Annotated in this window: 51 protein-coding genes (2 of these 51 cut by a window edge); 46 read left to right on the top strand and 5 right to left on the bottom strand. The window is 72.0% G+C overall.

Translation table 11 applies throughout. From position 1 onward, the window contains the following. On the top strand, positions 1 to 332 hold the 3' portion of the coding sequence (gene prmC / locus PIJ49_RS03420; protein WP_271825820.1) for a peptide chain release factor N(5)-glutamine methyltransferase. Its footprint begins 544 nt before the window's first position; the window shows 332 of its 876 coding nt (coding positions 545-876); the start codon falls outside the window, past its left edge; it ends in the stop codon at positions 330 to 332. A gap of 123 nt (positions 333 to 455) precedes the next feature. On the opposite strand, the gene PIJ49_RS03415 is transcribed toward prmC, so the two are convergent. Beyond that, positions 456 to 1,115, bottom strand: coding sequence for an HAD family hydrolase (locus tag PIJ49_RS03415; protein ID WP_066654633.1), 660 nt, complete (start codon positions 1,113 to 1,115; stop codon positions 456 to 458). 25 nt (positions 1,116 to 1,140) lie between these two features. Between PIJ49_RS03415 and PIJ49_RS03410 the strand changes: the two genes are divergently transcribed. From PIJ49_RS03410 to PIJ49_RS03305, 22 genes are all read left to right on the top strand, one after another. Next, positions 1,141 to 1,815 carry an L-threonylcarbamoyladenylate synthase gene (locus PIJ49_RS03410; protein WP_066654631.1) on the top strand — a complete coding sequence of 225 codons (675 nt, stop codon included), beginning with the start codon at positions 1,141 to 1,143 and terminating at the stop codon, positions 1,813 to 1,815. Further along, a complete protein-coding gene (locus PIJ49_RS03405) occupies positions 1,812 to 3,038 on the top strand; it encodes an MraY family glycosyltransferase (protein WP_066654629.1) in 1,227 nt (408 codons plus the stop codon). The genes PIJ49_RS03410 and PIJ49_RS03405 overlap by 4 nt, the downstream gene beginning before the upstream one ends. Next, positions 3,035 to 3,514 carry a Cg1360 family ATP-synthase-associated protein gene (locus PIJ49_RS03400; protein ID WP_271825806.1) on the top strand — a complete coding sequence of 160 codons (480 nt, stop codon included), beginning with the start codon at positions 3,035 to 3,037 and terminating at the stop codon, positions 3,512 to 3,514. Before PIJ49_RS03405 ends, PIJ49_RS03400 begins: the two co-directional genes overlap by 4 nt. A 104-nt stretch (positions 3,515 to 3,618) precedes the next feature. Then, a complete protein-coding gene (gene atpB / locus PIJ49_RS03395; protein ID WP_442874592.1) occupies positions 3,619 to 4,479 on the top strand; it encodes a F0F1 ATP synthase subunit A in 861 nt (286 codons plus the stop codon). A 62-nt stretch (positions 4,480 to 4,541) separates the two neighbouring features. Next, positions 4,542 to 4,778, top strand: a complete 237-nt coding sequence (atpE, locus tag PIJ49_RS03390) for an ATP synthase F0 subunit C (RefSeq protein ID WP_027465781.1) — start codon at positions 4,542 to 4,544, stop codon at positions 4,776 to 4,778. A 9-nt stretch (positions 4,779 to 4,787) separates the two neighbouring features. After that, complete coding sequence (locus PIJ49_RS03385) at positions 4,788 to 5,342, top strand: F0F1 ATP synthase subunit B (protein ID WP_066654628.1); 555 nt, start codon at positions 4,788 to 4,790, stop codon at positions 5,340 to 5,342. A gap of 2 nt (positions 5,343 to 5,344) precedes the next feature. Further along, complete coding sequence (locus tag PIJ49_RS03380) at positions 5,345 to 6,139, top strand: F0F1 ATP synthase subunit delta (protein WP_066654626.1); 795 nt, start codon at positions 5,345 to 5,347, stop codon at positions 6,137 to 6,139. 109 nt (positions 6,140 to 6,248) lie between these two features. Further along, positions 6,249 to 7,877: a F0F1 ATP synthase subunit alpha gene (gene atpA, locus PIJ49_RS03375; protein ID WP_066654625.1), complete on the top strand. Its 1,629-nt coding sequence runs from the start codon at positions 6,249 to 6,251 to the stop codon at positions 7,875 to 7,877. Next, positions 7,878 to 8,780, top strand: a complete 903-nt coding sequence (locus PIJ49_RS03370; protein WP_069710758.1) for a F0F1 ATP synthase subunit gamma — start codon at positions 7,878 to 7,880, stop codon at positions 8,778 to 8,780. Between the two features lie 46 nt (positions 8,781 to 8,826). Continuing rightward, positions 8,827 to 10,281 carry a F0F1 ATP synthase subunit beta gene (gene atpD / locus PIJ49_RS03365; RefSeq protein WP_066654617.1) on the top strand — a complete coding sequence of 485 codons (1,455 nt, stop codon included), beginning with the start codon at positions 8,827 to 8,829 and terminating at the stop codon, positions 10,279 to 10,281. 1 nt (position 10,282) lies between these two features. Continuing rightward, the gene (locus PIJ49_RS03360; protein ID WP_058729238.1) at positions 10,283 to 10,546 is read left to right on the top strand and encodes a F0F1 ATP synthase subunit epsilon; all 264 of its coding nucleotides are present in this window, start codon (positions 10,283 to 10,285) and stop codon (positions 10,544 to 10,546) included. Further along, positions 10,540 to 11,313 carry a YaaA family protein gene (locus tag PIJ49_RS03355; RefSeq protein WP_308301847.1) on the top strand — a complete coding sequence of 258 codons (774 nt, stop codon included), beginning with the start codon at positions 10,540 to 10,542 and terminating at the stop codon, positions 11,311 to 11,313. The genes PIJ49_RS03360 and PIJ49_RS03355 overlap by 7 nt, the downstream gene beginning before the upstream one ends. 108 nt (positions 11,314 to 11,421) lie before the next feature. Next, the gene (locus PIJ49_RS03350) at positions 11,422 to 12,033 is read left to right on the top strand and encodes a hypothetical protein (RefSeq protein WP_271825793.1); all 612 of its coding nucleotides are present in this window, start codon (positions 11,422 to 11,424) and stop codon (positions 12,031 to 12,033) included. A 2-nt stretch (positions 12,034 to 12,035) separates the two neighbouring features. Beyond that, positions 12,036 to 12,761: an FHA domain-containing protein gene (locus tag PIJ49_RS03345; RefSeq protein WP_271825792.1), complete on the top strand. Its 726-nt coding sequence runs from the start codon at positions 12,036 to 12,038 to the stop codon at positions 12,759 to 12,761. 52 nt (positions 12,762 to 12,813) lie between these two features. Next, positions 12,814 to 13,635 (top strand): PP2C family protein-serine/threonine phosphatase, encoded by an 822-nt coding sequence (locus tag PIJ49_RS03340; RefSeq protein ID WP_209682393.1) that lies wholly within the window; start codon positions 12,814 to 12,816, stop codon positions 13,633 to 13,635. Positions 13,636 to 13,787: 152 nt separating this feature from the next. Continuing rightward, entirely contained in the window at positions 13,788 to 15,197 is a 1,410-nt protein-coding gene (locus PIJ49_RS03335) for a serine/threonine-protein kinase (RefSeq protein ID WP_271825790.1), read from the top strand. Then, positions 15,194 to 21,031, top strand: a complete 5,838-nt coding sequence (locus PIJ49_RS03330; RefSeq protein WP_271825788.1) for an Ig-like domain-containing protein — start codon at positions 15,194 to 15,196, stop codon at positions 21,029 to 21,031. Before PIJ49_RS03335 ends, PIJ49_RS03330 begins: the two co-directional genes overlap by 4 nt. A gap of 48 nt (positions 21,032 to 21,079) precedes the next feature. After that, on the top strand, positions 21,080 to 22,051 hold the full coding sequence (locus PIJ49_RS03325; RefSeq protein WP_066654604.1) for an AAA family ATPase: 972 nt from the start codon (positions 21,080 to 21,082) through the stop codon (positions 22,049 to 22,051). Continuing rightward, positions 22,048 to 23,460: a DUF58 domain-containing protein gene (locus tag PIJ49_RS03320; RefSeq protein ID WP_251155052.1), complete on the top strand. Its 1,413-nt coding sequence runs from the start codon at positions 22,048 to 22,050 to the stop codon at positions 23,458 to 23,460. The genes PIJ49_RS03325 and PIJ49_RS03320 overlap by 4 nt, the downstream gene beginning before the upstream one ends. Beyond that, positions 23,457 to 25,973 carry a transglutaminase domain-containing protein gene (locus tag PIJ49_RS03315; protein ID WP_271825785.1) on the top strand — a complete coding sequence of 839 codons (2,517 nt, stop codon included), beginning with the start codon at positions 23,457 to 23,459 and terminating at the stop codon, positions 25,971 to 25,973. The genes PIJ49_RS03320 and PIJ49_RS03315 overlap by 4 nt, the downstream gene beginning before the upstream one ends. Continuing rightward, positions 25,970 to 27,883 carry a zinc-ribbon domain-containing protein gene (locus PIJ49_RS03310; RefSeq protein WP_271825783.1) on the top strand — a complete coding sequence of 638 codons (1,914 nt, stop codon included), beginning with the start codon at positions 25,970 to 25,972 and terminating at the stop codon, positions 27,881 to 27,883. Before PIJ49_RS03315 ends, PIJ49_RS03310 begins: the two co-directional genes overlap by 4 nt. A gap of 109 nt (positions 27,884 to 27,992) precedes the next feature. Then, complete coding sequence (locus tag PIJ49_RS03305; protein ID WP_271825782.1) at positions 27,993 to 28,844, top strand: hypothetical protein; 852 nt, start codon at positions 27,993 to 27,995, stop codon at positions 28,842 to 28,844. Positions 28,845 to 28,869: 25 nt separating this feature from the next. On the opposite strand, the gene PIJ49_RS03300 is transcribed toward PIJ49_RS03305, so the two are convergent. Further along, on the bottom strand, positions 28,870 to 29,862 hold the full coding sequence (locus tag PIJ49_RS03300; RefSeq protein ID WP_271825781.1) for an asparaginase: 993 nt from the start codon (positions 29,860 to 29,862) through the stop codon (positions 28,870 to 28,872). A 70-nt stretch (positions 29,863 to 29,932) separates the two neighbouring features. Between PIJ49_RS03300 and PIJ49_RS03295 the strand changes: the two genes are divergently transcribed. The 12 genes from PIJ49_RS03295 to rbfA all read left to right on the top strand — a co-directional run bounded on the left by PIJ49_RS03295 (position 29,933) and on the right by rbfA (position 44,039). Continuing rightward, positions 29,933 to 30,409, top strand: a complete 477-nt coding sequence (locus tag PIJ49_RS03295) for an OsmC family protein (RefSeq protein WP_066654593.1) — start codon at positions 29,933 to 29,935, stop codon at positions 30,407 to 30,409. 6 nt (positions 30,410 to 30,415) lie between these two features. Next, positions 30,416 to 31,387, top strand: coding sequence for an FKBP-type peptidyl-prolyl cis-trans isomerase (locus PIJ49_RS03290; RefSeq protein ID WP_271825779.1), 972 nt, complete (start codon positions 30,416 to 30,418; stop codon positions 31,385 to 31,387). A 3-nt stretch (positions 31,388 to 31,390) separates the two neighbouring features. After that, positions 31,391 to 32,476 (top strand): 1-deoxy-D-xylulose-5-phosphate reductoisomerase, encoded by a 1,086-nt coding sequence (dxr, locus tag PIJ49_RS03285; protein WP_066654590.1) that lies wholly within the window; start codon positions 31,391 to 31,393, stop codon positions 32,474 to 32,476. A gap of 145 nt (positions 32,477 to 32,621) precedes the next feature. Beyond that, complete coding sequence (locus tag PIJ49_RS03280; RefSeq protein WP_271825778.1) at positions 32,622 to 33,956, top strand: M50 family metallopeptidase; 1,335 nt, start codon at positions 32,622 to 32,624, stop codon at positions 33,954 to 33,956. A 47-nt stretch (positions 33,957 to 34,003) separates the two neighbouring features. Continuing rightward, a complete protein-coding gene (locus PIJ49_RS03275) occupies positions 34,004 to 35,452 on the top strand; it encodes a purine-cytosine permease family protein (RefSeq protein WP_271825776.1) in 1,449 nt (482 codons plus the stop codon). Beyond that, the gene (locus PIJ49_RS03270) at positions 35,449 to 36,024 is read left to right on the top strand and encodes a cysteine hydrolase family protein (protein WP_066654586.1); all 576 of its coding nucleotides are present in this window, start codon (positions 35,449 to 35,451) and stop codon (positions 36,022 to 36,024) included. The genes PIJ49_RS03275 and PIJ49_RS03270 overlap by 4 nt, the downstream gene beginning before the upstream one ends. 50 nt (positions 36,025 to 36,074) lie before the next feature. Next, positions 36,075 to 37,208, top strand: coding sequence for a flavodoxin-dependent (E)-4-hydroxy-3-methylbut-2-enyl-diphosphate synthase (ispG, locus tag PIJ49_RS03265; RefSeq protein WP_066658317.1), 1,134 nt, complete (start codon positions 36,075 to 36,077; stop codon positions 37,206 to 37,208). Positions 37,209 to 37,246: 38 nt separating this feature from the next. After that, complete coding sequence (locus PIJ49_RS03260; RefSeq protein WP_271825774.1) at positions 37,247 to 39,001, top strand: proline--tRNA ligase; 1,755 nt, start codon at positions 37,247 to 37,249, stop codon at positions 38,999 to 39,001. 143 nt (positions 39,002 to 39,144) lie between these two features. Further along, positions 39,145 to 40,140 carry a transcription termination factor NusA gene (nusA, locus tag PIJ49_RS03255; protein ID WP_209682421.1) on the top strand — a complete coding sequence of 332 codons (996 nt, stop codon included), beginning with the start codon at positions 39,145 to 39,147 and terminating at the stop codon, positions 40,138 to 40,140. A 99-nt stretch (positions 40,141 to 40,239) separates the two neighbouring features. Beyond that, on the top strand, positions 40,240 to 40,557 hold the full coding sequence (locus tag PIJ49_RS03250; RefSeq protein WP_082687788.1) for a YlxR family protein: 318 nt from the start codon (positions 40,240 to 40,242) through the stop codon (positions 40,555 to 40,557). Between the two features lie 75 nt (positions 40,558 to 40,632). Continuing rightward, positions 40,633 to 43,494 carry a translation initiation factor IF-2 gene (infB, locus tag PIJ49_RS03245; RefSeq protein WP_066654580.1) on the top strand — a complete coding sequence of 954 codons (2,862 nt, stop codon included), beginning with the start codon at positions 40,633 to 40,635 and terminating at the stop codon, positions 43,492 to 43,494. Positions 43,495 to 43,583: 89 nt separating this feature from the next. Continuing rightward, the gene (rbfA, locus tag PIJ49_RS03240) at positions 43,584 to 44,039 is read left to right on the top strand and encodes a 30S ribosome-binding factor RbfA (protein WP_251159757.1); all 456 of its coding nucleotides are present in this window, start codon (positions 43,584 to 43,586) and stop codon (positions 44,037 to 44,039) included. Between the two features lie 116 nt (positions 44,040 to 44,155). On the opposite strand, the gene PIJ49_RS03235 is transcribed toward rbfA, so the two are convergent. Then, positions 44,156 to 45,022, bottom strand: coding sequence for an iron-sulfur binding domain-containing protein (locus PIJ49_RS03235; protein ID WP_251159791.1), 867 nt, complete (start codon positions 45,020 to 45,022; stop codon positions 44,156 to 44,158). Positions 45,023 to 45,107: 85 nt separating this feature from the next. Between PIJ49_RS03235 and PIJ49_RS03230 the strand changes: the two genes are divergently transcribed. The 5 genes from PIJ49_RS03230 (at position 45,108) to PIJ49_RS03210 (ending at position 48,404) form a co-directional block, all read left to right on the top strand. Next, on the top strand, positions 45,108 to 45,554 hold the full coding sequence (locus tag PIJ49_RS03230) for a hypothetical protein (RefSeq protein WP_144411305.1): 447 nt from the start codon (positions 45,108 to 45,110) through the stop codon (positions 45,552 to 45,554). Positions 45,555 to 45,602: 48 nt separating this feature from the next. After that, the gene (truB, locus tag PIJ49_RS03225; RefSeq protein WP_251159758.1) at positions 45,603 to 46,565 is read left to right on the top strand and encodes a tRNA pseudouridine(55) synthase TruB; all 963 of its coding nucleotides are present in this window, start codon (positions 45,603 to 45,605) and stop codon (positions 46,563 to 46,565) included. Further along, positions 46,562 to 46,927, top strand: coding sequence for a hypothetical protein (locus PIJ49_RS03220; protein ID WP_209682430.1), 366 nt, complete (start codon positions 46,562 to 46,564; stop codon positions 46,925 to 46,927). Before truB ends, PIJ49_RS03220 begins: the two co-directional genes overlap by 4 nt. Positions 46,928 to 46,992: 65 nt before the next feature. After that, positions 46,993 to 47,433, top strand: a complete 441-nt coding sequence (locus tag PIJ49_RS03215) for a hypothetical protein (RefSeq protein ID WP_066654565.1) — start codon at positions 46,993 to 46,995, stop codon at positions 47,431 to 47,433. An 8-nt stretch (positions 47,434 to 47,441) separates the two neighbouring features. After that, positions 47,442 to 48,404 (top strand): bifunctional riboflavin kinase/FAD synthetase, encoded by a 963-nt coding sequence (locus tag PIJ49_RS03210; RefSeq protein WP_271825768.1) that lies wholly within the window; start codon positions 47,442 to 47,444, stop codon positions 48,402 to 48,404. Between the two features lie 248 nt (positions 48,405 to 48,652). Here PIJ49_RS03210 and PIJ49_RS03205 read toward each other — a convergent pair whose 3' ends face one another. Both PIJ49_RS03205 and PIJ49_RS03200 read right to left on the bottom strand, forming a co-directional pair. Further along, on the bottom strand, positions 48,653 to 49,885 hold the full coding sequence (locus tag PIJ49_RS03205; RefSeq protein ID WP_200884092.1) for a DUF349 domain-containing protein: 1,233 nt from the start codon (positions 49,883 to 49,885) through the stop codon (positions 48,653 to 48,655). Positions 49,886 to 50,034: 149 nt separating this feature from the next. Next, a complete protein-coding gene (locus PIJ49_RS03200) occupies positions 50,035 to 50,847 on the bottom strand; it encodes a peptidylprolyl isomerase (RefSeq protein WP_251159759.1) in 813 nt (270 codons plus the stop codon). Between the two features lie 129 nt (positions 50,848 to 50,976). Between PIJ49_RS03200 and PIJ49_RS03195 the strand changes: the two genes are divergently transcribed. From PIJ49_RS03195 to mltG, 6 genes are all read left to right on the top strand, one after another. Then, the gene (locus tag PIJ49_RS03195; protein WP_251159792.1) at positions 50,977 to 52,377 is read left to right on the top strand and encodes a replication-associated recombination protein A; all 1,401 of its coding nucleotides are present in this window, start codon (positions 50,977 to 50,979) and stop codon (positions 52,375 to 52,377) included. A gap of 236 nt (positions 52,378 to 52,613) precedes the next feature. Further along, entirely contained in the window at positions 52,614 to 53,243 is a 630-nt protein-coding gene (rpsD, locus tag PIJ49_RS03190) for a 30S ribosomal protein S4 (protein WP_066654559.1), read from the top strand. A gap of 136 nt (positions 53,244 to 53,379) precedes the next feature. Then, a complete protein-coding gene (locus tag PIJ49_RS03185; RefSeq protein WP_271825767.1) occupies positions 53,380 to 53,562 on the top strand; it encodes a hypothetical protein in 183 nt (60 codons plus the stop codon). A gap of 56 nt (positions 53,563 to 53,618) precedes the next feature. Continuing rightward, a complete protein-coding gene (gene alaS, locus PIJ49_RS03180; RefSeq protein ID WP_271825766.1) occupies positions 53,619 to 56,276 on the top strand; it encodes an alanine--tRNA ligase in 2,658 nt (885 codons plus the stop codon). An 8-nt stretch (positions 56,277 to 56,284) separates the two neighbouring features. Then, the gene (gene ruvX, locus PIJ49_RS03175; protein WP_066658313.1) at positions 56,285 to 56,728 is read left to right on the top strand and encodes a Holliday junction resolvase RuvX; all 444 of its coding nucleotides are present in this window, start codon (positions 56,285 to 56,287) and stop codon (positions 56,726 to 56,728) included. An 89-nt stretch (positions 56,729 to 56,817) separates the two neighbouring features. Then, positions 56,818 to 57,671: the 5' portion of an endolytic transglycosylase MltG gene (gene mltG, locus PIJ49_RS03170; protein WP_235426335.1), read on the top strand. The gene runs 736 nt beyond the window's last position; the window shows 854 of its 1,590 coding nt (coding positions 1-854); it begins with the start codon at positions 56,818 to 56,820; the stop codon falls past the right edge of the window.

Below are 57,671 nucleotides of genomic sequence, written 5' to 3'. Positions count from 1 at the left end.
TCGCCGACGCGCTCCCGGAGCTCGACGGCACGGTCTCGGTCGTCGTCTCGAACCCGCCGTACGTCCCCGACGACATGGTGCCCGTCGACCCCGAGGTCCGCGACCACGACCCGGCGCTCGCGCTGTACGGGGGACCCGACGGGCTCGACGCCGTCCGGGCACTCACCGACACCGCCTGGCGGCTCCTCGTCCCGGGAGGGCTCCTCGTCATCGAGCACGCCGAGCAGCAGGGCGCCGGCGTGCGCGACGTGCTCGCACGGCGGGGGTTCCGGTCCCCGGAGACGCACGTCGACCTGACGGGGCGCGACCGCACGACCACCGCCACCCGCTAGGCGGGGTGGCTCCGGGCCTCCCGGCCGTCGTCCCGGTGCCCGCACGACGCGACCTCGGCGGAGCTGCGCAGCGGTACAGCGCTGCGAGGAACCGCGCTCGTCGCTTGTCGCGGACGTGACGGGTCAGGCGGTGGCGACCCGCTGCTGGGCTGCGACGAAGGCGCGGACCGCTCTGCGCAGGTCGGTGTGCTCCTCGACCAGGACCGCGTGGATGCCGAGGACGCGGGCCGCCTCGACGTTGACCGGCATGTCGTCGGCGAAGAACGCGCGCTCGGCGGGCACACCGTGGTGCGCGAGCGCCCGTTCGAACACCTCGGGCTCGGGCTTGCGCGCGCCGAAGTTGCTCGTCGTGTCCAGGTGCTCGCCGAAGAGCGGCGGCAACGACGGTGCCCACCTCCCGATCCACCGGCCCGCGAGCGGACCGTTGTTCGTGAGCAGGCCGACACGGCCGTGCTCGGACGCGATCCGGACGGCCTCGATGCGCTCGGGCAGCTCGGTCATCGCCGCGCCGCGGATGCGCGCCCAGTCCGCCTCGGGCACCGCACACCCCATCGCCTCGGCGAAGGCGGCGAGGTAGGCGTCCCCGTCGGGGAAGTGCCCGGCCTCGGCACGGGACTCGTGGCCGCAGTCCCACCAGCGTCGGCGGAGCTCCTCGAAGGAGTGCCCGGTGTACTCGCCGAGGGCCGCCATCCGGACCCGCCAGTCGTACCGGACGAGCACGTCGTCCATGTCGAAGAGGAACAGGAGTCGGGGCGCGGGCGTCTCGTTCACGATGCCGTCCATTGTGTCGCACTATCATCGTCGAGTCATGGCCTCCCGATACGACTGCACCGACCCCGACGGGCTCCTGACCGGGATGCGGCTCGCACGTGCCGCCCTCGGCCGGGGAGAACTCGTCGTCGTCCCGACCGACACCGTCTACGGCGTCGCGGCGGACGCCTTCAGCGCGACCGCCGTCCAGCGCCTGCTCGACGCCAAGGGACGCACCCGCCAGTCGCCGCCCCCGGTGCTGATCCCCGGACCGCCGACGCTCGAGGCGTTGGCGACCGAGATCCCGCAGCAGGTCCGCGACCTCGTCGACGAGTTCTGGCCCGGCGGGCTCACCGTCATCCTGCGCGCGCAACCGTCGCTGGACTGGGACCTGGGGGAGACCCGGGGGACCGTCGCGCTCCGCATGCCGGACTCGCGCATCGCCCTCGAGCTGCTGCAGGAGGTCGGACCGCTCGCGGTCTCCTCCGCGAACTCGACCGGAGACCCTGCCGCGATGGACGTGGACCGGGCCGAGTCGATGCTCGGCGACAGCGTGTCGGTCTACCTCGACGGGGGACCGCTCGCGGTGCACGACGGCTTCGCCGCCTCGACCGGGTCGACCATCGTCGACGCGACCGGCCTCTCGACCGGCGGGAAGCTGACGATCGTCCGACACGGGGTGATCGCCGACGAGGACATCGTCCGGGTCGTCGGAGCCGACCTCGTCACGTGAAGTACTACTTGCTCGCCGGGGCCATCGCGGCCGTGGTGAGCTTCGTCTGCAGCTGGGCCGTGTGGAAGCTCGGCCTGCGCTACGGCTGGTACCCGAAGGTCCGCGAGCGCGACGTGCACCGCACGCCCACACCGCGGCTCGGCGGGATCGCGATGTACCTCGGCGTGATCGTGTCGCTGCTGGCGGCCTGGTTCCTCTTCCCCTCCATCGCGGGGACCGACTACTTCCGGCTCGTGTTCTCGGAACCCGGGCGCGTGATCGCGGTGCTCGCGGGTGCGACGATCATCGTGGTGCTCGGTGTCGCCGACGACATCTGGGACCTCGACTGGATGACGAAGCTCGCCGGGCAGATCATCGCCGCGGGGATCCTGGCCTGGCAGGGCGTGGCGATCGTGTCGCTGCCGATCGGCAACACGCTCGGCGTCGGGTCGTCCTACATGAGCCTGATCTTCACCGTGCTCGCGGTCGTGCTCGTGATGAACGCCGTCAACTTCATCGACGGTCTGGACGGCCTCGTCGCCGGGGTCGCGATCATCGCCGGCGGCGTGTTCTTCCTCTACACGTTCTTCATCAACCGCGTGGTCGTGCAGACGGAGTTCTTCTTCAACCTGCCCTCGTTGCTCACGGCGGTGCTCGTCGGTGCCTGCACGGGGTTCCTCGTCCTCAACTGGCACCCGGCGAAGCTCTTCATGGGCGACGCCGGCGCGCTGCTCGTCGGGTTCCTGATGGCCACGAGCGCCGTGTCCGTGACGGGCAACATCGACCCCGCGGTCATCTCGACACGCCAGGCCCTGCTGCCGGCGTTCATCCCGATCCTGCTGCCCTTCGCGATCCTGATCGTGCCGATCCTCGACTTCGGGCTCGCCGTCACCCGTCGGCTCAGCGCGGGCAAGTCGCCGTTCTCGGCCGACCGGAAGCACCTGCACCACCGTCTGCTCGACATGGGGCACTCCCACTTCCACGCCGTGCTGATCTTCTACGCGTGGACGGCCACCGTCGCCGTCGGGTGCCTGCTGTTCCTCTTCGTCGAGTGGTACTGGGTGGTCACCGTCGTCGCGATCGGCTTCACCGTGTGCGCGATCGCCACCTTCGCCCCGCTCGGCCGGAAGCGCGCGGAGTTCGCCGCGCAGGCCGCCACCCGCTCGAACACCGTCGTCGACGCCAGCCTCGATCCGCTCGACCGCGCCGCCAACGACCGAACGATCCCTGGAGACCCCTCGTGACCGCACCGAACGCCCTCGACCACGTCCGGCCGGTGTTCCGCCGGATCCTCCTCTGGGCGGCCCTCCTCGCCGTCGGCCTGGCCGTCGTCGGGGGAGCCGTCGGGCTCGTCGTCGCCGGGACGCCGGGACTCGCCGGTGGCCTGCTCGGCGCCGTGCTGAGCGTGGTGTTCCTCGGGCTCACCGCGGTCTCGGTGCTCGTCGCCCTCCGGGTGTCGAAGGGGCAGATGATCTCGGGCGCCTTCTTCGGGATCGTGATGGGGACGTGGATCCTGAAGTTCGTGCTCTTCCTGGTGGTCCTGCTCGCACTGCGCGACCGCGCCTGGGTGGACTTCCCGGTGCTCGCCGTGGTGATCATCGCGGGCGTCGTCGGGTCGCTCGTGATCGACGTGGTGGCGGTCGCCAAGGCCCGCATCCCGATCGGGGTGCACCAGCCCGGCGACGCGGTCGATCCTGGGAACGACACCCCACGGCCCTGAGAGCCCGAGAAGCCTCTCGCACCTGATAGGCTTCTCGAAGTCCGCGTCCGGAGCCTCGCTCGGAGCGGACGAGCCTCCACAAAGTCCACCATCGCGTGCCGTGTGTGCGCGCGCCGACACAGGAGACAGCGCTGCTATCCCACGCTCTTCCCCTGTCCCTCACCGCCGCGGCCAACACCGTGGCGGCGGGGAGCAGCAAGGCCGCCGAATTCCATGGTCCGTCGATCAACGAGTTCTTCCCGGACCCGATCTTCTTCGCCGGGACCCCGATCGAGATGGACCGCATCGTCCTCATCCGCTTGTTCGCGGTGGCCGTGCTGCTCGTCTTCGCGTTCGTCGGGACCCGTGCCCTGAAGCTCGTCCCGAACCGCGGACAGGCCTTCATCGAGTACGCGTTCGACGTCGTCCGCCGCAACACCTTCGACAACCTCGGTGAGAAGGACGGCAAGCGCTTCCTGCCGCTCCTGGCCACGGTGTTCTTCGGTGTCCTGTTCATGAACCTGACGGGTCTCATCCCGTTCATGAACATCGCCGGTACGAGCCGCATCGCGATGCCGATGATCCTGGCGATCGTCGCGTACGTCGCGTTCATCTACGCGGGCCTCCGCAAGCACCCGGGCACGTTCCTCCGCAACGCGCTCTTCCCGCCCGGTGTCCCGTGGCCGCTCTACATCATCGTGACGCCGATCGAGCTCGTCTCGACCTTCGTGCTCCGTCCGGTGACGCTGACGCTGCGACTGCTCATGAACATGGTCGTGGGTCACCTCCTCCTGGTGCTCTTCTTCTCGGCCACCTGGTTCTTCTTCTTCGACGCCGAGAGCCTCTTCAAGCTCTTCGGCATCGGGACCCTGGCGTTCGGCATCGCGTTCAGCTTCTTCGAGATCCTCGTCGCGCTGCTGCAGGCGTACGTCTTCATGCTGCTGACCGCTGTGTACATCCAGCTCGCGCTGGCTGACGAGCACTGACCGACCCCTTCTGACCCCCATACGGCACGACATCCGTCGGGCCGCACTCGAAAGGAAAACACGTGGACGCAACGACCGTTCTCGCGGAGATCAACGGCAACATCGCGACGGTTGGCTACGGCCTCGCTGCGATCGGTCCGGCCATCGGCGTCGGCATCGTCGTCGGCAAGACGATCGAGTCCGTCGCTCGCCAGCCCGAGCTCCAGGGCCGTCTGACGACCCTCATGTACATCGGTATCGCCTTCACGGAGGCCCTGGCCTTCATCGGTATCGCGACGTACTTCATCTTCACCAACTAAGGCTTCTCGATGCAGACTGCACTCATCATCGCGGCGGAGGAGACCCACAATCCGCTGATCCCACCGGTGTACGACATCGTGTGGTCCGCGGTGGCCTTCGTCATCATCTTCCTCGTGATGTGGCGCGTCGTGACGCCGCGCATCACGAAGATGCTCGATGAGCGCACCGAGGCCATCGAGGGTGGCATCAAGAAGGCGGAGGCCGCTCAGGAGCAGGCCGCCGCTGCACTCGACGAGTACAACAAGCAGCTCGCCGACGCGCGTGCCGAGGCCTCGCGCATCCGTGAGCAGGCCCGTGCCGACGCGACCGCGATCGGCAACGAGGTCCGCGAGCAGGCGCAGGCAGATGCAGCACGCATCACCGCCAACGCCCAGGCGCAGATCGAGGCCGAGCGGCAGAGCGCGCTCCAGTCGCTGCGGAGCGAGGTGGGCACCCTCGCCCTCGACCTCGCCTCCGGTGTGATCGGTGAGTCCCTCCGGGACGACGCGAAGTCGGCTGCGGTCGTCGACCGCTTCATCGCCGACCTCGAGGCGTCCCAGGGCCAGCCGGCCGGGGAGCGCTGAGCATGCGGAGCGCCACGCGGTCCGCACTCTCGTCCACGCGGGCGGTCCTCGCTGACCTCGGCGGGTCGGTCGACCTCGCCACGGGCATCGAGATCCTCTCCACCGGGCGTGCGATCGCCGGTTCGTCCCAGCTGCTCGGACTGCTGGCGGACCCGACCGCGGACGTCGTCGGCAAGAAGGTCCTCATCGACCGCGTCTTCGCCGGTCAGTCCGAGGCGACGCGTGCGGTGCTGACCGCGGTGGCCGGCTCGCGCTGGTCCTCGCCGTCGGACCTGCTCGCGGGTGTCGAAGACGCGGGCATCCGCGCCGTCGCCGGAACCGCATCGTCGGAGACGTCGATCGAGGCCGAGCTGTTCTCCTTCGAGACCGCCGTCCGCTCGGACGCGGCGCTCGAGCTGGCACTGGGCACGAAGCTCGGCAGCCCGTCGGAGAAGGCTGCGCTCGTCCAGCGGCTCGTCGGTTCGAAGGTCTCGGCGCAGACCACCGCGATCCTGGAGCACCTCGTGCAGCAGCCGCGCGGCCGCCGCATCGGTGAGATCGTCCGCGATGCCTCGCGCATCGTGGCCGACCAGGCCGGCAAGCTCGTCGCCACGGTGACCACCGCGGCCCCGCTCTCGGACGGTCAGGCGGCTCGCGTCGCCCGCGGCATCAGCGAGCGGTACGGCAAGGACATCAGCGTCAACCAGGTCGTCGACCCCGCGGTCGTCGGCGGGATGCGCGTGCAGGTCGGTGGCGACGTCATCGACGGCACGGTGTCCACGCGCCTGTCGGAGCTCCGGCTCCAGCTGGCCGGCTGAGCGTACCGTCGAAGCCGACCCCTCCAAGTCCACAACGGGAACTGTCCCTCACCGGGCAGCATCACCCTCTCGGAGCCGCAGGGCCCCGGAAACCAACAAGGAAAATCCCATGGCAGACATCACCATCAGCCCCGATGAGATCCGTGATGCCCTGAAGGACTTCGTCTCGAACTACGAGCCGACGAAGGCCTCCACGGCCGAGGTCGGGCACGTCACCGACGCGGGCGACGGCATCGCGCACGTCGAGGGCCTGCCCGGCGTCATGGCGAACGAGCTCATCCGCTTCGAGGACGGGACCCTCGGTCTCGCGCAGAACCTCGACGAGGACGAGATCGGCGCCATCGTGCTCGGCGAGTTCGGCGGCATCGAGGAGGGCCAGGAGGTCACCCGCACCGGCGAGGTCCTCTCGGCTCCCGTCGGCGACGGCTTCCTCGGTCGCGTGGTCGACCCGCTCGGCAACCCGATCGACGGTCTCGGCGAGATCCAGGCCGAGGGTCGCCGTGCCCTCGAGCTCCAGGCCCCGGGCGTCATGTCCCGCAAGTCCGTCCACGAGCCGCTGCAGACCGGCATCAAGGCCATCGACGCGATGATCCCCGTCGGCCGCGGCCAGCGTCAGCTGATCATCGGCGACCGCCAGACCGGCAAGACGGCCATCGCGATCGACACGATCATCAACCAGAAGGCCAACTGGGAGTCGGGCGACGAGGACAAGCAGGTCCGCTGCATCTACGTCGCCATCGGCCAGAAGGGCTCCACGATCGCCTCCGTCAAGGGTGCGCTCGAGGACGCCGGTGCGATGGAGTACACCACCATCGTCGCCGCCCCGGCCTCCGACCCGGCCGGCTTCAAGTACCTCGCCCCCTACACCGGTTCGGCCATCGGCCAGCACTGGATGTACGGCGGCAAGCACGTCCTGATCATCTTCGACGACCTGTCGAAGCAGGCCGAGGCCTACCGTGCGGTGTCGCTCCTCCTGCGTCGTCCGCCGGGCCGTGAGGCCTACCCGGGTGACGTCTTCTACCTGCACTCCCGCCTGCTGGAGCGTTGCGCGAAGCTGTCCGACGACCTCGGTGCCGGTTCGATGACGGGTCTCCCGATCATCGAGACCAAGGCGAACGACGTCTCGGCCTACATCCCGACCAACGTGATCTCGATCACCGACGGCCAGATCTTCCTGCAGTCGGACCTGTTCAACGCGAACCAGCGTCCGGCCGTCGACGTGGGCATCTCGGTGTCCCGCGTGGGTGGTGACGCCCAGGTCAAGTCGATCAAGAAGGTCTCCGGCACGCTCAAGCTCGAGCTCGCGCAGTACCGCTCGCTCGAGGCGTTCGCGATGTTCGCGTCCGACCTCGACCAGGCGTCGCGTCGCCAGCTGGACCGTGGTGCGCGCCTGACGGAGCTCCTCAAGCAGCCGCAGTACTCGCCGTACCCGGTCGAGGAGCAGGTCGTCTCGATCTGGGCCGGCACGAACGGCAAGCTCGACGAGGTGCCCGTCCCCGACGTGCTCCGCTTCGAGGCCGAGCTGCTCGAGCACCTGCGTCGCAACTCCGACGTCCTGACCACCCTGCGTGAGACGAACCAGCTCAGCGACGAGACCGTCGCCGCGATGGACCGCGAGATCGACGCCTTCACGAAGGGCTTCCAGACGAGCGACGGCAAGACGCTCGGCTCGGAGTCGTTCGACGCGGCCCAGGCCGAGGACGTCGACCAGGAGCAGATCGTCAAGGGTCGTCGCTAGATGGCGGCACAGGTCCGGGTCTACCGCCAGCGCATCAAGTCGGCGAAGACCACGAAGAAGGTCACCCGCGCGATGGAGCTGATCTCGGCGTCGCGGATCCAGAAGGCACAGGCGCGCATGGCCGCGTCCGGTCCGTACTCGCGGGCCGTGACGCGGGCCGTGTCGGCCGTGGCGACGTTCTCGAACGTCGACCACGTGCTGACCACCGAGCCCGAGTCGTCGACCCGCGCAGCCGTGGTGCTGTTCACCTCGGACCGCGGCCTGAACGGCGCGTTCAGCTCGAACGTCCTCAAGCAGGGCGAGGAGCTCGCCTCCCTGCTCCGCAGCGAGGGCAAGGACGTCGTGTTCTACCTCGTCGGTCGCAAGTCGGTCGGGTACTTCGCGTTCCGCGAGCGCCCGTCCGAGCGGCAGTGGATCGGCGGGACGGACCAGCCGGAGTTCTCGACGGCGAAGGAGATCGGCGACGCGGTCGTGTCGAAGTTCCTCCAGGACACGGCGGAGGGCGGCGTGGACGAGATCCACATCGTCTTCAACCGGTTCATCAGCCTCGCGACCCAGGAGCCGCAGGTCGTGCGCCTGCTCCCGCTCGAGGTCGTCGAGGGTGTGGAGGAGCCGTCGAACGGTGAGCCCCTGCCGCTCTACGAGTTCGAGCCCGATGCGGACGCCGTCCTCGACGCGCTGCTCCCGGTCTACATCGAGAGCCGCATCTTCAACGCCATGCTGCAGTCGGCCGCTTCCGAGCACGCCGCCCGGCAGAAGGCCATGAAGTCCGCCAGTGACAACGCCGACTCGCTCATCAGCGAGTTCACCCGTCTCGCGAACAACGCGCGTCAGGCCGAGATCACCCAGCAGATCTCCGAGATCGTCGGCGGCGCCGACGCCCTCTCGTCGAAGAAGAAGTAGTGGTCCGCGAAGCTCGCGGACAGAACCCCTCAGGAAGGCACCAGCCATGACCGACACCGCCACCACCGCGGTCGAGACGTCGTCGGCGCCCGGTGTCGGCCGGATCGCCCGTGTCACGGGTCCCGTCGTCGACATCGAGTTCCCGCACGACGCCATCCCGGAGATGTACAACCTCCTGTACACGACCATCACCATCGGTGACTCGTCGCAGGAGATCGGCCTCGAGGTCGCGCAGCACCTCGGCGACGACCTGATCCGCGCCATCTCGCTGAAGCCGACCGACGGCCTGGTCCGTGGTCAGGAGGTCCGTGACTCGGGCGCCCCGATCTCGGTCCCCGTCGGCGACGTCACCAAGGGCAAGGTCTTCGACGTGCTGGGCAACGTGCTCAACACCGACGAGAAGCTCGAGATCACCGAGCGCTGGCCGATCCACCGCAAGGCGCCGGCCTTCGACCAGCTCGAGTCGAAGACCACCATGTTCGAGACCGGTATCAAGTCGATCGACCTCCTCACGCCGTACGTGCAGGGTGGCAAGATCGGCCTCTTCGGTGGTGCGGGCGTCGGCAAGACGGTCCTCATCCAGGAGATGATCCAGCGCGTCGCGCAGGACCACGGTGGTGTGTCGGTGTTCGCCGGTGTCGGCGAGCGCACCCGTGAGGGCAACGACCTCATCGGTGAGATGGAAGAGGCGGGTGTCTTCGACAAGACCGCCCTCGTGTTCGGCCAGATGGACGAGCCGCCGGGAACGCGTCTGCGCGTGGCCCTGTCGGCGCTGACGATGGCGGAGTACTTCCGCGACGTCCAGAAGCAGGACGTGCTCCTCTTCATCGACAACATCTTCCGGTTCACGCAGGCCGGCTCCGAGGTCTCGACGCTGCTCGGTCGCATGCCGTCCGCGGTGGGCTACCAGCCGAACCTCGCCGACGAGATGGGTGTGCTCCAGGAGCGCATCACCTCGACGCGTGGTCACTCGATCACCTCGCTGCAGGCGATCTACGTGCCGGCCGACGACTACACCGACCCGGCTCCGGCGACCACGTTCGCGCACCTCGACGCCACGACCGAGCTCTCGCGTGAGATCGCGTCGCAGGGTCTGTACCCGGCCATCGACCCGCTGACCTCCACGTCGCGGATCATGGACCCCCGGTACCTGGGTGCCGACCACTACGAGACGGCGACGCGCGTCAAGCAGATCCTGCAGAAGAACAAGGAGCTGCAGGAGATCATCGCGATCCTCGGTGTCGACGAGCTCTCCGAAGAGGACAAGATCACGGTGGAGCGCGCTCGTCGCATCCAGCAGTTCCTCTCGCAGAACACCTACATGGCCAAGAAGTTCACGGGTGTCGAGGGTTCGACGGTCCCGCTCAAGGACACGATCGAGTCCTTCCGCGCGATCGCCGACGGCGAGTTCGACCACGTGGCGACGCAGGCCTTCTTCAACGTCGGTGGCATCAACGACGTCGAAGAGAAGTGGGCGCAGATCCAGAAGGAGAACCGCTGACATGGCGGCACTCACCGTGAGCGTCGTCTCGGCGGACCGTGAGGTCTGGACGGGCGACGCCACCATGGTCGTGGCACGCACGACGGAGGGCCAGATCGGCATCCTCGCGGGGCACGAGCCGCTGCTCGCCACCCTCGCGCAGGGCCAGGTCCGCATCACCCGGGCCGACGGCTCGACGGTGACGGCGGACGCCGAGGACGGCTTCCTGTCGGTCGAGCACGACACGGTCACGATCGTGGCGCGGCAGGCCGCGCTGGCATCCTGACCGGACTGACCGTCCTCCTCCCGCCGTCCGAGACGAAGCGGGAGGGCGGGGACACGGCACGCACCCTCGACCTGGGTGCGCTGTCCTTCCCGGAACTGGCCGACGAGCGGGCCGCGGTGATCACCGCGGCCCGCTCCGTCAGTTCCGAGGAGTCCACGGCACGGACGGCCCTCAAGCTCGGACCGAAGTCGGTGGCCGAGCGCCTCCGCAACCTCGAGCTCGACACCGCGCCGACACTGCCGGCGGTCGAGCGCTACACGGGCGTGCTCTACGACCCGCTGGACGCCACGGGCGCGGACGACGCCACACGTCGCTGGTGGACGGACCACGTGCTGGTCCAGTCCGCGATGTTCGGACCGATCGGTGCGGGCGACCACATCCCGGCGTACCGGCTCTCGCACGACTCGAGGCTCGGTGCGCTCCGGCTCGCGAAGCACTGGCCGGGACCGTCCAGCGACGTGCTCGGCGCTCGGACCGGCGGTCTCGTGCTCGACCTGCGCTCCGAGGGCTACCGGTCGCTCGGACCCGTGGACGACGCGGTCGTCCTACGGGTGGTCAGTGTCGACGGCGGCGGACGACGTCGGGCGCTCAACCACTGGAACAAGACGGCGAAGGGTCGACTGACCGCGCTGCTCGCACGGACCGGTGCGGACGTCGGCGACCCGGCATCGCTCCTGCGGTGGGCGGGCGAGCACGGCGTCGTGGTGGAGCGGACCGACGACGGCTGGGACCTGGTCGCGGAGAGCCTCGAGCCCGCGCGGGTCTGACGGCGGAGCAGCGCTCGCTCCTGCACAACCTCCCGGACGGCCGTGGCCGTCCACAGACGGGTCGGGGCGCGCCGGTCTGGAGGCGCTCCTCCCGTCACGATCCCGTGCATGACCTCGACGAGACACGGACTCCCACCCACCCTGGTGCGCTACCCGCGCGAGATCGCGGCCGCGGTCACGCTGCGTGCCGCCTGCGTCGCCCTCGTGGCGCCGGAGGCGGCGACCGGTGGAGGCACCGGCGCGGAAGCGCTCGCCCGACCGCAGGCGGTCGCGGTCGCGACGGCGTGCGGCGCCCTCGCGACCCGCTTCGCGCTGGTCGGCTTCCTGGCCGCGCGTGACCGGCCGGACCCCCGGACGGTCGTGCCGTTCGACCCGTTCCGCGATCCGACGCCGCCCGCGCTCGGCGGGTCGGGTCCGGAGCCGGACCGCGCGCGACTCCGGCTGGCCGGCGACCGGTGTGCCTCGGCATGGCGGACCTGGCGTGCGGACGGAGCCCCGGGCGGCGACGTCGCGGTGGGGGCGGCCGGTGCGCTGGCGCTGGGCGCCTGGTGCGCCTGGGCGCTCGGGTCGTCCGCCCGTGCGGAGGTCCGTGCCCGGCACGCCCTCGACTCCCGACCGGACGACCCCTTCGGGTGGTTGGTCCTGCGCGCGGTCCGGTCCGGCCACGGACCGGCGTGGGACACCCCCACGGGGTCGACCGGATCGTCTACGGTTGGATGACCATGGTGCGGGAACCGGTGCGCGAGGACGACGACACGGTCATCCGTGCGCGCCCCGGTGCCCGACCGTTGCCGACCGACGCAGGTCGTGACCCGTCCCGCACGGGGAGCGCCGGCCTCCGTGCCCTCGGCGCCGCCGCTGCGGCCGCCGACGGTGCCCTCGACGACGATCCGTACGGCGACCCGTACGGCGACACGGTCGTCCGGCCCGGGCGCGGTGCGCGACCGGGGGCCGGGCCGTCCGACGAGGACACGGTCCTGCGCGCTCGACCCGGTGGTCCACCACCGGTGGCGCCGCCCGGAGCGGCAGCACCACGTGCCGGGGACCGGCCGCTCGTCCGACGGACCCCGTCGGTCCGCGTCGGCGGCCGGGTGGTCCGCCTCGACCGGCCCCTGGTGGTGGGTCGTCGGCCCGCCGCGCCGCGCGTCGTCGTCGACGGCGGGCCGGTCCTGGTGACCGTCCCGTCGCCGAGCGGCCAGGTGTCGTCGTCGCACGTGCTGCTGCACGCCGAGGGCGAGGCCGCCGTCGTCGCGGACCTGCGGTCGACGAACGGGACCGTCGTCCGCCCTCCCGGCGCCGCGCCGTTCCGGATGACGGCGGGTGCATCGATCGTCGTCCTGACGGGTACGCTCGTCGAGATCGGTGACGGCAACGTCATCGAGGTCCTGTCGCCGCACCTCCGGGCCGGACCGGACGACGGCCTCCCACCGTTCCCGCCGGCCCCGTGACGGACCCACCGTCCGGCACGCCCCTCCACTCCCAGAGAGCGACCCTGAAACCGTGACCGAACTCGGCCGAGCTGCCACCGAGCACGCCATCGACGTCCCCGGCGCTGCCGGCACACCCCTGACGCTCTCGTGGGGAGCGGCGACCGACGTCGGTCGCCGTCGCGACCACAACGAGGACAGCTACCTCGTCGGCGCACCCTTCTTCGTGGTCGCCGACGGCATGGGCGGACACCTCGCGGGTGACCGGGCGAGCGACGCGGTCGTCCGTCGTCTCGACCAGGTCACCACCGGTGCCTTCACCAGCCGTCAGGACATCCAGCGCGCGCTGCTGCTCGCGACCGCCGACATCGAGCGCGCTGCCGGTGGCAACGCCCTCGGCGCCGGCACGACCGTGACCGGGGTCGCACTCGTCGCGTCCCACGGGCAGCCGGCAGCGCTGGTGTTCAACGTCGGCGACTCCCGCACCTACCGGATCGAGTCCGGCGCGCTCCGTCGGGTGACGATCGACCACTCGGTCGTGCAGGAGATGGTCGACGCCGGGCTGCTCCGGGCCGAGGACGCCGAGCAGCACCCCGACAGCAACGTCATCACGCGGGCAGTCGGCTTCGGCGAGCCCCCGGAGCCCGACTGGTGGACCCTGCCGCTCCGCGCGGGGGACCGTTACATCGTCTGCTCCGACGGCCTCACCAAGGAGCTCGGCGACGTCGGCATCGCCCGGATCGCGGCCCGGGTGCCCGCGGCACAGGCACTGGCGGAACGTCTGGTCGGGGACGCGGTGGTCGCCGGCGGTCGTGACAACGTCACCGTGGTGGTCGTGCAGGTCGACGCCGCACCGGAGGACTCCGACGTCGAGGACACCCTCCCGCGCCACTGAGCGTCGCACCCGTACGACCACCCCCGAAGTGGGGGATGGTCGTCCTCCACAGGGACGCCCACGGCCGCCGGCTGTCGGATCGCCCTTCGTAGAATGGCCTGGCCGCGACGAACGGAAGGGCCGGCCGCGGGCCGGGGAAGGGAACGACGCTGATGGCTCGACGCCTGCCGTCCGACCCGCCGGTGATCGCCGGGTTCACCCCCGTCCACGTCCTCGGCTCCGGGGGCTTCGCCGACGTCTTCCTCTACGAGCAGGACATGCCACGCCGGCAGGTGGCGGTGAAGGTGCTCCTCGACGAGGTCGTGGACGAGCGCGTGCGGCAGATGTTCCAGGCCGAGGCGAACCTGATGGCGCGGCTCAGCACGCACCCCGCGATCCTCACGGTGTTCCAGGCGAGCATCGCGGCCGACGGCCGTCCCTACCTCGTCATGGAGCTGTGCTCGTCGTCGCTCAGCCAGCGCTACCGACGCGAGCCGCTCCCCGTGTCCGAGGTCCTGGCCGTCGGTGTCCGCATCGGCTCCGCGCTCGAGACGGCCCACCGCGAGGGCGTGTTGCACCGAGACGTGAAGCCCTCGAACATCCTGCGCACCGCGTACGGCAGCCCCGTCCTCTCCGACTTCGGCATCGCCGCGACCATCGGCAGCGCCGACCCCGACGAGCCGGTGGGCATGTCCATCCCGTGGTCCGCGCCCGAGGTGCTGGGGGACGAGTCCCGCGGCACCGTCCAGTCCGAGGTCTACTCGCTCGCAGCGACCGTGTACTCGCTGCTCGCGGGGCGCTCTCCGTTCGAGGTCCCGGGCGGCAGGAACTCGGCGGCAGACCTGATGGACCGGATCGACAAGGGCGGCGTGGGGTCGACCGGCCGGACCGACGTGCCCCCGTCGCTCGAACGGCTGCTCGCGACGGCGATGGCCCGTCGTGCGGCTGCTCGTCCCGCCACCGTGATGGAGTTCGTCCGCGGGCTCCAACAGGTCGAGGCGGAGCTCGGGATCCCGCAGACCCCGGCCGACGTGGCGGTCGAGTCGTGGGCGGTGGCCACCCCGTCGTCGGAGGGCGACCGGACCGTCGTGCGGGAACTGCGGGCACCCTCGCGTGTGGCGGCCCGCCGACGGACACGGCGGGCGGTGCAGGGCGGGACGTCGGTCGGCGTCCAGAGCGTCGGCACCGTGCACCGCACCGGGTCGGCGACGATCGCGCGTCGCCGGAAGCGCTCGACCCTCGTGGTCGCTGGCGCGGCCGGTGTCGTCGTGGTCGCGGCCCTCGCCGTGGTGAGCGTCCTGCTCGTGACGCGCGCCGGCACGGGGTCCGTCCCGACGGTGCGCGACGTGACCGCACGCGGGGGAGGCGACTCGGTGTCCTTCAGCTGGGACGATCCCGGGCTCCGTGCCGGGGACACCTACGTCATCACGTCGGCCGGCGCGACGAGCCAGCAGACCGGCACCACCTTCGTCGTGTCCGGGGATCCCGGTACCGAGCAGTGCATCACGGTCGCGGTGAACCGGGACGGCAGGACGGGGGCCGCGAGTCCCGAACAGTGCGGCACGATCGGGAGCGCCGGGTGATCCGGGCGTTCCTCGCCGAGCACCGTTCCGCGGCGGTGACGGCCTGCGCGTCGATCCTCGTCGGCGCCGTCGTCGCGACCGCCGCGGTGGTGTCCACGGGGTACCACACCCAACGGGTCGACCTGGGGGACGGCACCGTCTGGGTGCCGTCGGCGGAGTACGGCGCCGTCGGGCGCGCGAACACCGGCGTGCTCGAGCTCAACACCGCCGTCGACACCCCGAGCGACGACCTCTCGGTCGTGCAGCGCGGCTCCGAGGTGTACAGCGTGGACGGCACGAAGGGCACCGTCGCGAAGGTCGACGTCGCCGACGCCACCGTGGGCGATGCCGTGACGCTGCCGGCGGGCTCGCCGCAGGTCTTCTTCGCGGGGGACACCGCGGTGGTCGGGAACGGCGACACGGGCGAGCTCTGGGCGACCCCGGCGGCCGAGCTGTCGGACTTCGACGCGTCCACGAAGGCCGACCTGAGCCTCGGCGCCGACGCCGTCCTCGACGCCTCCGACGAGCGGGTCGCGGTGTACTCGCCGCGCACCGGCCGCGCCTCCCTCGTCGACGTCGGCACCCAGCTGACCGTCGAGCGGCGGTGGGAGGTCCGGTTCGACCGCAGCCACGAGTTCCAGGTGGCGTCGTTCGGGGACCACGTCGCCGTGCTCGACCGCACCTCGGGGCAGCTCTCGGTCGACGGGGACAGCGTCGACCTCGGCGACCGCGTCGGTGGATCGCCCGCGCTGCAGCGGTCCTCGGACTCCTCGTCCACGGTCCTCGTCGCCGGGACGGCCGGGCTGGTGCGCGTCTCCGCCTCCGGTCAGGTGGACCGGACCGCGCTCCGGGTGTCGGGTCGAGCGGCACGACCGACCGTCGTCGGCTCCTGCACCTACGCCGCGTGGGCGGGCGGACAGGCGATGGACTCGTGTCGGGGCACCGGCCTCCAGCGGCTCGCGCAGACCGCCGACGCCGACGACCTGCAGATCGTGCACAACGGCGACACCGTCGTGGCGAACGACCCGCGCAGTGGGCGGTCGTGGGCCATCGGCCGCAGTGGACAGCTCATCGACAACTGGGCGGACCTGGTCGACCAGGACGACGAGCGGCAGCAGGAACGGGTGTCGGACGACGACCCGCAGGTGGACAAGGAGCAGAAGCCGCCCGTGGCGGTGGACGACGACCTCGGCGCACGACCGGGTCGCACGACCAGCCTGCCGGTGCTCCTCAACGACTACGACCCCAACGGCGACCCACTCGTCATCAGCGAGGTCGGCGACGTCCCCGACGGCCAGGGCAGCGTCGCCGTCGTCGGTGACGGCCAGCGGCTCCAGGTCTCGCTCACGGCGGAGGCCAGCGGCACGCTCTCGTTCCCGTACACGATCACCGACGGCAACGGCGGGTCGGCCAGCGCGACCGTCCGGGTGACCGTCCGCCCCGAGTCCGAGAACGAGCCACCGCGGCAGGTCCGGAGCACCTCGGCGGACGTCGTGCAGAACGGGCACGTCGTCACCGACGTGCTGTCGGACTGGGTCGATCCCGACGGCGACCCGGTCTACCTGGAGTCCGCCTCGGCGGACGGCGACCGCGTCTCCACGACACCGGACGGGCTGCTCGACTTCCGCAACGCGAGCGGTCGCACCGGTGACCGCAGCGTCCAGCTCGTCGTGAGCGACGGCCGCGCCCCCGGCCGCGGATCGATGACCGTGCGTGTCGCCGCCCAGGGGAGCGTGCCGCTGCGCGCCGACGCGTTCGCCGTGCAGGGCTACGCGGGCAAGGCGTTCACGGTGACGCCGCTCGACCACGTCCGCGGGGGCAACGGGGCCGTCACGCTCACCAGCGTCTCCTCGTCGAGCGGCCTGACGGTCACCCCGTCCTACGACGCGGGCACGTTCCGCGTCCAGGGGGCCGGAGCGGGGGACCACCAGCTCGAGTACACCGTCACGGACGGCACGAAGACCGCGAGCGGCGTCGTGCGCGTCTCCGTGCTCGCTCCGCCCGACGCCTCGACGCCACCGATCACGACGCCGAAGACGGTGTTCGTGACCACACTCTCGACGAAGGACACCGACGTCACCGCGACGGACACCGACCCGGCCGGCGGTGTGCTCATGGTCACGGCGCTCGACGGCCCCGGCCGCGGCAGCGGGGTCGAGGCGAGCATCCTCGACCAGCACGTCGTACGGGTCACCCTGACCGCGCCGCTCGACGCACCGGTGACCTTCGCATACACGGAGTCGAACGGTCTGGCCAGCGCCACCGGGACGATCACCGTCGTCGAGATCCCGCGACCGGACCGCATCCAGCCGCCGGTCGCGCAGTCCGACTCCGCCACGGTGCGGGTCGGCGACGTCGCCGAGATCGACGTGCTGGCGAACGACACCCAGCCGGAGGGCGAGCCGCTGACGCTCGACCCGCAGCTCGTGCAGAACGTGCCCGGTGACGGCGGGCTGCTCTTCGTGTCCGGCGACCGGCTCCGGTACCTCGCCCCGGACACACCCGGCAACCACACCGCGGTCTACCGCGTCCACGGTCCGGACGGGCAGTACGCGGACGCGTCCGTCTCGATCTCGGTGCGCGAGCGTGACGCCGCGACGAACAACCCGCCGGTGCCGAAGACCGTGACGGCGCGCGCGGTCGCGGGGCAGGCGGTGCGCATCACCGTGCCGTTGAACGGCACCGATCCGGACGGCGACTCGGTGCAGCTCGTGGGGGTCGGCGACAACCCCGAGAAGGGCTCGGTCAGCGACGTCACCGCCGATGCGCTGACCTACGACGCCGGGGACTACTCCGCCGGGACCGACGAGTTCACCTACACGGTGGTCGACGCGCTGGGTGCCCGCGCGACCGGCACGATCCGGGTCGGCATCAGCCCCCGTGCGGAGCAGGCATCGAACCCGGTCGCCCAGGCCGACCACGTCACCATCCGCCCCGGTGGGTCCGTGACCGTGCGCGTGCTGCAGAACGACTCCGACCCGGAGGGCGGGCAGCTGTCCGTCACCGCGGCCGAGCCGACCGCCCCGGGGGTCACCGCCGAGGTGCTCCACCGCAGCCAGGTCCGGGTCACGCCACCGCGTTCGGCGACCGAGGGCGACTTCGCGGTGCTCTACACCGTCACGAACGAGAGCGGCGGTTCCAGCACCGCGTTCCTGACGGTGACGGTCGACCGCGACGCCCCGCCGCTCCGTCCCGAGGTCGAGGACACCACGCTCGACCTGCAGGACATCCTGCGTCGCGAGAGCGTCACCGTCGACGTCCTGCAGAACGTCTTCTTCGCCGAGGGGTCGACCTCCCGCCTCGAGGTCGGGGTGGTCGACGGGTACGGCGACACCGCCCGGGTCACGAGCGACCGTCGGATCGAGATCCGGTTGACGGACGCGTCACAGGTCGTGCCGTTCTCCGTCACCCGGAGCGACCACCCCGACGTCGTCGCCTACGGGTTCGTCCACGTGCCCGGGTTCGACGACGCCCTGCCGCAGGTGGACCGCAGCGTGGGCGCGGTGACCGTGAAGAGCGAGGCCACCGTGCGCATCCCGCTCGACCGCTACGTGGTCACGGCCAACGGACGGACCGCGCAGATCACCGATCGCGGGACCGTCAAGGCGACGCACGCGAACGGGCAGGACCTCGTCGTCGACCGGTCCACGCTGCAGTTCACGTCCTCGAAGCTGTACTACGGCAACGCGTCGATCTCGTTCGAGGTCACCGACGGGTCGAGCGCGAACGGCGGCAAGGGCCGCGTCGCGACGCTCGTGCTCCCGATCAAGGTGACACCCCGGTCGAACCAGCCGCCGGCGTTCACCGGGTCGTCGATCGACCTGCAGCCCGGTGACTCCCGCACCCTCGACCTGACGAAGCTGACGGACTACCCGTACCCGGACGACCTCCGGGAGCTCCGGTACTCGGTGGTCAGCCGCCCGGGCGCCGGCACCACCGCGACCGTGCAGGGCCAGCAGCTCCGGATCTCGGTGGCGGAGGACGCCCGGAAGGACACGACGGCCTCGATCGGCATCGGGGTGTCGGACGACGCGAACGCCGGTCGCGCCGGGGTGGTTCGGGTCGGCATCGTCGGTTCGACCAGGCCGCTCGTGCAGCCCGGGGCGGACCGGGCGGTCGTCGAGCGTGGCACGACCGCGACCATCGACGTCCTGGCGAACGACCAGGCGACGAACCCGTTCCCCGACCAGCGGCTGCGGGTCGTCGCCATCCGCGGACTCTCGGGCGGTCTCCCCGCCGGCGTGAGCGTGACGCCCAGCGCCGACCGGTCGCGGCTCCAGGTCACCGTCGGCGACCGTGCCCAACCCGTCGACGCGCACCTGCAGTACCAGGTCGCCGACGCGACGGACGACCCGTCCCGGTACGTCTGGGGCGACGTGACCATCGCCGTCCAGGACGCTCCCGACGCGCCGGGCGCGCCCACCCGGACCGGCACGTTCCAGGGTGGCCAGCTGACGCTGACGTGGGCAACCCCGCAGGCGAACAACGCACCGATCACCGGCTACCGGGTCCAGGGGACGAACGGCGTCGCGAAGGACTGCGGCACCGCGACGGTCTGCACCCTGACGGGCATCGACCCGTCCGCGTCGTACCGCTTCTCCGTCGTCGCTCGGAACGCCGTCGGCGACTCGGAGCCCTCGCCGCAGTCCGCGCCGATGAGCGCCGACTTCGTCCCGGCAGCGCCGAAGGGCGTGCGCGTCACGCCGAGCAGCGCGACGCCGGACCAGCTCGACGTCGCGTGGGACCGTGTGGCGACGCCGAACGGCGGATCGTCCGTCTCGAACTACGTCGTGTCCGTCCAGGGTCCGGGACTGTCGGCGACGAAGAACGTCGGGACCGCGACGAGCACGTCCTTCCCGGGCGCGCAGAGCGGCGCCGAGTACACGGTGCGGGTCTCCGCCCGGAACGCCGCCGACCGCGACGGCAGCCCGGTGCAGTGGAACGACGCGTCGGCCACCGGCTCGGCCGTCGGTGCCCCCGGCACGCCGGAGCTGTCGGCCACGGGACAGCCGGACGGATCGACGACCGCGGTCGCCCTCAGCGCGTCCGAGGCCGACTGGGCCGGCGGGACCCCCGGTTGGCGCATCGCGAAGTACGCGGCGTCCACCCCGATCCCGTCCGGGTGCTCGACCGCCGGAGCCGAGAAGGTCTGGAACGGTTCGTCCGCGAACGACCGCATCACGAGTCAGTACCGCTACGTCGCCCTCGCCGACAACGGGCTCTTCTGCACGGCGTCGCAGCCGGCCAGCGTGCAGGGCTACCAGACGCCGGACGCCCCGACGGGCACGGTCGAACCGGCGGGCGTGCCCGACGCCGACGGGACGGTCGGTCTCCGCGCCACCGCGCAGGCGTCGACGCCCTACCTCTACTACTCGGTCAGCGGCGGTCCCCGCGTGCGCTTCAGCGGGTCGGCGTCGCTCGGGGCGGGGGCGGGCTACGGGCTCGAGACGAGCGTGGTGTTCACCGCGTGCGCGACCGACGGACAGTACTGCGCGTCGAGCGCCCCGGCGACCGCCACCGCGTTCACCACGCGGGCGACCGTGGTCAGCGCGGTCGTCGGGCAGGCGCCGGTGATCAACCCGCCGGACAACAACGGCCGTCTGCTGCCGAAGCCGGATGACTACGAGATCTCGTACTGCACCCTTGCCGTGGTCTGCTCCGACACGAACCCGGCCACGGGCGCGCCGTGGACCACGAGCGACCCGGTTCCCGACGGGTACTCCTCGATCCGGGTCAAGGCCACGGTGCAGGGCCAGCAGGACCCGGTCGGTGCACGCAGCGCCGTCACCACTCCGGACGCCGGCGCGTCCGACCCGCCGTCCGGCACCGACCCGAGTACCTCCTCCGCAGGCTAGGGTCACGACCCGGCAGCGATCCCACCACCAGAACGAGGACCCCACCGCATGAGCATGACCCCCGAGCAGGCCGCCTGGTTCGCCGACGTCGCCGGACGGATCGTGACCAACGTCGAGCAGGTGCTCCTCGGGAAGACGTTCGTCATCCGCCTCGCCGTGACGACCATGCTCAGCGAGGGACACCTGCTCCTCGAGGACGTCCCCGGCACCGGCAAGACGAGCCTCGCCCGTGCGATGGCACAGAGCGTGCAGGGGTCGACCAACCGGATCCAGTTCACCCCCGACCTGCTGCCCGGCGACATCACCGGCATCAGCGTCTACGACCAGCGCACGCAGGAGTTCGACTTCCACCGCGGGCCGGTGTTCGCCAACGTCGTCCTCGCCGACGAGATCAACCGGGCCAGCCCGAAGACGCAGTCTGCGCTGCTCGAGGCGATGGAGGAGTCGACGGTGACCGTCGACGGTGTGAACCACCGCTTGGCTGCCCCGTTCATGGTCATCGCCACGCAGAACCCGATCGAGCAGGCCGGCACGTACCGCCTGCCCGAGGCCCAGCTGGACCGGTTCCTCGTGCGCACCTCGATCGGCTACCCGGACCACGCCGCCACCGTGCGGATCCTCGAGACGTCCTCGGCGCCGTCCGCCTCGGTGCCGCTGCCGAGCGTCGTCCCCGCAGCGACCGTGACCGAGATGGCCGCACTCGCCCGCACGGTCCACGTCGACCCGACGATCGCCGACTACGTGGCACGCCTGGTCGACGCGACCCGCGCCGCGAGCGAGGTCCGGCTCGGCGTCAGCGTCCGCGGTGCCATGGGGCTGATCCGTGCCGCACGCGTGTACGCCGCCGTGCAGGGCCGCCACTACGTCACGCCGGACGACGTCAAGGCCCTGGCCGTCCCGGTGCTGGCACACCGCCTGGTGCTCGACGCCGAGGCGGAGTTCGACGGGGTCAGCGCCACCAGCGTCGTGGCGCAGCTCCTCGTCGAGACCCCGCCGCCCGCCGACCGAGCGGCGTCGTGACCGACCGCCGTCCCGGCAGCACCAGGACGCGACGCGGCAGCACGAGGTCCCGTCGCGGCTCCGTCGCCGCCGAGCGGACGACGACGGTCGCCGGGCTCACGAACGTGCGCACCCGGCTCGTCGGTGACCGCGAGGGCGTCGCCGCCGACGCCGTCGTCGGGGTCGCGAAGGCATGGGCGACGGCCTGGAGGACCGTGCGGCGTCTGTGGGGCGAGGTCGCCGCGGTGGTGACCGGCCTGGGCTGGACGGTCGCCGTCGTCACGGTCGTCGCCTTCGCCGTGGGGTACCGCTTCGGCCTGCGCGAGGTCGTCGTGGTGGGCTTCGCCGGGGCGGTGCTCGCCGTCGTGGCCGCCGTCGCCCTCGTCGGGCGGACCCGGCTCGTGGTCCGGATGCGTCTGCCGCAGCACCGTGTGGCGGTCGGCGACGACGCCGGCGTCGTGGTCACCGCGGAGAACCCGGCCCGGTTGCCGTCGGTCCCGACCACGGTGGAGCTGCCGGTCGGCGACGGACTCGTGGACGTCGCGGTGCCGACCGTCGCCCCGGGTGGCGTGTTCGAGGAACAGGTACCCGTGCCGACGGTCCGGCGCGGGGTGCTCGACGTCGGACCGGTCACCGGCGTCCGGGCCGACCCGGTGGGGCTGGTGCGGCGCGAGGTCGTGTGGACCGCCCGCGAACAGGTCATCGTCCACCCGCGGACGATCGCGATCCCGTCGACGAGCACGGGACTCGTCCGCGACCTCGAGGGGCAGGCCACGACCGACCTCTCCCCGGCGGACATCGCCTTCCACGCCGTCCGCGAGTACGTCCCGGGCGACGACCCGCGCACCGTCCACTGGAAGTCGACCGCGAAGTCCGGCGCGCTCATGGTGCGGCAGTTCGAGGACACCCGACGGTCGCACCTGGTCGTCGCCCTCGCGAGCCGTCGGGCCGAGTTCGCGGACGACGACGAGTTCGAGCTGGCGGTGAGCGCCGCCGCGTCGCTCGGGGCCCGTGCGGTCCGCGATGGACGGGACGTCTCGGTCGTGGTGTCCGAGCGCACGTCGGAGTACGCGAAGCGGCCGTCCTACGCGGTGCACCGGCTCGCCACCGTCACGCCGACCCGTCTGCTCGACGAGTTCGCGACCGTCGGGCTGTCCGACGCGTGCCTGCCCGTCGCGGAGGTCGCCCGGATCGTCGGGAACGACACGGCCGGCATCTCCGTCGCGTTCCTGGTCGTCGGGTCGACGGTCGGGCTCCCCGCGCTCCGGCTCGCCGCCACGCGCCTCCCCGTCGGGGTCGAGGTCGTCGCCGTCACCTGCGAACCGGAGGCCCAGCCCCGGGTGCTCCGGGTGGCAGGGCTCACCGTCCTGACCATCGGCTACCTCGAGGACCTCCGCCAGGCGTTGCACCGGACGGCGGCCGCCGCGTGAGTGCCGCACCCCCGCTCGAAGGCCCGACCAGGGGCCGCCGCGCCACGCGCCGAGCGGCTCGCCGGCGCGCCCCGGTCCGCTCGGTCGGCGGCACCCTGGTCGTCTGGCTCCTGCTCGCCGTGGCGAGCACCGCCTGGTGGCCGGTCCACCGGGACGGGTCGATGGTGACCGCCGGCGTCACCGCCGTGGTCGCGGGCACCGCGGTCGCGCTGACCGGTGCACTGGGTCGGCTGTCGGCGGCGGTCGTCGGCGTCCTCACCGTGGCCGTCTTCACCGTGACCGGGGTGCCCGCCGCGGTCCCGGGGGAGTCGGCGGGGCTGCTGCCGACCGGACCCGGACTCGTCGACCTCTTCGCCGGCGTCGCGCTCGACTGGAAGCGGCTGGTCACCGTCAGCCTGCCGGTCGGGTCCTACGAGTCGCTGCTCGTCCCGTACTTCGTGGCGACCCTCGTCGCCACGGTGACGGCCGTGACCGTGGCGGTCCGTGCCTCCCGGCCGGAGACCGCGAGCATCCCGGCGCTCGTCCTCTTCGCGGCGGGCGTCGTGGTCGGTCCGAGCCGTCTGGACCTGTCGGTCGCGACCGCTGTCGTCCTCGGCGGGATCGCGCTCGTGTGGGCGCTCACGGTCCGGCACGCGCGCCGGGCCGTCGCCGTGGCGACGACCGTCGGCGCCCGTGTGCCGGTGTGGCGGTCCGTCGCGCGTCCGGCGCTCGTCGGTACCGGGACGGTCCTGGCCGCTGCGGTCGTCGCGACCGGTCTCGGGTCGGTCGCCCCGCCGACGGTCGGCCGGAGCGTCGCGCGCACCGACGTCGTGCGACCGTTCGACCCGCGGGACGAGGTGAGCCCGCTCAGCGCGTTCCGGTCGTACGAGGAACCAGGTGCTGCCGACGCACCGCAGCTGCGCGTCACCGGGCTGCCGCAGGGCGGGTTCGTGCGCATCGCGACCCTCGACACGTACGACGGTGTCGTCTTCCGTGTGGGTGGCGACGACGGGTCCTCGGCCTCCGGCACCTTCGAACGGGTCCCCACGACCGTGGACGTGGGCGACGTGCGCGGCAGCGACGTGCGCGTCGGGGTGGACGTCGCCGCCTACCGTGGCGTGTGGTTGCCCACCGTCGGCGACCTGGAGTCGGTGACGTTCCGCGGGGCCGACGCCGAGCAGGATCGCCGGTCCTTCTTCTACGACCGCGCGACGTCGACCGGTGCGGTGGTCGGCGGGGTGGGGACGGACACGCGCTACGACCTCGAGGCCGTGCTGCCCGACCAGCCGGACGACGAGCAGCTCGCGTCGGCGCGTCCCGGGACCGCCGACGTGCCGTCGCCGACCGGGGTGCCGGACGCGGTGCGGGAGCGGGTCGAGTCGACGACCGCGGACGCACGGACGCCCGGCGAGGAGCTCGTCGCGGCCGTCCGGTGGCTCACCAGCACCGGGTACGTCAGCCACGGCGTCGGCGACGACCGGGCCAGCCGGTCCGGGCACGGCGCTGACCGGATCCAGGAGCTCCTCACCGCGCCGGTCATGATCGGGGACCAGGAGCAGTACGCGGTCGCCGCCGCGCTGATGGCCCGGCAGATCGGGTTCCCGTCGCGGGTGGTGATGGGGTTCACCCCGGGCGGGGACGTCCGGAGGTCCTCGTCGGAACCGGGTTCGGCGGCAGCCGGTCCGTCGGGCGGGGCCACGACCCTGCGCGGGTCGGACGTGACCGCGCGGGTCGAGGTGGACACCGCGCAGTGGGGGTGGGTCACCCTCGACCCGAACCCCGTCCTCCGCGAGATCCCGGACGAGCAGGACCAGACGCCGCAACCCGTCACGCGCCCGGAGACCGTCGTCCCACCGCCGCCCGTCGAGCAGCAGGACCAGGACCAGCAGGCCCCGCCGCAGAGCGACCGCGAGACACCGCCCGTCCCGCCGCTGTGGCTGCAGGTGCTGCTCGCAGCCCTGCCGTGGGTGCTCGCGACCCTCGGGTTCCTCGCGCTCGTCCTCCTGCCCTTCGCGGTGGTGCTGCTGCGCAAACGGCTGCGCCGACGTCGACGACGCCGCGCCCCGACACCGCGTGCCCGGGTCACCGGAGCCTGGGAGGAGTACCGGGACGCGCTGGTCGACCGCGGGCACGAGGTGCCGGGCGCAGCGACGCGGCGCGAGGTGGTCGCCGGCGCGCCCGGGCGCGGCGGGGCCGGACTCGCCGCGCTGGCGGACCGCAGCGTGTTCGGACCCGGGGCGGTCGACGCGGCGACCGCGGACCGGATGTGGTCAGCGACGGACGAGGCCATCGCGAGCCTGGCCGATGACCGCACGCGGCGCCAGCGCTGGCGGGCGGCCGTGTCGCTGCGGTCCCTCCGCTCCGCCGGGTGGTGGGGTCGACGCCGTCCGGCGACTCGGCGGAGGCCGAGCGGTGCGGTGCGTCCGTCCGGCACCGATCGCCACGACCAGGGGCGTCCCGGGGCCGGTGACTACGATGGGCCGGAGGCCGGCGAGCGTCGTGGACGGCCGAGTGAGGACAGAGGCGAACCGTGATCAGATGCGAACACTGCGGCTCGATGCTGCCCGACGGGGCGATCTTCTGCGGTGAGTGCGGGCGGTCGGTGAACGTCTCGGCGAACCGTCGGCCCGCGCCGGCTGCGCCCGTCGACGACACCCCGCCGCCACCGCTCCGGCAACCCGACCGGCACGGCCGCCGTCCCGATCCCGCCGCCGAGGCCTGGCTGCCCGAGGCGACGCTCGACCCCGCGACCCGTGCGTGGCTCATCGGCGAGGACCGGCAGCGCTCCGGCGCGACCGGGGACGCTCGCCCCACCGCACCGTCCGCTCCTGTGGTCCCGGCCGTTCCCGCAGCTCAGGCTGACGATCCGTCGTGGCTGCGCCCCGAAGGCGTCGACCCGGGTCGGTCGGACCGCGTCGGGGACGACCGGTGGACGCACGAGCAGCACCGCACGGACGAGCGGTCCGGGGCGTCGGAGCCGGAGCCGGAGCCGCCCCTCGATCCCGACGCGTACCCGTCGTCCCCGACGGGGTCCTCCGCCGACGACGAGGCCGACACCGAACGAACCCGTCTCGCGCCGGCCCCGGGGGACCAGTCCGGCTCCGGGACGCCGTCCCCCGTGCCCGAGGCACCGTCCGCTGCGCCCGAGGCGCCGCCGACGGCCCCGGTGTGGGCGCCGCCCGTCGCACAGCAGCCGACGGCAGCTCCGTCGCGACCGTCGTGGTGGGTGGGCCGCGGAGGCGCGGCAGCCGAGCCGCCGGTCGAGGACCAGGTCGAGGACCCGTCCGTCGACGAACGTCCCCGTGCCGGCGACACCGCCGTCGTGGAACCACTGGTCGACCGTCGTCCGGCACCGACGCCCCTGATCGCTCCGGGGAACGGTCCGGCCACCTGCCCGGTGTGCGGCCACGCCCTCGAACCCGATGACATCTTCTGCGCGGAGTGCGGCGCCGTCCGTCCGACCGTGACCGCTGCCTTCACCGGGCCCGTCGTGCCGCTGCCCCTGGCGCGGCCGGACTGGGCGGCCGACGACGAGATCCATGTGGACGACGAGCCCTCGGACCCCGGTTCCGCGGACGGCGGCGCCGAGCGGGGCTCCACGGGCCACGCGTCGCAAGCGGATGTCCCCGAGGACGCCGGGTCGGGCACCGAGCACCGCGACGGTGCGGCGTCCGACGCCGGACAGCACGATGCCGGACAGTCCGACGCCGGACAGCCCGACGCCGGACAGCCCGACGCCGGACGGCCTGACGCCGGACAGCCCGACGCCGAGCGGCCCGACGCGGACCAGGCGCACGAGGACCGGTCGGACGAGCCCGCTGCGGGGCCGGGCCGCCACCTCGCCGACGACGAGGGGGCCGCGCCCGGCGGGCACCGGAGCGCACACGACGGAGGACCGGTCCCGCCTGCTCCCGCTTCGCCGACCCTGCCGTCCTCGGCGCAGGGCGCCGGCGGTCCCGACCTGCCGCCGGTCCCGCGTGCCGCGCCGCTGCCCCCGATCCCGGGGGCGACCGGCCCGGTCCTCCCGCCCGTCGGGTCCACGACGGTGCCGTCGAGCGGCGACCTCGACCCCGACGAGGACGTCGAGGAGACGCGGATCGTCGTCAAGACCACCTCGGACGCGCCGTTCGTGCTGCACTTCAGCACCGGGGAGCGCACGGCGGTGCACGGTACGGGCCTGCTGGGCCGGCTGCCCCGACCGCAGCCGGGCGAGCGGTTCGACGACCTGCTCACGGTGCACGACCCCGGCAAGTCGGTGTCCAAGACGCACCTCGAGCTCGGGCGTGACGGCGACGACCTCTGGGTGTCCGACCGGCACTCGGGCAACGGCACGGTGATCCGGCACATCGACGGGAGCATCCGCCGCTGTGAAGCCGGGCGTCGCTACCGCGTGGAGCGCGGTGCACGGGTCGACATCGGGGAGCAGTTCTTCCTCGTGCAGTAGCCCTGACCGCCAGCCGGCCGTTCCTCCACAGGGCAGCGACCGCGACCCGGTCTCCACCAGCAGCCCCGTGCGCCCGAACCCGGACGCGCGGGGCTGTCAGTCTCGGTCCGTGTCCCCGCTCGTCGCCCGCTGCTGCCTGGTCGGTTCGGCCGTGGTGCTGCTGCTCGTCGGGGTCGTCGGCGACCTCCCGGTGGTCGCCAGGACGGTGCTGCTCGTCGCCGCAGCGAGTTGCGCGGTGCTCGACGCCCTGACGGTCCGGGGCACCGGTGCCGATCCTCCGCCCGCGGTCGTCGTGACCATGCCGACGGATGCCGTCTCCGGACCAGCAGTCTCCGGATCAGCAGTCGCCGGACCAGCAGTCGCCGCACCAGCAGTGTGCGGAGACGACGCGCTGAGCGACGCCGTCGGGGCGTCGTCGTGGACCCCGGACCCGCACGCTTCCGGCGTCGGCGTCGGCGGCGCCGTCGTCGAGGGGCTGGTGCTCGGACGAGGACCCGACGGTCGAGCCGAGCGGATCCGCGCCGACCCCGGGTCGCCGTCCCACGTCGTCGTCCTCGGCACCGGGGCGTTCGCGCGGGCGGTGTTCGATGCGCTCGGCGCCCAGCTCGCCGCGTCCGCCATCGACGGGACAGCCGGTGCGGCGGGGAGCACGGACGCCGGCGTGCGGATCGTCTCCGATGCGGGTCCGCAGTCCGGAGCGCCGCCCGGCGTGCGTCCGACACCGACGGGGACCGCGGTCGCCGTGCGCCACGACGGTCTCGGCAGGGTGCAGGCGACCGTGGTGCTCGTCCCCGGCGTCCACCTGCTCCCGCGTCGACGGGACCGCGTCATCGAGGTCACGCGGCACGGGTGCCGGCTGTGGAACGACGGCGACGGCGACGGGGACGGCGTGGCGCCGTCCTTCGAGCCCGTGCTCCCGCTGCTGGCCGGGGATCCCGTCGACGAGCTCGTCGCAGGGTGACCGTGCCGTGTCGGGCAGCCGGCGGTCAGCGCAGTCCGGCCCCCGCGCGCACGGCACCGACCGGCACGCCGCCACCGAGCACCTGCTCGCCGGTGGCGGCCAGCACGTCGGCGACGCCCGCGGCGTCCACCATGCCGTTCCGCTCGAGCAGCGTGAGCGCCGCGAGCGTCCCGGCACGCTGCGACCCGTCGAGCGTCTTGACCGCGACCGCCGCTCCACCGGGGAGCCCCATCACCATCACGCCCTCGGCACCGAACTTCGCGAGCACCCGGAGTCGTTCGATCGTCACCGTGTTCGCCCGGCCCACACCGTCGATCGCCCACGGGTGGTCGAGCACCGCGTCCACGAGTGCCGCGGTGTCCGAGTCCGAACGGGCGACGACAGCCGCGAACCCACGGGCGAGCCCCTGCAGGGTGAGCGGGAACACGGGCGCGCCGCAGCCGTCCGTGCCGACGACGTCGACGGTCTCGCCGGTGTACGCCTCCACGGTCTCCCGGACCCGCTGCTGCAGCGGGTGCGCCACGTCGAGGTAGGTCGCCTCGTCCCAGCCGTTCACCCGGCACGCGGCGAGCATCCCGGCGTGCTTGCCCGAGCAGTTCATCGCCAGGCGCCGCGGGCCGTCCATGGTGCGGGCGGTGGCCCGGTCGAACGGCAGGTCGGGCGGGCAGCCCAGGTCGGACTCGACGTGGTCGAAGGACTCGAGCATGTGCAGCGCGAGGGCCTGGTGCGCAGCGGTGCCGGCGTGACTCGCCGTCGTGAGCACGAGCTCGTCGTCGCTGAAGACCGCGCCGGCGCGACGGACGGCGAGGGCCTGGAAGGGCTTCATCGTGGAGCGGGGGTACACGCTCGCCGTCACGTCGCCGACGGCGTCGAGCACGGTCCCGTCGGCCGCGACGACGACGCCGGCACCGACGTGCCGGCTCTCGTCGAAGCCGTTCCGGTCCAGCACCGCGAGCTCGACGGAGCCCTCGGCGGTGAGAGGATGGCGGTCTGTGCGGACGTCGTGGCTCACCGTCATGCCGTCATCGTAGCGAGGGGCCGGCAGGCGCCACGTCCAGCACCCAGCAGCACGCACGAAGGAGCGCACCGTGACCGACCACACGTACGAGGTCTCCGTCCGCTGGACGGGTGACCGCGGCACCGGGACGAGCGGCTACCGCGACTACGGCCGCGACCACGAGGTCACGGCGCCGGGCAAGCACGCCATCGCCGGTTCGGCGGACCCCGCGTTCCGCGGCGACCGCGACCGGTGGAACCCCGAGGAGATGCTGCTCGGCGCCCTCGCCCAGTGCCACATGATGAGCTACCTGTACGTCGCCGTGCAGCGGGGCTTCACCGTGGTCGACTACGAGGACACGGCGACGGCCTCGCTCGACGTGCACCGCGACGGTACCGGCGAGGTCACCGAGGTCACCCTCCACCCCGTCGTCACCGTGCTCGAGGCCGACCGCGTCGCGGACGTCGAGGCTGCCCACGCCGAGGCGAACCGCCTGTGCTTCATCGCGCGCTCGGTGGCGTTCCCCGTCCACCACACGCCCGTCACCAAGGTGCGTGCGGCAGGATAGGGCCTCGTGAAGCGTCTCCGCCTGCTCCCGATCGCCATCGTCCCAGCCGTCGTGCTCGGACTCGCCGCCTGCTCCGGGAACGGCTCGGGTGACGCCTCGGCCTCGCCCAGCGCGTCCGCCAGCGCCACGGCGACGCCCATCTCGTCGTGCCCGGAGTCGGGCTCGGCGTCGAAGAGCATCGAGGTCACCGGCGCGGTCGCCGGGTCGGAGGCGCCGAAGGTCACCTTCGACAAGGGCCTCAGCGCGGAGACCCCGCAGGCCACCACGGTGGTGCAGGGCTCGGGCAAGGCGCTCAAGAGCGGCGAGTTCGCCCAGGTGTCGTACGCCGTCTACAAGGCCTCGGACGCCTCGAAGCTCGGCGCGGTCGGGTTCGACCAGGGGAACCCGCAGGTGCTCTCCGTCGGCGGGACCGGCTTCGGCGCGCTGCTCGCCTGCACGAAGGTCGGGGACCGCGTCGCGGTGGTCGGTGAGTCGTCGGCGCTCGGCTTCAACACCGGCGGCGAGATCGTCGTCGTGGCGGACGTCGTCGCGCAGACCCCGACGAAGGCGACGGGCACGCCGCAGACGCAGGACCCGTCGCTGCCCACGGTCGAGGACAAGGCGAGCGGCGAGCCGGAGATCACGATCCCGTCCGGTGCGACGGCCCCGTCGAAGACCGAGGTCGAGGTCCTCAAGCAGGGCGACGGCGCGACGATCGAGAACGGTGACACCGCGCTCGTGCAGTACAAGGGCGTGACCCTGGCGGACGGCAAGGAGTTCGACTCCTCGTGGTCGAAGGGTGCTCCGACCACCTTCACCGTCTCCGAGGGCTCGCTCATCAAGGGCTTCGTCACCGGGCTCGTCGGGCAGAAGGTCGGGTCCCAGGTCCTCATCGTGACCACGCCCGAGGACGCCTACGGCTCGAACCCGCCCGAGGGCTCGGGCATCCCGAAGGACGCTTCCCTCGTCTTCGTCGTCGACGTCCTCGCCAAGGGCTGACCCGTGCCGACCAGGCGTCGCATCGTCGTCCTCGGCAGCACGGGCTCGATCGGCACCCAGGCCCTCGACGTCGTCGCCCGGAACCCCGACCGCTTCGAGGTCGTCGGCCTGACCGCCGGCACGAACCGTGCCCTCGTCGCCGAACAGGCCGAGCGGTTCCACGTCCGTGACACCGCCTTCGGCGCGGCCGACGCCGAACGCCTCGTCCGGAGCGTCGAGGCGGACGTCGTGCTCAACGGCATCACGGGTTCCGTCGGCCTGGGTCCGACGCTCGCCGCGCTGGAGTCCGGTGCGACGCTCGCCCTGGCGAACAAGGAGAGCCTGATCGTCGGCGGTGCGCTCGTGCAGGCCGCCGCCCGTCCCGGGCAGATCGTGCCCGTCGACAGCGAGCACTCCGCGATCGCGCAGGCGCTGCGCTCCGGTTCCGACGCGGAGGTCCGCCGCCTGGTGCTCACGGCCAGCGGCGGACCGTTCCGCGGACGCTCACGGGAGAGCCTGCGCGACGTCACCCCGGCCGAGGCCCTCGCGCATCCGACGTGGGACATGGGCCTGGTGGTGACGACGAACTCCGCCACGCTGGTGAACAAGGGGCTCGAGGTCATCGAGGCGCACCTGCTGTTCGGCGTGCCCTACGACCGCATCGACGTCACCGTGCACGCCCAGTCGATCGTGCACTCGATGGTCGAGTTCGTCGACGGGTCGACGATCGCCCAGGCCTCACCGCCGGACATGCGGCTGCCCATCGCGCTCGGCCTCGCCTGGCCGGACCGGGTGCCCGGCGTCGGGGTCCCGCTGGACTGGACGACCGCGAGCACCTGGACGTTCGAACCGCTCGACGCCGAGGCGTTCGGCGCCGTCGACCTGGCCAAGCACGTGGGCGTGCTGGGTGGGACCTTCCCGGCGGTCTTCAACGCGGCGAACGAGCAGGCGGTCGCCGCGTTCCACGCGGGTGCGATCGGCTTCCTCGACATCGTCGACACCGTCCGTCGCGTCGTCGACGAGCACACCGCGGGGGAGTCCTCCCTCGACGGCGTCCTGGCGGCGGAGCGCTGGGCGCGCGTGACGGCGGACCGCCTGCTGGCCCGCTGACGCACCCGGGCGTCGCGAGCCCGCCGCGCGGTCGCGCGACGGGTGCGCCCACGGTGATCCGTGCCTCCAGGCCGGCCGGGAGGCACGGCAGACCTCTCAGGGCGCGTTCGGCTCCGTCATGGGAAGGGTCCCGTACCCTCTGACGGTGACCGTCGAATCCGTGCTCCTCTTCGTCCTCGGCGTGGTCGTCTTCATCGTCGGCCTGCTGGTCTCGATCGGACTCCACGAACTCGGACACCTGTCGTTCGCGAAGCTCTTCGGGGTGAAGGTCACGCAGTACTCCCTCGGCTTCGGCAAGGCGATCTGGTCCTTCCGACGGGGGGAGACCGAGTACGGCATCCGACCGATCCTGCTCGGCGGGTACATCTCCATGGTCGGCATGCTCAAGCCGCGTGCATCGGGCCGGCCGAACGCGATCACGAACACCGGCATGTACGGCGCGTTCGTGCAGGACGCCCGCCAGGCCAGCGCGGAGCAGATCGCCGACTCCGGCGGCGACGACTCCCGCGCGTTCTACCGGCTGACGCCGTGGAAGCGGATCATCGTCATGGTCGCGGGGCCCGCCATGAACCTGGTGATCGGCATCGTGCTGTTCGGCGTGCTGCTGTGCGGGTTCGGCGCGCCGACCACCACCTTCACGTCGAGCGTCGACTGCGTGCTGCCGACGAGCAGCGCGACGACCTGCACCGCCGGGGATGCCGAATCGCCCGCGAAGCAGGCGGGCATCCGCGACGGCGACGTCGTGCTCGCGGTGGACGGGCAGCAGGACCCGACGATCGCCGAGGTGTCCCGTGTGTTCCAGCGGTCGGCAGGGGAGAGCGTCAGCGTCGTCGTGGAGCGTGACGGCCAGCGGCGGACGCTCGAGGTCACGCCGCAGCTCGCGACCCGCGACGTCGTCACCGAGCAGGGCACGGTCGCGAAGAACGCGGACGGCTCGACGAAGACCCAGCGCGTGGGCGTGGTCGGTGTCAGCATCGGGCAGTCGCTGGTCCGGCAGTCGCCGGCGGCGGTGCTGCCCGCGACCGGGGCGCAGATCGCCGCGTCGGCGCACCTCATCATCGACCTCCCGCAGCGTCTGGTCGCCGTCTGGAACGCGGCCTTCGGCGCGCAGGAGCGGTCGCAGGACAGCCCGGTGTCGGTCGTCGGCGTCGGTCGGGCGATCGGCGAGGTCTCGTCGATGAGCGGCGTGCCGGTGGTCGACAAGGCGTACACGATCCTCGGGCTGCTCGCCTCGCTCAACATCGGCCTGTTCGTGCTGAACATGGTGCCGCTCCTGCCGCTCGACGGCGGGCACATCGCCGGTGCGCTGTGGGAGGCCGTGAAGCGCCGTGCGTACCTGCTCGTCGGCAAGCCGGACCCGGGCGCGATCGACCTGGCGAAGTCGATGCCGCTGACGATGGTCGTCGTGGTGCTGCTGGCCGGGATGAGCGCGCTGCTCATCTACGCCGACATCGTCCGTCCCGTGAACCTGTTCGGGTAGCGCGGCCACTCGCGCACGCGGGTCGCGCTGCCCACTACGCTCGGCGCATGAGCACCGCGCCAGAGGTCCGCGCCGTCGAGCGCCAGGGCATCGACGTCATCGCCGAGTCCGACCGGAAGGGGCGCCCGCGCGGGCTGTTCTGGCCGTGGTTCGCCGCCAACGTGTCGGTGCTCGGGCTGAGCTACGGTTCGTTCGTCCTCGGCTTCGGCATCTCCCTGGCGCAGGCCACGATCGTGTCCGTCGTCGGGGTGGCCTTCTCGTTCCTGCTGTGCGGCATCGTGGCGATCGCGGGCAAGCGGGGGTCGGCTCCGACGATGGTGCTGAGCCGCGCGGCCTTCGGCGTGCGCGGGAACCGGCTGCCGTCGTTCCTCAGCTGGGTCCTGACGGTCGGGTGGGAGACCGCACTGGCGTCGCTCGCGGTGCTCGCCACCTCGACGGTGTTCCGCGAGCTCGGCTGGGACGACGGTGTGGTGACGAAGCTCGTCGCCCTCGTCGTCGTGGCGGCCCTGGTGGTCGGGGCCGGGATCGCGGGCTTCGACGTGATCATGCGCCTGCAGACCGTCATCACCGTCGTGACCGCCGTGCTCACCGTCGTGTACGTCGTCCTCGCGGTGCCCTCGATCGACCTCGGCACCCTCGGCGCCCTGCCGGCGGGCAGCGCGCAGAACGTCATCGGCGCGCTGGTGCTCGTGATGACGGGCTTCGGCCTCGGCTGGGTCAACGCGGCGGCGGACTACTCGCGGTACCTCCCGCGGACGTCCTCGACGGGCGGCGTGGTCTGGTGGACGACGTTCGGCGGCGCCCTGGCACCCGCGGTCCTCGTCGTCGTCGGCGTCCTGCTCGCCGGCTCGTCGGAGGACCTGAACGCCGCGATCGGCGCGGACCCGATCGGCGCGCTGACGACGATCCTGCCGGTCTGGTTCCTCGTGCCGTTCGCCCTCGTGGCGATCCTCGGACTCGTCGGCGGTGCCGTGCTCGACATCTACTCGTCGGGCCTGGCGCTGCTCAGCGCCGGTGTGCGGATCCCGCGGCCGGTCGCGGCGGGCGTCGACGGCGTGTTCATGGTCGCCGGTGCCGTGTACGTCGTCTTCTTCGCGAAGGACTTCATCTCGCCGTTCCAGGCGTTCCTCGTCACGCTCGGCGTCCCGATCGCCGCGTGGGCCGGGGTGTTCGTCGCCGACGTGGTGTTGCGGCGTCGGGCCTACGCCGACGGCGAGCTCGACGACGTGCGCGGTCGCTACGGGGACGTGCGCTGGGCCGCGATCGCCCTCGTCGTGCTCGGGACGGTGCTCGGCTGGGGACTCGTCACGAACACGTACGGTGTGCCCGCGTGGCTCAACTGGCAGGGGTACCTGCTGGGACCGTTCGGCCTCGGCGGCCGCGAGGGCGCCTGGGCGTACGCGAACCTCGGGGTCCTCGTCGCCCTGGTCGTCGGCTTCGCCGGCACGCTGCTCACGGCGCGGGGGACGATCCGCCGCCAGGAGCACGACGCATGAGCGTCACGGTCCCGACCGACGCCTGGCTCGTCGCGATCGACCTGCAGGAGGTCTTCGCCGGCGACAGCCCGTGGGCGACACCGCGGTACGACGACGCCGCTGCCGGGACGCGACGGCTGCTCCCGCGGTTCGCCGGGCGCACCGTGTTCACCCGGTTCGTCGCGCCCGAGCGCCCGCAGGGCGCGTGGGTGCCCTACTACCGCGAGTGGTCGTTCGCGCTCGTGCCCGACACCGACCCCCTGTACGACCTGACCGCCCCCTTCTCGGCTGCGGCGACGGCCCACGGCGACCCCGTCGTCACCGAGCCGACGTTCGGCAAGTGGGGAGCGGGCCTCCGGGCCGTCGTCGGCGAGCACCCGCACCTCGTGCTCACCGGGGTGTCCACCGACTGCTGCGTCGTGTCCACCGCGCTGGCTGCGGCGGACGCGGGAGCGACCGTCACGGTCGTCGCCGACGCGTGCGCCGGCGCGAGCGACGAGGACCACGAGCGTGCCCTCGCGCTCATGCGGCTGTACGGGCCGCTCATCACGGTCGTGGACCGCGGGGCGGACCTGGTCACCGACCAGGTGTGACGTCACCGGGAGCGCGTAGAGTCACACCCGTGCCAGCAGTGAACCTCGGTCTGCCGAAAGTCCCCGAAACCCTGAGCCCGCGTCGGAAGTCGCGGCAGATCCGGGTGGGGAAGGTCCTCGTGGGCGGTGACGCCCCGGTCTCCGTGCAGTCGATGACGACGACGCCGACGACGAACATCAACGCGACGCTGCAGCAGATCGCCGAGCTCACGGCGTCCGGCTGCGACATCGTCCGCGTCGCCGTCCCGAGCCAGGACGACGCCGACGCACTGCCGATCATCGCCAAGAAGTCGCAGATCCCGGTCATCGCCGACATCCACTTCCAGCCGAAGTACGTCTTCCAGGCCATCGACGCCGGGTGCGCCGCCGTCCGCGTGAACCCGGGCAACATCCGGAAGTTCGACGACCAGGTCGGTGCGATCGCCCGGGCCGCGAAGGACGCCGGGGTGTCGCTGCGCATCGGTGTCAACGCCGGGTCGCTCGAACCGAGCCTGCTGCAGAAGTACGGCAAGGCCACGCCCGAGGCGCTCGTCGAGTCCGCCGTGTGGGAGGCATCGCTCTTCGAGGAGCACGACTTCCACGACTTCAAGATCTCGGTCAAGCACAACGACCCGATCGTCATGGTGAAGGCGTACCGTCAGCTCGCCGCCGCGGGGGACTGGCCGCTGCACCTCGGTGTCACCGAGGCCGGGCCGGAGTTCCAGGGCACGATCAAGAGCGCCACCGCGTTCGGCATCCTGCTCGCCGAGGGCATCGGCGACACCATCCGCGTCTCGCTGTCCGCGCCCCCTGCACAGGAGGTCAAGGTCGGCCTGCAGATCCTGCAGTCGCTCAACCTGCGTGAGCGCAAGCTCGAGATCGTCTCCTGCCCGAGCTGCGGCCGTGCACAGGTCGACGTCTACCAGCTGGCCAACGACGTGACGAAGGGCCTCGAGGGCATGACCGTGCCCCTGCGCGTCGCCGTGATGGGCTGCGTCGTGAACGGCCCGGGCGAGGCGCGCGAGGCGGACCTCGGCGTGGCCTCCGGCAACGGCAAGGGACAGATCTTCGTGAAGGGGCAGGTCGTCAGGACCGTCCCGGAGCGGGAGATCGTGCAGACGCTGATCGCGGAGGCGAACCGCATCGCCGACGAGATGGGTCCGGACGCCGCCACCGGGACCCCGCAGGTCGTCACGACGACCTGAGCCGCCGTCGTCGGACGCGCGCCGCTAGGCTTGCGTCCGTGGTCACACGGCTCTCCCATCTCTTCCTCCGCACGCTCCGCGACGACCCCTCCGACGCCGAGGTGACGAGCCACAAGCTGCTCGTCCGCGCCGGGTACGTCCGTCGTCAGTCCCCGGGCATCTTCGCGTGGCTCCCGCTCGGCCTGCGGGTGCGGCGCAAGATCGAGGACATCATCCGCGAGGAGATGGTGGCCGCCGGTGCGCAGGAGGTCCTGCTGCCGGCGCTGCTGCCCCGCGAGCCCTACGAGGCGACGGACCGCTGGACCGAGTACGGCGACGGCATGTTCCGCCTGCAGGACCGCAAGGGCTCCGACTACCTGCTCGCACCGACGCACGAGGAGATGTTCGCGCTCCTCGTGAAGGACCTGTACGGCTCGTACAAGGACCTGCCCGTCACGCTGTTCCAGATCCAGGACAAGTACCGCGACGAGGCCCGCCCGCGCGCCGGTCTGCTGCGCGGCCGCGAGTTCACGATGAAGGACGCGTACTCGTTCGACCTCACCGACGAGGGGCTCGACCGCAGCTACCAGGTGATGCGCGACGCCTACGAGAGGATCTTCGCCCGCCTGGGCCTCGAGTACGTCATCGTCGCGGCCGATGCCGGCGCGATGGGCGGCTCGAAGTCCGAGGAGTTCCTGCACCCGATCGGCGTCGGCGAGGACACCTTCGTCCGCAGCGCCGGCGGCTACGCGGCGAACGTCGAGGCGTACAACACGCCCGTCCCCGACGCCCTGCCGATCGCGGGGCAGCCCGAGCCCGTGCTCCTGCCCGCTGCCGACACGCCGACGATCGACACGCTCGTCGCCCACGCGAACGAGGTCGCCCCGCGTGACGGCGCACCGTGGACCGCTGCTGACACGCTGAAGAACGTCGTGCTGGCGCTGACCCACCTCGACGGCACCCGCGAGGTCGTCGTGGTCGGACTGCCCGGTGACCGCGAGGTCGACCTGAAGCGCGCCGAGGTCGCCTTCGCACCGGCCGAGGTCGAGGCCGCCGGCGACGACGACTTCCGGAAGCACCCGGGCGTCTTCGTGAAGGGCTACATCGGCCCGCAGGTGCTCGGCTCCGCGAGCCCGTCGGGCATCCGCTACCTCGTCGACCCGCGCGTGGTCGAGGGGACGAGCTGGATCACCGGCGCGAACGAGCGCGGCGTCCACGTCTCCGGCCTCGTGATGGGTCGCGACTTCTCCGCGGACGGCGTCGCCGAGGTGTCCGACGTCCGTGCGGGCGACCCCGCTCCGGACGGCTCCGGCCCGCTCGAGACCGCCCGCGGCATGGAGATCGGTCACGTCTTCCAGCTCGGCCGCAAGTACGCCGAGGCGCTCGACCTCAAGGTGCAGGACGAGAACGGCAAGCTCGCGACGGTCACCATGGGGTCGTACGGCATCGGCGTGACGCGCATCATGGCGATCCTGGCCGAGGCGCACAACGACGAGAAGGGCCTGGCCTGGCCGAAGGAGGTCGCGCCGTTCGACGTCCACGTCGTGGCGACGGGCAAGGACCAGGTCGCGTACGACCTCGCTGCGTCGCTCATCGACAGCCTCGAGGGCGAGCGGTACGACGTCGTGTACGACGACCGTCCGAAGGTCTCCCCGGGCGTGAAGCTCCGCGACGCCGAGCTGCTCGGTGTCCCGGTCGTCGTCGTCGCCGGGCGGAACGCCGCCGACGGTGTGGTCGAGCTCTGGGACCGCCGCTCGGGCGAGCGTCGGGACGTCCCGGTGGCCGAGCTGCTCGAGGCGCTCCGCGCGATCTGATCGCAACCCCTCCACGGACCGGAGGCGCGGTGTCGACCGGCACCGCGCCTCCGGTCCGTCTCGTGGTTCTGGGGTACGCTTGTAGCCGACTTCTGCGCAGTTCCACCCGCAGGAGCGACTCAGCTGAACACGGAGGCACCTCGGTGAAGATCGACCTCGCAGTCCTGCGACTCATGGAGCGCGAGCGGGAGATCCCGTTCGACGAACTCGTCCGCATCATCGAATCCGCCATCCTGACGGCGTACCAGAAGCACCGCGCGGAGAACGACGAGCCCGTCGACGCCCAGACCCGTGTCGAGCTCGACCGCAAGTCCGGCGAGGTCTCCGTCTACTTGCCGGAGCGCGACGAGGACGGCACCGTCGTCGGCGAGGCCGTCGACCAGCCGAGCGACTTCGGCCGCATCGCCGCCTTCGCCGCGAAGCAGGTCATCAACCAGCGTCTTCGCGACATCGGCGACGACAAGATCCTCGGCCAGTTCCGTGGCAAGGAGGGCGACATCGTCGCGGGCGTGATCCAGCAGGGTCCGAACCCGAAGATGGTGCACGTCGACCTCGGCACGGTCGAGGCGATCCTGCCGCCCGAGGAGCAGGTGCCGGGCGAGGAGTACAAGCACGGCAACCGCATCCGCGTCTACGTCACGAGCGTCGGGCGCGGTGCCAAGGGCCCGCAGATCACGGTCTCGCGCACCCACCCGGGCCTGGTCCGGAAGCTCTTCGCGCTCGAGGTCCCCGAGATCGCGTCGGGCGTGGTCGAGATCACGTCGATCGCGCGTGAGTCCGGGCACCGCACCAAGCTCGCGGTGAAGGCGAACGAGCCGGGCGTCAACGCGAAGGGCGCCTGCATCGGCGAGCTCGGTGCGCGCGTCCGCGCCGTGACGACCGAGCTCGGTGCGGAGAAGATCGACATCGTCGACTACTCGTCCGACCTTGCCTCGTTCGTCGCGAGTGCACTGTCGCCCGCGAAGGTCACGAGCGCGTTCGTGCTCGACGCGTCGACGAAGGCGGTCCGTGCCCTGGTGCCGGACTACCAGCTGTCGCTCGCGATCGGGAAGGAAGGGCAGAACGCCCGTCTCGCCGCGAAGCTGACCGGTGCGCGCATCGACATCCAGCCGGACTCCATACTGGACGGCGACGAGTAGGACACGACCGTGTCGGGCGACGCTCGTCGCCCGGCACCGTTTCGCTGGTGGCGTGGCCCGTCCGGGCGCGCCGGATCGCGGTGGTCGGAGGCAAGGAGTATGGTGGTTCCCGTCAGAACATGCATCGGCAGTCGTCGTCGTGCTCCCCGGTCCTCCCTCCTCCGTGTCGTCGCCCTGAGCGACGGTCGCGTCGTGGCGGACCCGAAGGCAGTCATGCCGGGGCGGGGAGCCTGGCTCACCCCGACCGTCGAAGCACACGATCAGGCCGTCAAGCGCAGGGCCTACCGCCGCGCGCTCCGGCTCGACCGTGAACCGGACACGTCAGCGGTACGTGACTACCTCGAGGCGCTCAGCGCCGAAGAGCAGGCGCGTCACCGGGACACGACAGAACAGGCTGAACGGCTTATGGACAACTGATGAGCGGCTCGAAGTGAGACCCGTCATCCAGTGAGTCCTGCCCCCTTCGCGGGGTGGGACCCGTGAAGGAGAACAGTGGCAAAACCACGCGTACACGAGATCGCATCCGAACTCGGTGTCGACAGCAAGACCGCAATGGAGAAGCTCAAGGAACTCGGCGAGTTCGTCAAGGGCCCGAGCTCCAGTGTGGAACCCCCCGTCGCGCGCAAGCTCCGTGCTGCGCTGCAGGCGGACGGCGCCTCGACGGCGTCGAAGCCCGCGGCCTCGGCGAGCCCGAGCGCTCCCGCGAAGGCCGCTGCCCCGCGGTCCGGCGCCCCGAAGCCCGGCGGTCCCCGTCCGGGTCCGGCGCGTCCGGCTCCCGCGCCGAAGGCCGAGCCCGAGGTCGAGGCGCCCGTCGCCGAGACCCCGACGCCCGCCGCGCCGAAGTCGGTCGCGCAGCGCCAGGCCGAGGCCGAGGCTGCACAGAAGGCCGCGGCTGCCGAGAAGGCCGCCGCTGCCGAGCAGGCAGCGTCGGGTGAGCAGTCCGGCGACGACGCGAGCGCTCCGAAGAGCGACGCCGTCAAGCCGGGCGGCGCGCCGAAGCCCGGCTCCGCAGCCGGCCCCAAGCCCGGCGGTCCGAAGCCCGGCGCACGCCCGGGCAACAACCCCTACGCGTCCAGCCAGGGCATGGGCTCGCGCCCGCCGCGTCCCGGCAACAACCCGTACTCGTCCAACCAGGGCATGGGTCAGCGTCCCGCCGGCGGTGCCGGTGGCGGCAACGGCATCCCGCGTCCGGCCCCGCCGCGTCCCGGCGTGCCCCGTCCGGGCGCACCGCGACCGGGTGGCCCCGGTCAGGCGAACCGTGCCCCCGGCTTCGGGCAGCGCCCGGGCCAGGGCGGCGGTCGTGGCGGCCCCGGTGGTCGTCCGGGTGGTGCCGGTGGTGCCGGTGGCGGCTTCCCGCGTCCGGCGTTCAGCGGTCCGCGTCCCGCCGGTGGCGGTGGCCGCGGTCGTGGCCCCGGTGGTGGTACCGCCGGTGCGTTCGGTCGCGGTGGCGGCAAGAGCCGTGCCCGCAAGTCGAAGCGGACGAAGCGCGCCGAGTACGAGATGCGGCAGGCGCCGTCGCTCGGCGGTGTGCAGGTCCCTCGTGGCGACGGCAACACGGTCGTGCGACTCCGTCGCGGTGCGAGCATCTCGGACTTCGCGGACAAGATCGACGCCATGCCCGGCAACCTGGTGACCGTGCTGTTCCACCTCGGTGAGATGGCCACGGCGACCGAGTCGCTGGACGAGGCCACGTTCGAGGTCCTCGGCGAGGAGCTCGGCTACAAGATCCAGATCGTGTCGCCGGAGGACGAGGACCGCGAGCTCCTCGAGGGCTTCGACATCGACATCGACGCCGAGTACGCCGACGAGGACGACTCCGTCCTGCAGCAGCGTCCCCCGGTCGTCACCGTCATGGGTCACGTCGACCACGGCAAGACCCGACTCCTCGACGCCATCCGCAACTCGAAGGTGGTCGAGGGCGAGGCCGGCGGCATCACGCAGCACATCGGTGCGTACCAGATCGTCACCGAGCACGAGGGCATCGAGCGTCCGATCACGTTCATCGACACCCCGGGTCACGAGGCCTTCACCGCCATGCGTGCCCGTGGTGCGCAGGTGACGGACATCGCGATCCTCGTGGTCGCGGCGGACGACGGCATCATGCCCCAGACGATCGAGGCGCTGAACCACGCGCAGTCGGCCAACGTGCCGATCGTGGTCGCGGTGAACAAGATCGACAAGGAGGGCGCGAACCCGGCGAAGGTCCGGCAGCAGCTCACCGAGTACAACCTGGTGGCCGAGGAGTACGGCGGCGACGTCATGTTCGTCGACGTGTCGGCGCGCAACAACGTCGGCATCCAGGACCTGCTCGACGCGGTGCTGCTCACGGCGGACGCCGGTCTCGACCTGCGTGCGAACCCCGACAAGGACGCCCGCGGTGTCGCGATCGAGGCCCGCCTCGACAAGGGTCGCGGTTCCGTCGCGACGGTGCTCATCCAGTCCGGCACGCTGCACGTCGGCGACGCCATCGTGGCGGGCACGGCCTACGGTCGCGTCCGTGCCATGACGGACGAGAACGGTGTGGCGGTCAAGGCCGCGACGCCGAGCCGTCCGGTCCAGGTGCAGGGTCTGTCGTCGGTGCCGCGCGCCGGTGACACCTTCCTGGTCACGGAGGAGGACCGCACGGCCCGCCAGATCGCCGAGAAGCGTGAAGCGGCCGAGCGCAACGCCCAGCTGGCCAAGGCCCGCAAGCGCATCTCGCTCGAGGACTTCACCCGTGCGCTCGAGGAGGGCAAGGTCGACTCGCTCAACCTCATCATCAAGGGTGACGTCTCCGGTGCCGTCGAGGCACTCGAGCAGTCGCTCCTGGACATCGAGGTCGACGACAGCGTCCAGCTCCGCATCCTGCACCGCGGTGTGGGTGCGATCACGGAGTCGGACATCGACCTGGCCACGATCGACAACGCGATCGTCGTCGGCTTCAACGTCCGCCCGGACGTCAAGGCCCGCGAGCGTGCGGCGCGCGAAGGCATCGACGTGCGCTTCTACTCGGTCATCTACAACGCACTCGAGGACATCGAGCAGTCCCTCAAGGGCATGCTCAAGCCCGAGTACGAAGAGGTCCAGTCGGGTGTCGCCGAGATCCGCGAGGTGTTCCGCTCCTCGAAGTTCGGCAACATCGCCGGTGTCATCGTCCGCTCCGGCACGATCACGCGCAACGCCAAGGCGCGCGTCATCCGTGACGGTGTGGTGCTCGCCGACGGCCTGGCCATCGAGTCGCTGCGTCGCTTCAAGGACGACGTCACCGAGGTCCGCACGGACTTCGAGGCCGGTATCGGTCTGGGCAAGTACAACGACATCCAGATCGGCGACGAGATCGAGACCACCGAGCTCGTCGAGAAGCCGCGCGACTGACGCCTGGCTATCCTGGACCCCGCTCCTCCCTCGGGAGGGGCGGGGTCCGTCCCGTTCCACCAGTAGATTCCCTGCCCCAGGAGGCACCCATGGCCGATCCGCAGCGCGCTCGCAAGATGGCGGACCGCATCAAGGAAGTCGTCGCACGGCGGCTCGACAGGGGGCTGCGCGACCCGCGCCTCGGATTCGTCACGATCACCGACGTCCGCGTGACGGGCGACCTGCAGCACGCGTCGGTGTTCTACACGGTCTACGGCACCGACGAGGAGCGTGCCGACTCGGCCGCCGCGCTCAAGGCCGCGACCGGGATGCTCCGCAGCGAGGTCGGCAAGAACATCACGGCGCGGCTCACCCCGTCGCTGGAGTTCATCGCGGACGCCCTGCCCGAGACGTCGGCGCACATGGAGGACCTGCTCGTCCAGGCGCAGCAGCGGGACGCGCAGGTGCGCGCCGCGTCGGCCGGCGCACAGTACGCCGGTGATGCCGACCCGTACAAGCACGACGAGGACGAGGACGAGGACGAGGAGCGCGACGAGCGCGCCTGACCTGCCGCAGCACCACGACGGCCGCCGGACACCCCGTCCGGCGGCCGTCGTCGTGCGACGGGCGGCCGATCGGCCACGGGGCAGGCGGGGGCGTCAGACGGCGGGCCCGACGGCCGTCAAGCGTCGGGCAGTCGGTACCCGGACGCGTCGTCGCCGGTCACGAGTCCGTCGCGCAGCAGGGACGCGAGCGCCCGGGCTCGCTGCTCGGCGTCCGGCCACACCAGGTCGACCTCGTCGCGCGTGACGGGCACGTCGCTGGCCCGCAGCTCGGCCATCACCAGACCGCGCACCTGGCGGTCGCTGCCGGCGAAGCGCGCCTGCTTCGGCGCCCGTGGCCCGTCGTGCTCCGGGTACCCGGCAGCCCGCCAGGCACACCGGTCGGCGATCGGGCACGCGTCGCACGCGGGGGAACGGGCGGTGCAGACGAGCGCGCCGAGCTCCATCACCGCGGCGTTCGTGGCCGCTGCGGTGTCGCGGTCCTCGGGGAGCACCGAGTCCATGAGCGGCAGGTCCCGCTTCGCGTTCGCCGGTCCGGGCTCGCCCTCGCCGAGGACCGCACGCGCGAGCACACGGCGGACGTTCACGTCGACCACGGGGTGCCGGTCGCCGTACGCGAACACCGCCACGGCGCGGGCGGTGTAGTCACCGATGCCGGGCAGGGCGAGGAGCGCGTCGACGTCGCGCGGGACCACGTTGTCGTGCTGCTCGGCGATCACGGTCGCCGCCGCGTGCAGTGCGAGCGCCCGTCTCGGGTAGCCGAGCCGGTCCCACGCGCGGACCGCGTCGCCGGGGGGTGACGCCGCGAGGTCCGCAGGCGTCGGCCACCGGGTGAGCCACGCCTCCAGACGGGGGACGACCCGCGCGACCTGCGTCTGCTGCAGCATGATCTCGCTGACCAGCGTGCCCCAGGCGGGGAACCCCGGCCGCCGCCACGGCAGGTCGCGGGCCTCGGTGCGGAACCAGGCCACCAGCGGGGACGCCATGTCGGGACGGCTCCGGTCCGTCGGGTTCTCCACAGCCGGTCGGGAGGCTCCGCTCGCGTTCACCACGACAGCCTACGGTGGGTGCATGGCACGCTGGGCACCGCAGGAGACCGACACGATGGCCGCGATCGCGAGCGAGGTGATCGCGCAGGTCGGGACGAACCGGACCGTCGTCGGCATCGACGGGCAGGACGGCACCGACCTCGAACGGGTCGCCGCGGCGCTCGTCGGGGCCTTCCAGCAGCAGGGGGTGTCCGCGATGGCTGCCGCTGCGCCGTCCGCCGACCTCGACGTCCTCCGCGCCGACGTCGTGACGCCGTTCCGCACGACCGGGGCGGGGGAGGGCGTGCTCGTCGTGCACGGGCAGGGACTGCTCGCACCGGGTCCGCGGGGGCTCTGGCGCTGGTCGCTGTGGGTGGAGCAGGAGGACGGCCGCCTCGAGCGTCGCGCGGACGTCAAGATCGCCGCCTCGGCCGTGCTCGACGTGACGGACCCGGACCACCCCCGTCGCGAGTGGAACGACGCCTGCTGACCACACCGGGCCGGTCGGGCTGACGCACGTCGCTGGTACCCTCGTCCGGTGCTCGCTACCCCGCCTGACGGCATCCTCCTCGTCGACAAGCCGCAGGGCATCTCCAGTCACCGGGTGGTGTCGATCGCACGTCGGCGCCTCGGCCTGAAGAAGATCGGCCACGCGGGCACCCTCGACCCGATGGCGACCGGTCTGCTGCTGCTCGGCGCCGGACCGTCCACCCGGCTCCTCACGCACCTGGTCGGACTCGGGAAGACCTACACGGCGACGATCCGACTGGGCGTCGGGACGGACTCGGACGACGCGGACGGCACGCCGACGTCAGCCGTCGGGGTCGCGGACGCCGACGTGTCCGACGACGCCATCGAGCGTGCGGTCGCCGCGCAGCGCGGGGTGATCGACCAGGTGCCCTCGACGGTCAGTGCGATCAAGGTCGACGGGCGACGGGCCTACGACCTCGCCCGGAAGGGCGAGGAGGTCGTGCTGCGCTCCCGCACCGTCACGGTGTCCCGCTTCGAGGTCACCGGCCGCGACGACCACACCGTCACCGTCGACGGTGCAGCGGTCCCCGTCGTGGACCTCGACGTCGTGGTCGAATGCTCCTCGGGCACCTACGTCCGGGCGCTCGCGCGTGACGTCGGGGCGGTCCTCGGCACCGGCGCCCACCTCACGGCGCTCCGCCGCACCGCCGTCGGCCCCTTCGCCGTCGCGGACGCGGTGGACCTCGAGGACGAATCGGTCGACGTCGCGGCGGCCCTGGCACGCCCGGCGGACGTCGCGCGTCGACTGTTCGACGTCGTCACGCTCGACGCGGTCGCGGCGAAGGACCTCACGGACGGCAAGCGGGTCGCGGTCGAGCACCCCGACCACGACGGGCCGGTCGCTGCGGTCGCGCAGGACGACGACCGGCTGGTCGGCCTCGTCTCGGTGCGGCGCGGTCGGTTGCGGGTCATCACCAACTTCCCGGCCCCGGCGACCGTCGGGACGACGACGGACGGAGCGCGCGCGTGATCGAGTGGTTCATGTGGGTGCAGCTGGCGGTGGCCGTGGTCGCCGGGCTGTTCGCCGTGGTCGTCGGGTTCCTCGGCTGGAAGCCCAACGACTACACCGTCGGCTCCCTCGCCCTCATCGAGCTGCTGCTCCTGGCGCAGGGCGTGGTCTCGCTCGTCCTCCCCGCCGTCGGCAGTCCGCCGCAGGGCAACGCGCTCGAGTTCGGGGTCTACGCCGTGTCGGTGCTGCTCGTGCCGCCGGCAGCGATCCTGTGGGCCCTGATCGACCGGACGAAGTGGAGCACGGTCGTGCTCGGCGCCGGGGCGTTCACCGTCGCGGTGATGGTCTACCGCATGTACCAGATCTGGTTCGCGCTGAACTGAGCCCGCCGTCGTCGCCGGTGCCCGCTCGTCCGCGCGCGTCACCCGTCGTCGGTAGACTCGTCACCGTGGCGAACAGATCCTCCCTCGCGACCGGCATCGGCCGCGTCCTCATCGCCGTGTACGGCATCCTCGCCCTCGCGGCGACCGGGCGCAGCGTCGTCCAGATCATCGAGAAGTTCTCCTTCGCACCGTTCGCCTACACGCTGAGCGCCGTCGCCGCCGTCGTCTACATCGTGGCGATGATCGCGCTCATCGCCCCCGGCCGTGCCTGGTACCGCGTCGCCTGCGTGACCATCGGGTTCGAGATGGCCGGCGTGCTGGTCGTCGGCACCCTGTCGCTCCTCGACCGTCAGCTCTTCCCGGACGACACCGTGTGGTCGTACTACGGCCTCGGCTACCTCTTCGCACCGCTCGTGCTCCCGATCGCGGGGCTCTGGTGGCTCCGCAAGCACCACCGCACCGCCGTCGCCGGACCCGCTGCCGCGTCGGCGACGGTCGGCGAGTAGGGATCGGCGTGCAGTACTACGACGACGTCGCCGACGTGGCGCAGGGCTTCGGACCGAGTGCGGTCACCATCGGCAAGTTCGACGGCGTCCACGTCGGACACCGGGCGGTGATCGCGCACCTCGAACGCGCCGCCCGTGAGCGCGGGCTGGTGTCCACCGTGGTCACCTTCGACCGCCACCCGCTCAGCATCATCGACCCCGACCGGGTACCGCCGGCGCTGACGAGCACCCCGCAGCGCCGCGAGCTCCTCGAGGGCATCGGGGTCGACGCCATGCTCCTGCTGCGCTTCGACCAGGACCTGCAGTCGCAGGCACCCGAGGCGTTCGTCTCCGAGATCCTCGTCGGCACCCTGCACGCCGAGCTCGTGTTCGTCGGCAGCGACTTCCGGTTCGGCGCCCGCGGTGCCGGCGACGTCGCGCTCCTGCGTCGACTGGGGGAGCAGCACGGCTTCCGCGTCGAGCTCATCGACGACGTCGACCTGCGCGACGACGTGCGCCCCGCTGACGAGCGACGCGTCTCGTCCACCTGGATCCGCGAGCTGCTCGGTGACGGACGTGTGGCCGAGGCTGCCCGTCTGCTCGGGCGCGAGCACGCGGTCCGGAGCACGGTGGTGCACGGGAACCAGCGTGGTCGGGCCATGGGGTACCCGACGGCGAACCTCGACCCTGCGTGCGAGGGCTTCGTCCCGGCCGACGGCGTCTACGCGGCTCGCGTGCTGCACGAGGGCACGGTGTACCCGGCGGCGGTGTCCGTCGGCAACAACCCGACGTTCCAGGGCGTCCCGGCGAAGCAGATCGAGGCGCACCTGCTCGACGTCGACATCGACCTGTACGGGGACACCATCTCGGTGCTGTTCGTGTCGTTCGTCCGCGGCATGGTCGCGTTCTCGTCGATGGACGAGCTCGCGGCCCAGATGCGGCAGGACGACCTCGACATCCGGCTGTTGCTCGGACTGCCCGCGCCGGTCTGACGCCGGGCCGGGCCCGCCCTGCGCGAGTCTCGGCCAGCCCCGCGCGAGTCTCGGCCGGCCAGGGGCGAGTCTCGGCCAACCGAGGGCGAGTCTCGGCCTGAGCGACACGTCTCGCGCGTCCGAGCACGAGCACCGTCGTTCAGCCCGAGACTCGGCCACGCAGCACGCAGCACGCAGCACGCAGCACGCTGCCACGCAGGACGCCCCGCGACCGATCAACGGTCACGGGGCGTCCTGCGCGGTGCTGATCAGCTCCCGAGGGCGTCGAGCCAGATCTTGCGGGCGTCGAGGGCCTCTTGCGCCGCCGTGATCTTGCGGGCGTCACCGGAGGCCTGTGCGGCCTCGAGCTCGGCCTGGAGCTTGCCGATGGCGTCCTCGAGCTGACTGGCGAGGCCGGACTGTCGCGCCTTGCGCTCCGGGTCCGAGGCCTTCCAGTGCTCGTCCTCGAGGCTCCGGACGTGGTCCTCGACCGCGCGCAGGCGGTCCTCGATCCGGCGGACGTCGCCGCGGGGGACCTTGCCGATCTCGTCCCACCGGCGCTGGATGTCCGTCAGGGTCCGGCGTGCGGCGACGCGGTCGGTCTGCTGCAGCAGCGGCTCGGCCTCGGTCAGCAGGGCCTGCTTCGCGACGAGGTTCGCGCTGAACTCCTCGTTCTCGACGGCGGCCTCGGCGTGGCGCTGCTCGAACAGCACGTCGCCGGCTGCCTTGAACCGTGCCCAGAGTGCGTCGTCGTGGCGCTTGCCGGCGCGCCCGGCCCGCTTCCAGTCGTCGAGCAGCTCGCGGTAGGCCGGGATGCCGTCCGTCCCGCGGGTCGCGAGCGCCTCGGCCTGCTGCACGAGCTCCTGCTTGCGGTTCCGCGCGTCGCGGTGCTGCGCGTCGAGCTCCGAGTAGAAGGCACGGCGGTGCTGGTCGACCGTCGAGCGGGCGGCACGGAAGCGCTTCCAGAGGTCGTTCGCGTCGTTCTTCGGCAGGCGCGGACCGTCGTGCTGGTGCTGCTGCCAGCGGGCGAACACGTCGTCGAGCTGCGCGGTGATCTGCTTCCACTGCGCGCGGGCCGGGTCGACGGCGGCGAGCGACTCGGCCTCCTCGACCAGGGACGCGCGGTACGCGAGCGCGTCCGTGAGCGCCTGCTGCGCCTGTGCCTGCTGCTCCTTGGTGAGCGACCCCACCTGCTCCGACAGGCTCGCGACACGGTTCTCGAGCGACTTCAGGTCGCCGACGACCCTGGCCTCGGCGACCTGCGTGCGCAGGTGCTCGACGGTCCGGGCGACGTCGTTCGCCGAGGCGCCACGCTGGACGCGCTGCTCGGCGATCTTCACCTGCCCCTCGAGGTCGGCGTACTTGCGCGCGAAGTACGCGAGGGCCTCGTCCGGGGTGGCGTCCGGGTACTCGCCGACAGCCTTCTCGCTGTCGTCGTACCGGACGTACACCGTCCCGTTCTCGTCGACCCGGCCCCAGGTCGTTGCTTCGTCAGGTCCCACAGGTCTCGCCTCGATCGTGGTCGTGCATCACCGACGTCCCCGTCGGCACGGTCAGGTCGTCAGCCTATTGCACCGGAGGGGCGCGGGGGCCAGCGGGACGTGCGGGCTGTGGACGACCGCGGACCCGGGTCCGTGGCGACCCGGTCCGGTCAGCCGTCCTTCCGGATGGTCGCGCCGGTGATCGTCGTGGCGACCTCCGGCTCGCCGGTGCCGTCGGACCCCGTCGACGCGATGCCCTTCGAGGTGATCTCGCGCTCCAGGTCGCCGAGCCCGCTCGTGACCTTGCCGACCACGGTGTAGCCGCCCGTCGAGCCGTCGAGCGTCGTGTCGCCGTAGACGATGAAGAACTGCGTGGACTGCGAGTACGGCGACGCGCCGCGCGCGATCGCCAGCGTGCCCTCGGCGTAGCGGCCGTCGCTCGGGACGTTCTCGAGCGGGCCGTACTGGAACCCGGCGTCACCCGTGCCGTCGCCGTTCGCCGAGCCGCACTGCAGGAACCGGAAGTCGGCGCTGTCGGCCAACCGGTGGCAGGTGGTGCCCTCGTAGAACTGCTTCCGGATGAGGTCGATCTCCACGCTCGCCGCCTGCGGAGCGGCCGCGCCGTCGAGCTCGATGCCGAGCTCGACGTCCTTGTTCAGCGTCAGCGTGCCGGTCCAGGTCGCCCCGTCCGCGATGCCCTTGCTCGGCACCTTCCCGGTGTTGCCGGCCGTCGCACTCGCCGACGGGGTCGGGGTGGACGTGGCACTCGCGCTCGCGTCCGGTGCATCGCCGGCCCGCGATCCTGCGAAGGCGAGCTGCGACCCGGTGGCGAGCGCCGCCACGAGCACGAGCACACCCGCGCCGACGACGTTGTCCCGCACCCTCCGGCGTCGCTGCCGGTCGTGCAGGCCCTGTCGGGCCTGGTACAGACGGAGCCGCTCACGCGCCTCGCGGTTGTCGCGCGCCTGGTTCTTCGGTGCCACGGTGCTGATCGGACCTCTCGTCGACTGTGCCGACGAGCGTAGCGGACCGAGGGGGACGCCCGGCCTGGAGGCACGCAGCACGTCGGCGGTCCGGCCTACCATCGGAGCATGGCAGCGGATCGATCGGGCATGCGCGCGCCCACGACGGGTGGTCGCGCCGGGTTGGCTCAGGGGTCCGTCCCGCTGGCGGTGCGGATGCGTCCGACGAGCCTGGACGAGGTCGCGGGGCAGCAGCACCTGCTCGGGCGGGGCAGTCCGCTGGTGCAGCTCGCCACCGGGACGCGTGAGAACCCCGGCGGGGTGTCGGTGATCCTCTGGGGTCCGCCCGGCACCGGCAAGACGACCCTGGCACAGGCGATCGCGCGGCAGTCCGGTCGCGAGTTCGTGGAGCTCTCGGCCGTGACGGCCGGCGTGAAGGACGTGCGCGAGGTCATGGAGAAGGCCCTCACGCACCGCGACCTGTACGGCTCGACCACCGTGCTGTTCCTCGACGAGATCCACCGCTTCAGCAAGGCCCAGCAGGACGCGCTGCTGCCCGGTGTCGAGAACGGGTGGGTCATCCTCATCGCCGCGACGACCGAGAACCCCTCGTTCTCCGTGATCTCCCCGCTGCTCTCCCGTTCCCTGTTGCTCACCCTCAAGCCGCTCACGGACGAGGACCTCGGCATGCTCGTGGACCGGGCGGTCGAGGACCCGAGGGGCCTGGGCGGCTCGGTCGTCCTCGGGGACGACGCTCGTTCGGCGATCGTCCGGCTGTCATCCGGCGACGCGCGTCGGGCCCTCACCGCGCTCGAGGCCGCCGCGTCCTCCGCGATCGCGGCGCGCACCGGCGATGCGGACGACGACGAGGACGAACCGCGCGACGACGTCGCCCTCGACGACGTCGAGAGGGTGCCGCTGGTCGACGCCGACACGGTGGCCGCCGCGGTGGACCGTGCCCTGCTGCGGTACGACCGACAGGGCGACGAGCACTACGACGTCATCAGCGCATTCATCAAGTCGGTCCGGGGGAGCGACGTCGACGCCGCGCTGCACTACCTCGCACGGATGATCGAGGCCGGCGAGGATCCGCGGTTCATCGCACGGCGCATCATCATCTCGGCGTCCGAGGACATCGGCATGGCGGACCCGCAGGCCCTGCCGATCGCCGTCGCGGCCGCGCAGGCGGTGCAGCTCATCGGGATGCCCGAGGGGCGCATCCCGCTGGCCGAGGCCGTGGTCTACCTGGCGACGGCCCCGAAGTCGAACGCGTCCTACAACGGCGTGAACGCGGCGGTGGCGGACGTCAAGGCCGGGCGGATGGGCGTCGTCCCGGCGCACCTGCGCGACGCGCACTACCCCGGCGCGAAGCGGCTCGGGCACGGCAAGGGCTACGTCTACTCGCACGACGCCGAGCACGGGGTCGCCCGGCAGCAGTACCTGCCCGACGCCCTCGAGGGCACGGAGTACTACACGCCGACCGGCAACGGGTACGAGCGTGAGGTCGGGCCCCGGCTCGAGCGACTCCGGAAGATCACCCGCGGCGAGTGACGCCCGGTGCTTCTCCGGGCCTCTCGATGCTGCTATCGTTGACGGGCCTACGTCCTGGTCCTCGCGTGCGGCTGCGCCGAGGACAGAGTCCCGCTCCGGCGGGACGGGGACAGAGGTTCGGACTGTAGCCGTCCGATCCCACAGGCTCATCCCTCTGGATCCCGTCGCCGGGACCGCGCGCACGAGTGCGTGCCGTGTCCGGCGAGTCATTCAGTTCAGACAGAGAAAAGGACCCTGTGTCTACCAAGTCACGCACCCGCAGCAAGACCCGCCTCTCGCGCGCGCTCGGCATCCCGCTGACGCCGAAGGCGGCCCGCTACCTCGAGAAGCGCCCCTACGGCCCCGGTGAGCACGGCCGTACCCGCCGTCGTGCGGACAGCGACTACGCCGTCCGCCTCCGTGAGAAGCAGCGTCTGCGCGCCCAGTACGGCATCCGCGAGAAGCAGCTCCGCATCGTCTTCGAAGAGGCCCGCAAGACGAAGGGCCTGACCGGTGAGAACCTGGTCGAGCTCCTCGAGCAGCGCCTCGACGCCCTCGTGCTGCGTGCCGGCTTCGCCCGCACCACCGCGCAGGCGCGCCAGCTGATCGTGCACCGTCACATCCTGGTCGACGGCAAGCTCGTCGACCGTCCCTCCTTCCGCGTGAAGGAGGGCCAGATGATCCACGTCAAGCAGCGCTCCGAGTCCCTCGAGCCCCTCCAGGTCGCCGCTGCCGGTGGTCACCTCGAGGTCCTGCCGAAGGTCCCGGGCTACCTCGAGGTCGAGATCGAGAAGCTCCAGGCCCGCCTGGTCCGTCGCCCGAAGCGCGCCGAGGTCCCCGTGACCTGTGAAGTGCAGCTCGTCGTCGAGTACTACGCAGCTCGCTGATACACGGATCACGCCCGAACGGCGGGTCGTCCTCTCAGGAGGACGGCCCGCCGTTCGGCGTCCCGGCCGTCCCACGCCACTACACTCGTTCGGGCACGCACCGCTCGCGTGCGCGAGAGGGAGAGGGAGAGGCACCGTGAAGCAGCTGTTCTTCGTCGCCGTCGGCGTCGTCATCGGCTTCGCCGCCGCGCACCGGATCGCGAACACACCCGGCGGCGCCCGCCTCTTCGCGGACGTGAACGCCAAGACGAAGGCGTTCACCGACGCCGTCGCCGACGGGTACCGCTCCCGCGAGGCCGAACTCCGCACCGACGCCTGAGCGTCACCGCGCCCCAGCTCCCACGCACCCTCCGCCGACCTGAATCAGGAAGCACCATGCAGACCGCAGAGATCCGCCGCCGTTGGCTCCAGTTCTTCGGCGACCGCGGACACACCGTCGTCCCGTCCGCGTCGCTCGTCTCGGACGACCCGTCGCTGCTCTTCACGGTCGCCGGCATGGTCCCGTTCATCCCGTACCTGACCGGGTTGGTCCCCGCACCGTACCCGCGCGCGACGAGCGTGCAGAAGTGCATCCGGACCAACGACATCGAGGAGGTCGGCAAGACCCCTCGGCACGGCACGTTCTTCCAGATGAACGGCAACTTCTCCTTCGGGGACTACTTCAAGGAGCAGGCGATCCAGTACGCCTGGCAGTTCCTGACGACGCCGGAGTCGGACGGCGGCCTCGGGTTCTCGGCCGACGACCTGTGGGTCACGGTCTACGAGGACGACGACGAGGCGATCGCCTTCTGGAAGCAGCACTCGTCGCTGCCGGACGACCGGATCCAGCGCCTCGGCAAGGACACCAACTACTGGTCGACCGGGCAGCCCGGACCCGCCGGCCCGTGCTCCGAGATCTTCTTCGACCGCGGCCCGGAGTACGGCATCGACGGAGGCCCGGCGACCGACGACGACCGCTACGTCGAGATCTGGAACCTGGTGTTCATGCAGTACCAGATCGCCGACGTCCGGTCGAAGTACGACTTCACGATCACCGGCGAACTGCCGAACAAGAACATCGACACGGGCATGGGGCTCGAGCGCGTCGCCTTCATCAAGCAGGGCGTCGACAACATGTACGAGATCGACCAGGTGCGTCCGGTGCTGGACCGCGCCGCAGCGATCTCGGGCCGTCAGTACGGCGCCGTGCACGAGGACGACGTCCGGATGCGGGTCATCGCCGACCACGTCCGATCGTCGCTCATGCTCATCGCGGACGGCGTCACCCCGTCGAACGAGGGCCGCGGGTACATCCTCCGCCGTCTGCTCCGCCGCACGGTGCGCGCCATGCGCCTGCTCGGCGTCGAGGGTGCGACCTTCCCGCAGCTCTTCCCGGCGTCGCGCGACGCCATGCGCGAGGCCTACCCGGAGGTCGCCGGTGACTACGACCGGATCGCCCGGATCGCCTACGCGGAGGAGGAGACGTTCCTCCGCACGCTGGCGCAGGGCACCACGATCCTCGACGTCGCGGTCGAGCGCGCGAAGCAGGACGGTGCCCCCTCGATCGGCGGCGACACCGCGTTCCTCCTCCACGACACGTTCGGCTTCCCGATCGACCTGACGATGGAGATGGCGGACGAGGCCGGCGTCCGGGTCGACCGCGGGGCGTTCGAGACCCTGATGTCGGAGCAGCGTGCCCGCGCCAAGGCCGACGCGAAGAGCAAGAAGACCGCCCTCGCCGACCTCAGTGTCTACAGCGCCTTCCGCGCGAAGGGCGAGACGGTCTTCCTGGGCTACGACGCGCTCGAGGCCGAGTCCGCCGTGCTCGGCATCATCGTGGGCGGCGTCAGCGTCGACCGCGCTGTCGCCGGAGACATCGCCGAGGTGATCCTCGGTGAGACGTCCCTGTACGCCGAGTCCGGCGGTCAGGACGCCGACCAGGGGTCGATCGTCGGCAACGGCTTCGACCTCGAGGTGCTCGACGTGCAGCGCCCGGTCGCCGGGCTCTGGAGCCACACCGTGCAGGTCCGCTCCGGCGAGGTCGGCGTCGGTGACGCCGCCACGACGGTCGTCGACGGCGAGTACCGCCGCGGCGCGACCCAGGCGCACTCGGCGACGCACCTGGTCAACGCGGCGCTGCGCGACGTGCTCGGACCGGAGGCCCTGCAGGCCGGCTCGTACAACAAGGCGGGCTACATGCGCCTCGACTTCTCCTGGTCGCAGCCGGTCTCCGGTGCCACCCGCTCGGAGATCGAGGAGGTCGTGAACGCGGCGATCCGCTCGGACCTCGCGGTGCAGACGCGCGTGCTGCCGCTCGACGAGGCCAAGGCGCTCGGTGCGCAGGCGCTGTTCGGCGAGAAGTACGGCGCCGAGGTCCGCATGGTCGACATCGGTGGTCCGTGGTCGCGCGAGCTCTGCGGTGGCACCCACGTCGCCTCCAGCGCGCAGGTCGGCCTCGTCAACCTGGTCGGCGAGTCGAGCGTCGGCTCGACCAACCGTCGCGTCGAGGCCCTCGTCGGACTCGAGGGCTTCCGCGACCTGGCCGTCGAGCGGACGATCGTGTCGCAGCTCTCGAGTGCGCTGAAGGCTCCCCGTGAGGACCTGCCGACCCGCGTGCAGGGCCTGATGGAGGACCTGCGCACCGCCCAGAAGCGGATCGCCGAGTTCGAGTCCGCCAACCTGCAGCAGCGGGTGCCGTCGATCGCACGCCGGGCCGAGACGGTCGGCGCGGTCACCGTGGTCGCCGAGACGGTCGACGGCCTGCAGTCCGGGGACGACCTGCGTGCCCTCGCGACGGGCGTGCGCGGTCAGCTCGGGGACGGTGCCGCGGTCGTGGTGCTCGGTGCCGTGATCAGCGGCAAGCCCGTGGTGATCGTCGCGACGAACGACGCGGCGCGGTCGGCCGGCATGCAGGCGGGTCCCCTCGCCAAGGAGGCAGCCGGTGTCCTCGGCGGCGGTGGCGGCGGCAAGCCCGACCTCGCCCAGGGCGGTGGCACCGATGCGGCGGCGCTGCCCGCGGCGCTGCGCGCCGTGACCGCACGACTGGCGGGCTGATCGTGTCGGTGCGTCCGGGCCGCCGGCTCGGCGTCGACGTCGGCAAGGCCCGCATCGGCGTCGCGGTCTGCGACCGCGACGGCCTGCTGGCCACCCCGGTCGAGACGGTGCCCCGGGCCCAGGCGACCGACGTGCGCCGGATCGTCGAACTGGCCGACGAGTACGACGTGCTCGAGATCGTCGTGGGGCTGCCGCTCTCGATGTCGGGTGACGACACCCCGTCGACCGCCGATGCCAGGGGCTTCGCGGAGCGGCTGGCCGAGCACCGGACCGTACGGCTGGTCGACGAACGGCTCTCGACGGTGACGGCGCAGCGCGGTCTGCACCAGGCCGGGAAGAACACCAAGAAGTCCCGCGCCGTGATCGACCAAGCGGCCGCTGTTATCATCCTGCAACACGCGCTCGACCACGAGCGTGCGTCCAGCGCCGCTCCCGGCGCAACGCTCCCCTGACCGACCGGCCCCGGGACGGGTCGGGAGACCGTCGTTCCCGGACCGACGGGGCCCAGGTGGAGCCCCCGACCCGAGAGACCGAGGATCCCTTGGCAGACGACCTGGACTGGGACGCGATCATCGCGCCCGGTGACGACGCAGGGCGGCGACGTCGCCCCACCGACCCCGACGCCGAGCCCGACCGACCGATGTCCCGTCGTGAGGCGCGTGCTGCCGAGGCAGCCGAGTCCGAGCGGGCGCGGCGGGCGCCGGCGGAGGACACCGACGGTCGTCGTCCGGCGGACCAGGACCCGGCGTCGCAGCCCTCGACGGCGGCGACGCGACCGGCATCGCCGGCGGACGCCCCGGTCGCGCGGTCGGACGACGAGCTCCACCCGGACGTCCGAGCACTCCTGACCGGGGAGCTCCGGGCGCCCGATGCGCAGGCGGTGCGTGCGGCGCGGGCCGAGGCCGGCCCGGGCCGGGCCACGCGTGACGCGGGCGTCGTCGACGGTTCCGCTGCCGCCGCGGGCGGGCCTGCCGGAGCCGACCGGGGAACCGGCGGTACCGGAGGCGGACGTGGGCGTGGTGCCGGAGGCGGGGGAGCCTCCCGGCCGCCACGCGAACCGCGGCCGAAGCGGCGACGTGGCCCGCTCGTGGCGGGCATCGTGATCGTCGCCCTCGTCCTGGGCGGCGGCGTCGGCGCGTACGCCTTCGCCGCACCCAAGGTGCAGCAGGTGCTCAGTGCGATCGGCGGGTCCAGTGAGCCCGACGACTACACCGGCGACGGGACGAGCAAGGTCACCGTGACCATCAAGCAGGGCGACATCGGCGAGGACGTCGCGAAGACCCTGCAGCGCAGCGGTGTCGTGAAGAGCTCGAAGGTGTTCTACAAGCTGCTGTTGACCTCACCGGACGTCTCGTTCCAGCCGGGCTCGTACGAGCTCAAGAAGGAGATGAGCTC

The sequence above is a fragment of the Curtobacterium uvaldense genome (genome assembly GCF_028307415.1).
Taxonomy (GTDB): Bacteria; Actinomycetota; Actinomycetes; order Actinomycetales; family Microbacteriaceae; genus Curtobacterium.
Note: the sequence above shows the minus strand (reverse complement) of the source record. Positions and strands in the feature narration are given on the sequence as shown.

What these genes read in the sequence shown, in the direction of transcription:
- PIJ49_RS03380 (WP_066654626.1), top strand. Translation starts at nt 5,345, where the DNA reads ATGCGGAGCGCCACGCGGTCCGCACTCTCGTCCACGCGGGCGGTCCTC.
- atpD (WP_066654617.1), top strand. Translation starts at nt 8,827, where the DNA reads ATGACCGACACCGCCACCACCGCGGTCGAGACGTCGTCGGCGCCCGGT.
- PIJ49_RS03370 (WP_069710758.1), top strand. Translation starts at nt 7,878, where the DNA reads ATGGCGGCACAGGTCCGGGTCTACCGCCAGCGCATCAAGTCGGCGAAG.
- PIJ49_RS03410 (WP_066654631.1), top strand. Translation starts at nt 1,141, where the DNA reads ATGGCCTCCCGATACGACTGCACCGACCCCGACGGGCTCCTGACCGGG.
- alaS (WP_271825766.1), top strand. Translation starts at nt 53,619, where the DNA reads ATGCAGACCGCAGAGATCCGCCGCCGTTGGCTCCAGTTCTTCGGCGAC.
- rbfA (WP_251159757.1), top strand. Translation starts at nt 43,584, where the DNA reads ATGGCCGATCCGCAGCGCGCTCGCAAGATGGCGGACCGCATCAAGGAA.
- PIJ49_RS03325 (WP_066654604.1), top strand. Translation starts at nt 21,080, where the DNA reads ATGAGCATGACCCCCGAGCAGGCCGCCTGGTTCGCCGACGTCGCCGGA.
- PIJ49_RS03335 (WP_271825790.1), top strand. Translation starts at nt 13,788, where the DNA reads ATGGCTCGACGCCTGCCGTCCGACCCGCCGGTGATCGCCGGGTTCACC.
- PIJ49_RS03360 (WP_058729238.1), top strand. Translation starts at nt 10,283, where the DNA reads ATGGCGGCACTCACCGTGAGCGTCGTCTCGGCGGACCGTGAGGTCTGG.
- PIJ49_RS03195 (WP_251159792.1), top strand. Translation starts at nt 50,977, where the DNA reads ATGCGCGCGCCCACGACGGGTGGTCGCGCCGGGTTGGCTCAGGGGTCC.
- PIJ49_RS03275 (WP_271825776.1), top strand. Translation starts at nt 34,004, where the DNA reads ATGAGCACCGCGCCAGAGGTCCGCGCCGTCGAGCGCCAGGGCATCGAC.
- PIJ49_RS03350 (WP_271825793.1), top strand. Translation starts at nt 11,422, where the DNA reads ATGACCTCGACGAGACACGGACTCCCACCCACCCTGGTGCGCTACCCG.
- PIJ49_RS03270 (WP_066654586.1), top strand. Translation starts at nt 35,449, where the DNA reads ATGAGCGTCACGGTCCCGACCGACGCCTGGCTCGTCGCGATCGACCTG.
- PIJ49_RS03300 (WP_271825781.1), bottom strand. Translation starts at nt 29,862, where the DNA reads ATGACGGTGAGCCACGACGTCCGCACAGACCGCCATCCTCTCACCGCC.
- PIJ49_RS03345 (WP_271825792.1), top strand. Translation starts at nt 12,036, where the DNA reads ATGGTGCGGGAACCGGTGCGCGAGGACGACGACACGGTCATCCGTGCG.
- PIJ49_RS03250 (WP_082687788.1), top strand. Translation starts at nt 40,240, where the DNA reads ATGGTGGTTCCCGTCAGAACATGCATCGGCAGTCGTCGTCGTGCTCCC.
- PIJ49_RS03415 (WP_066654633.1), bottom strand. Translation starts at nt 1,115, where the DNA reads ATGGACGGCATCGTGAACGAGACGCCCGCGCCCCGACTCCTGTTCCTC.
- PIJ49_RS03385 (WP_066654628.1), top strand. Translation starts at nt 4,788, where the DNA reads ATGCAGACTGCACTCATCATCGCGGCGGAGGAGACCCACAATCCGCTG.
- PIJ49_RS03235 (WP_251159791.1), bottom strand. Translation starts at nt 45,022, where the DNA reads ATGGCGTCCCCGCTGGTGGCCTGGTTCCGCACCGAGGCCCGCGACCTG.
- PIJ49_RS03230 (WP_144411305.1), top strand. Translation starts at nt 45,108, where the DNA reads ATGGCACGCTGGGCACCGCAGGAGACCGACACGATGGCCGCGATCGCG.
- atpA (WP_066654625.1), top strand. Translation starts at nt 6,249, where the DNA reads ATGGCAGACATCACCATCAGCCCCGATGAGATCCGTGATGCCCTGAAG.